The following is a 57671-nucleotide window of genomic DNA, read 5'->3' on the forward strand; positions in this document are numbered from 1 at the left end:
TCGCCACTATCCTTGATAATAGAGGATAGGAATACCCTTTCTCAAAGCAATATCACCCCTCAAAACTGATTCTAAGCGCAAAAAAGCCATGTTTCATCTCTAAAACATGACTTTTTCGACAACCTCACACTGTCCCTTTGGACAGTGTCAAAAACATAACCAGCCTATATAATGGTATTGATACGGAATTCCAGGAGCAAAAACCAGAACCAGGTCCACCGTTGGTATCTGATCACTGTTCGATGACAACCCATGGAGAAGCATCCTACAATCAAGGAGGAACACACAATGAAACAGCAAAAACGCATCGCCTGGATCATGATGCTGGCCATGATCATGAGTCTCATCACCCCCATGGCAGCACTGGCCAATGGGCAAGAGCCACCACTTTGGCAAGATCCACAACTTGGGCAAGGACCAGGAGCTGGTTCCCAATTACCGCCACCGATGCCGCCACCGCCACCGCCACCAACTTCTGATTCAGGTTCTTCTGGTTCAGATTCTCAACCACCGCCATCGGGATCAACACCCGCCACGCCGCCCACACCCAGTCATAGTTTTGACATGGGTGACGGTGCCATAACCATCAGGCCGGGGACTGCACCATGCATGGGAATGATAGCCGTGGAACAAGATACAGTGACCAGCCATGTGTATGCAGTGGATACCATCCGCATCAGCGGCTCTGGAAACAATCAAATTGTGGCAGATGGCGTAACAGCCAACATCACGCTGAGGGATGTCAATATCAATATCAATATCCATATGTCCTCAGCCAACCCTGCCTTCAAATTGAAGAACAACGCCACGGTAACCCTCACCCTGGAAGGAAACAACACCTTGCGAGGTGGAGAGGGAGGTGCTGGTGTACAGGTGCCAACAGGTAGCACCCTTACCATTGGTGGAAATGGAACTATCACCGTTGCTGGTGGTGACGGTGATGATTATGGGAGTGGTAATGGTGGTGCTGGCATTCATGGCTCAGGTACCATCAACCTGACAGGCGGCGTCATTACTGCCATGGGAGGCGGCGGTGGTGATGCTATTGGTATGCCGAACAATGGCGGTGCTGGAATTGATGGGCAGGGTGGTGCTATCAATCTGACTGGTGGTGTTGTGACCGCCACAGGAGGCAGTACCGTCAGGGATTGGAGTACTGCAGGGGTGGGCATCCGGGGGAATGTCACCATCGGTGGCGGCACCGTGACGGCCACCGGGGGAAGTACCACCAGGAATTTGAGTTTTGCAGGAATGGGCATCCAGGGGAATGTCACCATCAGTGGCGGCACCGTGACTGCCACCGGAGGCAGTACCACCGGAAATGAGAGTCGTGCTGCTGACGGCGTAAGGGGAACGGTTGACATCACTGGCGGCGCAGTGACCGCCACCGGGGGTGACACCACTGGGGATAGTAGCATATCAGGGTCCGGCATCTGTGGAGATATCACCATGAATGGCGGCGCAGTGACTGCCACAGCTGGCAACACCACTGGGAATAGCAGTGATGCGGAAGCTGGCATCTATGGAAGGGTCGCAGTTACCAGCGGCATATTGATTGCTACGGGCGGCAGCACCACTGGGAATAGCAGTGCCGCAGGAATCGGCATTTTGGAAAGCGTCGCCACTATCATCAGTGGCGGCACCGTGACCGCCGTTGGTGGTGACACCCAGGGATCTTCGAGTCAAGCAGGAGCCGGCATTTCTGGTGTTGCCATTCAACTCACCGGCGGCAGTATCACCGCTACAGGAGGCAGTGCCCAGGATATCAACAGTCTTGACGGATTCGGTATAAGGAATCAGGCGAGTTTTAATAACGGGCATATTGTCATTGAAAACCACCCCAGTCTGGTGGCCACCGGTGGTGGCAATGCCGCCCCTGTGGGTGTGCGTCCAGGTGGTTCAGGCACCCTTATCCTTCGAGACGGCAGTGGCAATGACCTCACCTACCTGCGAATGGAAATGAAGCAGGGAAGCACCCCTTTGGCCAACGCCCCCCTGAGCATTTTTTCCACAGCTGACCCCATCGGCATCGCCGGTACCACCAATGAAGACGGGGTGGTGGGCTTCTTTGTTCCCCGAACCCCAGCGACAGACCATACCCTTTCCATGAATCAGGGGAAGACATCAGCAGTGATACAGCCAGGAGACCGGCTCACCAGAAGCTACAGCCTGAACATGGCCAACGAAGCTGTGCTCACAGGTCTTGCCCTCACCACCGCTGAAGCAACCCCCGCACCAGTGCCCCTTACTCCCGCTTTTCAGGGAAACCAGCGTCACTACACTGCCCAGGTGAATCACCACCAGACAAGCCTGCACCTGTACCCCACAGCACCGGCAGCAGCCACCATCACCCTTCACCATGCCGCCGGTACCGGGACCAGTCCCTTTCAGCACATCCCCCTGCAGGAGGGAACCAATGACTTTAGGATTGTGAACCAGATCACTGATAACGATGCAGAAGTGATCTATCTGGAAACCTACACACTCAGCGTACATCGGGGAGCCCCCTTATCCGGCAACGCCGCCCTCGGTACCCTGAATCTAAGCAAGGGAACCCTTACTCCCGCTTTTGCAAAAGACCATTACCAGTACACCGCCACCGTGGCACATGCCATTGACACCCTCATACTTCAGGCAACCACTGAAGACACCCAGGCTACCCTGGCAGGAACCGGTACCAAAAACCTGAAAGTGGGCAGTAATCCCTTTGAAGTGACCGTTACGGCTGAGAATGGCAGCCAGAAGATTTATCACATTACCATCATCCGAAGCAGCGCTCCTACCGGCGGAAGCTCAGGCGGTTCTTCAGGCGGTTCAGGCAGGAATAATGACAGAGGCAGCACCGGCACCACGCCACCCGCCGGTAACCAGCCGCCAGCGGCAGCAACCAACACGGGAGATACTCCTCTCGGTGAAACCCAGGGGACGGACGGCATCACAGGCCAACGGCCTCCGGTCACCATCCGCCTCGCCATCGGCCAGGGCGAAAGCCAGGTAAACGGGACACCAACCCCCCTGGAAGCCGCCCCCTACATCGATCCAGTGAGCCACCGCACCATGATGCCCCTGCGTTTCATCAGTGAAGCTCTGGGAGCCACCGTCACCTGGAAGGCGGAAGCCCAGCAGGTGATCATCACCAGCGGCGATACGGAAATTATTCTCACTATTGGATCAACAGAAGCTCTGGTGAACGGTCTTCCCTTGACACTGGAAACCTCACCGGTGATCCAGCCCCCCGGGCGCACCTTTGTGCCCCTGCGGTTTATCAGCGAAGCCCTGGGAGTGAAGGTCACCTGGCATCCTGAAACCCAGGCCATCACCTTAACGCGCTAAATCAATGCGAAAGAATAAAACCATCAACACAACACATAAGCAATGAAACCTTCACCCATTCATCCATTCACCCATAGCCCACAAACCCTTGAAAACACGACCCCCTGGCAGCGATGAACCGTCGCCGGGGGGGTTATGTTGACGCAGTCAGGTTACTGTCACAAAAAACACCCGCTGAAAGGCGTTTCCATCAAAGGAAGCTGCCTCAGGCGGGTGTTTTTGCGGGTGTCTCTATGAGAGAAAAAAGCGGGTCAGCTGGCTTCCTGCAGCAGTATTTCATCTGCGTCTGCATCAGGGAACTCTTCATTGAGCACGTGCTCCACGTATTCAAAAAAACGGTCGTAAATGCCAATCAGGTTTTCTTCAACGAAGGGATCTGTGACGTTGGCGGCCTCCAGCATCTGCCGAAAAGAAAGGTTGGTTCCCAGACGGATCACCTGAGTGTATTTATCAAAGTTTTCTTGATAAGCTGCTTCGCTGATGGACAGAAAATCAAAGGCGGCCAGTGCTGACAAACCATAGGACGCATAATAAAGAGGCGTTTCGAAAAAGTGGGGGATGTCTGACCAGCCCAAAGAGACATCTGTGTCTGCAAAATAAAAGTCAATCCCATAAGCTTCTCCAACCTCTCGATAGAGCCGGTTGAGATTTTCCACCGTCAGATCTTCCGCAGGCATCTGATGAGCGGCGATTTCGAACTCGGCGGCAATGGCAGCATCCACCATAATCATCAGCTGATTGTTTAAGACCGAAAGAGTGCCGGCAGTGGCGTCTTCCTGAAGCAAATCCCCGGCATGGTACAAGAGAAGCATTTCAAGACCTGTGGAATGAGTTTCCAGGGTCTCCACATAGAAGCGATCGTGCTTCAAAACTGACCGCAGGGGAGTGCCTTCATAGGCCTCATAGACATCAGCAAGCAGGTGACCCAGTTCATGGATATACGACCACAGCATCACAATGGCAGAGCCTTCATTGATCATGTAAATGACTCCGTCGCCAGGGTACATCAGGGACATGGCGAAGGCTCCAAAATACCCGTCGGGATGATCATTGATTACCAGCAGGTTCCTCTCGATGCTGTCTCTTACCGGGGCTTCGAAGGGGGTGTGGTCAAAAAGATCCCAGATGGCCTCCAGGTACTGGTAATACCAGTCGTTTTCCTGGGAATCATCCAACCAGCTTTCAAAGGGGATCATTTCCTGAAGTGATGCCATCTCTTTTTTCAGCTCACTGAACATTTCGGTGGCGGTGCGTAGGGTATGAACCATTTCTTCAGTTGAAAAATCCCTTCCATAGTACTGCTCCATGGAAAAATCGGTATAGTTTTCATACCCCTGGCTGTGGGCGTAAGCATTTCGAAGGTTGATCAACTCAATGTAAAGGGGGGCGCGCAGCGCATTCCTTTTTTCAGAAATTTCCCAGTAAAGAGCATCAAATTCATCAGGGTCTAACGTATCATAAGCAATAAAAATGTCAGACATCGACAGGTCGTCGCCATCCACCTCAATGGTGATGCTGCTGTTGTTCAAAGCGGTTACCTGTGTGATTAGCTCCAGTTCCTGCAGCTCAAAACGGGCATTTGCCTCTGGGTCAATCTCATAAGCTTCGTAGGCGTTACCCAACACATCCCGCATCAACTGGTTGAAGGGGGAGTCAATCAGTTGCAGTACCAAATGAAAAAAGACCTCTTTCGCGGCGGCTGATTCAGTGGACACCTGGGTAAAATAGGCAAGCTGTGCTTCGTCGCTGAGATTCATACTATTGTCCAAGTTGGACAATGCCTGTACCCGAACAATCTCATCAATCAGTTGGGAAAATTCTATGAGAAGTTGGTACATCGCCTGGTACTCCTCGGTGGTGTGCATGTAAAGGTCGGCAGTGGCGGTGGCCAGCAGGTGCTCCATGTCGGCAGCGATTTCCTCACAAGGCCGCAAGTGAGGCGCCAGATCCCGGCTCATTTCTTCCAGAGGCAGCCGTTCTCTGGCGGGTGGTATGTAGGTGCCTTCGGCAATGGGATAGGCAGCTGCGAAACCGGGAAGAGCACTGGTAAAAAAGAACGTGATGATCAGAAGGAGGGAAATGAGTTTCTTTCCTGTTCGGACACCTGCAAACGCGCTAAAAAGGGTGTGTGAGGGGGTTGGCTTGATCAAAGGGCATTCTCCGTTCAAGGGTAGTAGGGTAAAGGATTCTGAGTAATCGACAGCGGTGGATCAGTCATGGCAGATACAGGCAGTGCCCCCAGCGTGTGACTGGCACCGAAGCCGGCAACGGGAGGGGATATTCATCACAGGGCATGGAAATGCCATGGGTGATCCAATGGGTCTATTATATCCGACTTTAATCTTTCGAAAAAGCAATTCATGTAAAATAACTGTTATTTTCATCGGGATGCCGGTTACAAGATCGTGATAAGAGGAATAAGCGTTGACAGGCGATGAAAAAGATGGTAAATTAAACACATAAAACATATCGGTTATATATGATTTAATGGCAGCGTCGTCAACAAGAAAGAAGAAGGAGGCCATTTCATGGCGAAAATTGCACAAAACCTGACAGATCTCATTGGCAACACCCCCCTCTTGGAACTGAGAAGCTTTGGAAAAAGCGAAGGAGCCCAGGCGCGCATTCTGGCAAAGCTGGAGGCTTTTAACCCCGGAGGCAGCGTGAAAGACCGCATTGGCCTGGCCATGGTACAGGATGCAGAAGAAAAAGGCCTGCTGAAAGAAGGCAGTACCATCATCGAACCCACCAGCGGCAACACAGGCATTGCACTGGCCTTTGTGGCAGCCGCCCGGGGCTACCGGCTGATTCTCACCATGCCGGAGACTATGAGTGTGGAACGACGCAATATGCTGAAAGCACTGGGAGCTGAACTGGTACTCACTCCCGGCCCTGAAGGGATGAATGGGGCCATTGCCACCGCCAAAGAGCTGGTGGCATCCAACCCGGGAGCCTTTATGCCCATGCAGTTTGAAAACGAAGCCAACCCGGCAGTTCACCGGCGTACCACAGCAGAAGAAATCTGGCAGGATACCGATGGTCAGGTGGATTTCTTTGTGGCCGGGGTTGGCACCGGCGGCACCGTCACCGGTACCGGTGGGGTGCTGAAAGAACGAAATGCTCAGCTGAAGGTGGTGGCCGTTGAGCCGGACGACTCTCCTGTGCTTTCTGGTGACAAGCCCGGGCCCCATAAGATTCAGGGTATTGGTGCCGGGTTTATTCCCAAAGTGATGAAAATGGATCTGCTGGATGAAATAGTGCGGGTGAAGAACGACGAAGCCTTTGAAACAGCCCGAAAACTGGCGAAAACCGAGGGACTGTTGGCGGGTATTTCTTCTGGAGCTGCTGCCTTCGCCGCTGCAGAGCTGGCCCGTCGCCCGGAAAACAAAGGAAAAACCATTGTGGTGCTTCTGCCCGACACCGGCGAACGCTATCTTTCCACCCCGTTGTTCCAGGAAAACGAGTAAGGAAGCATCAAGAAAGGGTTTCATCTCCCTGTCAGAATTGATAAGATAAGCACAAGAGAAAGTCAGCGCATCATCAATGGTGAGCTGACGTGATTTGGGGAGAGGGGACAGAAAGAATGAAATGGGATCATCACGTTGAAGGAGAACGAATGCAGACACATCTTGAGAAACTGATCAAAGCCCATCGCCGCTGGACAGAGCAGGGAGCCGTTGCCACTTACATTCCAGAGTTAAGCAAGCAGCATCCAGACCTGCTGGGGATCAGCGTATGTCAGGCTGACGGAAGCCAATGGCATGCCGGCGACTGGCAGGCACCCTTCACCATCCAAAGCATATCAAAGGTGGTCACTTTTATTTGCGTTTTACTGGACAATGCGTATGAAACGCTGACGGAAACCATCAGTGTGGCACCCACGGCAGATGGTTTCAACTCCATTGTGAATCTGGAAACCAAAAACGAACACCGGCCTCTCAACGCCATGATCAACTCCGGTGCCATTGCCAGCATCGCCCTGGTGAAGGGTGAGACAATGGCAGCAAAATACCAGCGCATTCTTCAAATGATGGCGGATATGACAGGCCGCGACAGCCTGCAGGTGAATGAAGCGGTTTACCAGTCAGAAAAACGCACCGGCGATCGGAACCGAGCCCTGGCTTATTACATGAAAAGCACGGGCATCATTCAGGGAGAAGTGGAAGAATTGCTGGATGCCTACTTTAGGCTCTGTTCCCTGGAGGTTACCTGCAAAGACATTGCTGTGATGGCAGCGGTGCTGGCCTGTGATGGCTTCGCTCCTCTCGCGGGCAAAACCCTTTTTGACGCCAAAACCGCCCGAATTGTCAAGGCAGTGATGACCACCTGCGGCATGTACGATGGTTCTGGTGAGTTTGCCGTTGATGTGGGTATGCCGGGAAAAAGCGGTGTGGGCGGCGGCATCATGGCCGTTTCTCCCAGAAACATGGGCATCGGTGTCATGGGCCCTGCCCTGGATGCCAAGGGTAACAGCCTGGGAGGGTGGAAGCTGCTACAAAGCTTGTCCCGGGATTGGGACTTGAATATCTTCTAACTCAATGACTGAACCTCTGAGCGCTTAAGGCCTTGAAATCCTTAAGATCAGGGGTTTTTCTTCATTGACAGGAGCGCTTGGTAACGGTATATTTGTAAGGGTCATCTATAAGAAAGACAGGGCATCAAAAACTGGCGGTATCCGTTGCCAACAAAGACTTCATGAGATCATAAGTAGAAAAAAAGCGCTAAAACCTTTTAAAGGAGCGGGGTACCATGAAACTTTCAACAAAGGGCCGCTATGGACTTCGGGCGCTGGTTGACCTGGTGCTGTATGCCCAAGGTGAGCCTATGCCCCTGGCGAGTATTGCCGGGCGGCAGGCGATATCAGTACAGTATCTGGAGCACGTCTTTTCTGCTCTGCGCAAAGGCGGTATCGTGAAGAGCATCAAAGGCCCCCGGGGTGGATATGCCCTGGCAGAGCCGCCGGAAAAAATGACCGTTAGTCGGGTGCTTCAAGCTGTTGAAGGCACTCACGCCATTGTGCAGGAACTTGGCAAAGAGGAAGAAAAATCGGAAAACACCATTGAACAGGTGATCCGTGAATCCTTGTGGCAACCCATCGATGAAGCTGTTGCCAGCGTACTTGAACAGGTCACCCTGGCAGATTTGGCTGAGGAAGCCCGCCGGAAGGAAAGCGACAACAGCCCCATGTTCTACATTTGATGTGACGGTTCTTCATCCACTATCGATCAAGCTGATTCCTTCAATGTGATCTCATAGGGTTCAACCATTTACTGTAATCGTCAGGTGTGCCAGATTCGCCATAAATGAAACAAACCCTTCGGTCAAACGTCTGCATTTTATGAAAACCATCAGGAAAGCTCATTTTACGAAAGCCCATTGCCATCTGACTGACGACTTCATGGAAAGGGTGCCATGGAAAAGCATCATGGAAATTGTGAAAGAGGAAGTGAAAGAATGCTGCATGCGTTTTCAAGAACAGAAATGCTCCTGGGAAAGCAGGGGCTTGAAAAACTTGGCAACAGCCGGGTGGCTATTTTTGGCATCGGCGGCGTGGGAACCTTTGCCGTGGAGGGTCTGGTGCGTTCCGGCGTGGGGAAATTTCTGCTGGTGGACGACGATCAGGTATGCCTCACCAATTTGAACCGGCAAATTCACGCCACCCGAAAAACCATCGGCAAACCCAAGGTGGAAGTGATGCGGGAACGCATTCTGGAGATCAATCCAAAGGCATCGGTGGCAGTCTTTCAGCGGTTTTATCTGGCAGAAAAGACCGCCCCTCAAGGAGAGCCTGCCGGACGGGCGTCTGACGGGCAACTTCCTTCGGGAGCCGGCTTACCTCCCGTTGAAAATGGGCTCGCCTGGGAAGAAGTGCTGGCCTTTCACCAGACACCGGGCCAGCAGATTGACTATATCATTGACGCCATCGACACCGTATCTGCCAAGCTGGACCTGGTGGTGAAGGCCCAGGCGGCAGGCATTCCCGTGATCAGTGCCATGGGAGCCGGCAACAAGCTGGACCCTACCCGCTTTGAAGTGGCCGATATCTATCAAACCGTCAACTGTCCCCTGGCGAAGGTCATGCGCAAAGAGTTGCGCCGCCGGGGTGTGTCGGGCTTGAAAGTCGTTTATTCTCAGGAAGAACCTCTGAAGCCTCTGGAAGAAGAAAGCAACAGCTGTCACAGCAGCTGCGTCTGCCCTGGGGGTACCTCCCGTACCTGTACCACCCGCAGGGCCATTCCCGGCAGTGTGTCCTTTGTGCCCTCCGTGGCCGGACTGATACTGGCCGGAGAAGTGATAAAGGATTTGATCGCCTCATGACAAACAACCGCACACCCTCCACTGGTCGACCATCATCCCGCAGCACTTCCATGAAAAAGCGAAGTCTCATTCAATCATTCCTGCCCCTGTGGCTGGGATATGGGGTGCTGGCAGCGCTGATCTTCTGGCGTTTATCCGGGTTCTGGCTGCCCCTGCTTATTAATCTGGTGCTGTTCCTGGCAGCAGTGCGGTTAATGGGCAGCCTGCGGCGGCACCGGTCATCACGGCAACGACAGCAGCAGCGCCGAAAGCTGCAGCCTACCCGCAGGAGAACAGTTTCTGCAGACCGAAGAGGAAAACCTGGCGAATCCGACGGACAGACAAAGAGCCCGCCAATGCTGGAACCGCTTTATGAAACAGGCGAAAGAACACGCAACACGGCAAGCACCCGACGGGAAATCTCCCTGCCCTTCGACACAGCTCCCCGTCCCCTGCCGGCCTACGACCCTGAGACAGAACGGCAGCAGCCGTTGGAAGGACAGAGTACTGCAACTGGTTCATCCGCCAGGGAGGCAACTACATCTGAAGAATCCTGGCAGGCACATCTGCGGCAGCTGAACACCCGGATTGAAGAAAGCCGCAAACAAATGGAAGCTGAAAAACGGGAACAACTGGCCCGGGAAGCCCGGGAACGGCATATTCATCAAGAGTTGAAAGTGCTGTATCCAGAAAAATATGAAACTCAGCAATCGCAAAACGTCCCGCCGGCAGAGAAAGCATATGAGGTAAAAGAAAATCTTTCTGCCGGAGAAGAAGCTTCCTTTGAAGAGAAGGGTATCAAAGAAAAAAATGGCGCTGAGAAGGCTGATAATGAGCGCGCAATCTCTCCTGAAAAGGATTCTTTGCCCGATGAGCCGACCTCACCAGAGACCCTGCTTCGGCAAACCATTACCTTCTCAGGGAAAACCAGTTTCAAACCAGCATACCATCAGGCTTCATCACCAGATTCTTCAAAGGCTGATGCTGCTGAATCCATGAAATCTGCGGGTACGGAACCCCAGCAGTCCACCCGGCAACCCTTTCAACAATCCGCTTCGCAAGCTTCTCAGGAAGCACCACCGTCGCGGGAAACCTCTGTGCCGGCTCAGGCGGCGGGCAATTTGAGGCAACAGATCATTGAAAGCGATGCCCAGCCTCCCCGCCCCTACCGCCAGCCACCCCTGTATCTGTTGCAGCGGTCGGAGGATGCCGCCCCGGAAACCGATGAAGAAGCTCTGTTGGAACAGGCCATTTTACTGGAAGAAACCCTGGAGAGCTTCGGCGTGAAAGCCAAGGTGAACCATGTGACCCGGGGGCCCGCCATCACCCGGTTTGAACTGCAGCCGGAACGGGGGGTGAAGGTGAGTAAAATCACCGGACTCAGCGACGACATCGCCCTGAACATGGCGGCCCGCACCATCCGAATTGAGGCCCCCATTCCCGGAAAAGCCGCCATTGGTATTGAACTGCCCAATGAAGAAACCGCCATGGTCTCTTTCCGTGAGATGGTGGAATCACCTCTTTATCACCAGTTTCTTTCTCCCCTGCCCTTTGCCCTGGGGAAAAACATCGCCGGAGAAGCAGTGGTTTTTGACCTCGCCAAGGCACCTCACCTGCTCATTGCCGGTGCCACCGGCTCGGGAAAAAGCGTGTGCATCAACACCCTGATCCTCAGCATTCTCTATAGTGCTCACCCCGATGAGGTGAAACTGCTCCTCATTGACCCCAAGGTGGTGGAGCTGAATCGCTACAACGGCATTCCCCATCTCATGGCCCCCGTGGTGTCAGATCCGAAAAAAGCCACTGCCGCACTGAAATGGGCCGTGAAAGAAATGGAAGGCCGTTACCAGGCCTTCGCCGAAAAAGGGGTGCGTGACATCGCCGGCTATAACAACAAAACGCCGGAAGACCCCATGTACTGGATGGTGATCATCATCGATGAGCTGGCAGATCTGATGATGGTGGCCGCCCGGGAGGTGGAGGATTCCATCTGCCGCCTGGCCCAGATGGCCCGGGCCGCTGGCATTCACCTGGTAATTGCCACCCAGCGTCCCTCGGTGGACGTGATCACCGGCCTCATCAAGGCCAACATCCCCTCCCGGATCGCCTTCTCCGTGGCCTCCCAAATTGACTCTCGTACCATTCTGGACATGGCCGGGGCTGAGAAGCTTTTGGGCCGGGGCGACATGCTTTTTTACCCCACAGGAGCCAGCCAGCCCATGCGGGTGCAGGGAGCCTTCCTCACCGACGACGAGGTGATGGATACCGTCAACCACCTGCGCCAGTATGAAAGCGGAAACCAGCTGGAAGAAGCCCTTCAGGAAGAAATGCGCACCGCCGCCATGGAACCGGAGGAAGAGTCTGAAACAGAGTCAGAGGAAGTGTTTGAACAGGCCCTGCGGCTGGCCTTCGAACAGCAGCAGATTTCCATCTCCATGCTCCAGCGAAAGCTGCGCATGGGCTTCAACCGGGCCGCCCGGCTCATTGATGAAATGGAAGAAAAGGGCTACGTGGGCCCCAGCGAAGGCACCAAACCCCGCAAGGTGATTTCTGCCACCGGGCGGGTATCGCCGCAGGAAGGCATTTCAAGTGATGATCATCAACAAGACAAGACAGACATCCCCATCACCACTTGATGTGTGACCCTGTCTTATATGCTGTTTGAGGAAACTGCAAGAACTCATATGCTGACGATCATAGGATCATCTTAAGGCAACCCCGCTCCGCGTTGTTGAATACCCAACGCGGAGCGGGGTTTTTGTAATTTGACAAAAGAAGATGGAGGATAGCCGTTTGTGATTCAGTGAACAAATGCGAATATTAAGCCAGTTCCATCTTCTTGCCGGAAGGCAATCATGAGGTGTAGACTCTTTGACAGAGGGTATATACTAAACAAAAAATAGAACTAAATAGAACCTATAGGATGCCAGTTATGATGCAGTAACAACTGGATGCATGTTGTTTAAATAAAGGGAGTGCGATTAATGATTCGAATAGTCATTGCTGAAGACCAGGAGTTATTGGCAGAACTGTTGGAAGAAATGCTGGCACATGTGCCGGATATGGAGGTCGTTGCCCGGGCCTCCAATGGGGAGGAAGTCATTGGGTGTGTTAGGAAACACCAACCGGATGTGGTGCTAATGGATCTTAGGATGCCTAAATTGGAAGGCATAGAGGCAACGACAATCATAAAGGCAGAGATGCCAGACGTGAAAGTGTTGATTTTGACTGCCTCAGAAGAAGAGAAAGATGTGAGGGAAGCGCTTCAAGAGGGAGCAGATGGCTACTTGCTGAAAAAGAGTCATAAGTCAGAGTTGCTGTTGGCGGTAAGAGGTGTGTTTGCAGGGATGCAGGTCCTGGGAAATCAGGTGAAGCAAAAGGCCTATAGCCAGCAACAGATTTCAGGTGATCATGGTAAAGCAGACACTATAAAAAGCACAATGACCGAAAAAGACTTTACAGAACGGGAACTGGCAGTTCTTAAATGTCTTGCAGAGGGAAAACAGCCTGACGAGATTGCCAGTGAGCTTTACCTGTCAGAAGGCAGGATTCGGAATCAGATCACAGAAATCATCAAAAAAGCAGGTGTAAAAGATCGAACACAACTGGCTATTTACGCTTTGCGCCTGAGAATGGAGAATGCCACCCATGAATAAACCTTCCCTAAAAAATCGAAGAAAAAAGATCGTCTTGAAACGTTACCATGAGACCAATGAGCAGCTGTCAGCCATTCTGAACATACAGCAAGAGATGATTTGCCGCTTTACGGCGGAAGGAGTGCTTGTTTACGTCAATGAGGCCTACTGCAGGGCATTTGGCAAAAAAAGAGAAGAGCTCCAGGGATGTTCTTTTTTTCAATTGATTCCTCAAGAGCAGCACCAGGCTGTTCGTGAAAAAATAAAGCACCTGATAGCTACAGGTGAAACAATCACCTATGAACACCAGGTTCTGGATCAGGGAGGACATCGGCGTTGGCAACAGTGGACAGATACGGTGGCAAAGCGTGAAAACGGTCAGGTGGTGGAACTTCAATCATGCGGACATGATATTACCCGGCGGGTGAACTTGGAGCAGGAACTTCGTGCCCACCAGTTATTTTTGAACACACTCCTTACCAACACGCCAGCCGTAATTTATGCTTATCGGATTAATGGAAAAGGAGAAGTAACCATCAGTTACGTGAGTCCTAACATAGAAGCAGTACTGGGTGCTTCCTATACATCATTTATCAACAGTTACGACGAATGGTGCCGGCGGATTCATCCCGACGACCTGGAAAACTATCTACAAGTTAAAAGCAAAGGAGATGGCAAGGTTGAGTTCCGCGTTTTTGATCAGTGGGGGCGGATTAGGTGGTTATACGATCAACAGCGGGTACTGCAGGATTTAGGTAATCATAAAGAAGTGGTGGGATCACTTTGGGAAATTACAGATAGAAAAATGGCTGAGGCTGTCTCTCAACGGGCAGTCAAAGAAGCGCGAACTGCCAATGAAACGAAAAGCAGATTTCTGGCTAAAACCAGTCATGAAATCAGAAATCCCATCAACGGAATGATGGGAGCATTACAGCTTCTTGAGAACACAGCCCTTGACAACCGGCAAAAACGTTATGTAAGCCAACTCTCTCAATCATCTGAAAACCTGACCCGGATACTTGATGATATTTTGGATATTTCCAAGATGGAAGCGGGTAAACTGACATTGGAACATGTCACCATAGAGTTGATGGATCTCGTTGATACAGCAACAGTCCCTTATATACAGCAAGCGCAGCAAAAGGGTTTGGAAATAGAAAAGATGTTGTTACCATCGCTACATACTCAGATTAAAGGCGATCCCGTTCGCATCAGGCAAATTATTTCCAACATGCTCAGCAATGCCATTAAGTTCACGGAAAATGGACGAGTGCGTATCAGATCGATGATTGAGGAAACCGAATCAGAGGTGAAGATACTGGGGGGTGCTGTGGGAAAGCAGTTCATCATACAGGTACAAGACACAGGCATTGGAATGACAGATGAAGTCCAACGCACTCTTTTTGAACCTTTCATTCAGGCGGAGGCCTCCTTTACGAGGCGCTATGGCGGTACGGGTCTGGGAATGACCATTGTGAATGAACTGGTGAGTTTGATGCAGGGGAACATACGTGTGGAAAGCAAGCCGGATATTGGCACCACCATAACCGTAACCATACCTGTTGAAATCATCAGTGACACAACGACGCTGCTTAAGGATGATGAGCAACTAAAAGGAAGTCACTTTTTACTGGTGAATCTTTCCTCTGGTGAAGGTCATGGGATGACAACGATCCTCGAGAAGCTGGGATGTCATGTAACCAGCGTGGAAGAAGTGGAACAGGCACTGAAGGTGCTGATGAACCAAGAGGAGACACAAACCCTTTACCAGGGTGTCATTATGGCAGAAAAGCTGAAAGGAATGACCAGCGATGATTTTGTGGATATCATTCGAAAAATACCGTCAATCAGCCAAACGCCCTGCTGTCTTCATCACAGTTTCAGTATGATGGATCGGATGAATGACGCTGAGCAGGGTCAGATAGTTCATTGGCAGCGTTATGATGCGGTGATGGGGACACCCTTGAAACGATCAGAAGTCATCGCAAGCCTTCTGAAGATGCAACGGACCAATGGCAAAAAAGCGGAGGAGAAGAGTACTGCATTTCGAGAGGGTGATGAAAGTCTTCAGGAGGTGCCGGTTCCCCTGGAAATTCTGGTGGCAGAAGACCAGGAGGGAAACCGGGAGCTGGTGTTGGAAATGCTGCATATCAGCGGGTATAAGGCGACAACGGTCGCCAACGGAGAAGAAGCAATCAAGGCTTGTGAGGGTAAGGCGTTTGATCTGATATTTATGGATTGGCAAATGCCATATGTGAATGGCGATGAAGCCACGCGCCGCATTCAGGAAGGAAGTGCTGAAAAAAAGCCCTTGATTGTGGCAATGACCGCAGTGGTGATGCCTGAAGAAAAGAAAGCATGTTTGAAGGCTGGCGTGGCAGGCATTATGGAAAAACCTATTAAAATGAAGACGTTGAAGCACTGGTTAAAACAAGCTGCTTTACTTCGAGAAGAAAATCAACCAAAATGAATCATATTCAAAACGGTGCCGTTGGCGCCGTTTTTTCTTGAAATCATTTCATAAAGGCGCGTTCAGAAACCTCGAAGGAGACGCTCGTCATACTTGACAAAAAAGTGAATATTTCACGCGACTTCCCATTGGGAAGAAGTGGACGGTTTACCAATGGTGAGGCCTTCACGACTATTGATTCAAGCGTTTCACAGGAATCAAAGAGGTGTAAAAGTAGATTAAGAAAAGCAAAGAAGGGGCGATAGAGATGGAACATCATCGTAGACTCATCGAATACCAGCAGTTTCTGGACGAAACAGAAATAAGCGAGAAAAGAGCCCGTGAGCTTTACCTGTCTTTTGCAGAAAATTTGAGCTGTCTGTTTGCCCAGATGGGAGAAGCTGTTCAGCAGATGGATAGAGATCGGGTACAGCAGGTGCTGCATGCCATGGCAGGACTGACAGATGGTTACAAAGTGCCAGTGCTACATGACGAAATTGTAGGAATGCAAATGATGCTTCGATCAAATCACCCGCTGTCATCAGCAACTTTTCTAAACCAGAAGAAGCAAACTGAACAAATCAATGAGCAAGTGCTGAAAGAAATATCTCATTTGACTCAGAAGCTGTAAACATCACAAGCATATGTACATAAAAGCAGCTGAAGATGGGTGAAGAGGTAGTGGTCGGCACTTCCGGTAGAAAGGGGGAGAACTCATGAGGACCATGCTGAAAACCACTGTGCTGAAAGCAGTTATTGGAGGAATGATTTTGGCAATGGGACTTCCTCTGCTAACCTCAGGCATGTCTCAAGAAGAACGGGTTTTTTATGGGGCTGACAGAGAGTATCCCCCCTGGTCGTATGAAAGTGAAGGCGCTTTAAAGGGGTTTGATGTCACGCTTCTACGGGAAATTTTCAGGGAAATCTCAGTTCCTTTGTCAATGGAAGGGATGGAATGGTCCCAAGCCCTCAGCACCATAGAAAATCGGGAGATTGATATCATAAGCTCCTTGATGAAAACAGAAGAGCGTAGTGAGTTTCTCCTGTTTTCAAAACCCATTGCCACCATCGAGAATACATTTTTTGGATTTCAGGATCGGGTGAACTTTTCAGTGGAAGACATGGCAAATTATCGGATTGGAGTGGGGCTGGCTCATGAAGATGCAGAGATTTTGGAAGATCTTTATGGTCAGGTGGAAAAGGTCTTTTACTCAAATCTTTCGGACGCAGTTCAGGCGCTGGCAAGAGGTGACATCGATCTTATTTTTGGGGAAACACAAACTCTTCGACATTATGCAATTGCAGCAGGGTTTCAGGGAGAGGTGAAACCAGTGGCGCCCGCCATTGTATTGAAAGAGTATCACTACGGCATTCGAAGGGATCGACCAGATCTTCAGGCAGCAATCAACGAAGGACTTGAGGTGCTAATTAAAAATGGAAGATATGAAACGCTTTATCGTCAATATATACACCAACCGTCACCCTATTTAATTGCTCAGCAACAGCGCCAGACAAGAAGTCAGAGGCTGTTGGCTGCTATGGGGATCCTAATGACACTTATGGTAGCCAGATACTGGGGAAAACATCAAAAGATGATGGAACTCCAGGGGGCCTATGAACAAATCAAAGCAATGGAGGCGGTGATGGGTGATCAGTTGGATCAAATGAAAATACAGCAACAAACCCTGCTCGAAAAAAAAGAACAGTTAAAGCATATGGCGTTCCATGATGACCTGACGACGCTTCCCAACTTGAAAGCCATGAAAGCGTTTATGACAAAGATAATAAATGAAATTGATCCCATAGAGGAAGAAGTGGCCTTTCTGTTGATGGACTTAGACAACTTCAAAAGTATCAACGATATGTATGGACACCATGTGGGTGACGAATTGTTGAAAAACTTAGCGAAAGATATGAAGCACGTGTTGCCGGAACAGGGATTTCTGGCGCGTACAGGAGGTGATGAGTTTTCCATTTGTGTGCCTGGAATCAGAAACCGACATGGGGTGACGGAACTGGCGGAAAGCATTAACGAGATCATGCGGGCGCCTCGTCGGGTATTGGGAGTACAGGTGTATATTAGTGCCGGAATTGGCATCTCCTTCTATCCCGCAGATGCAGTGGATGAAGACACCATGTTTGCCAGTGCAGAAGCGGCCATGTATCTGGCCAAAGGCAAAGGGCGCCACCAAGTGGAATGGTATTCCAATGAAATGCATCAGCGGTTATGGCAGCGGATGGAGGTGGAGGTGGATCTTCGTAAAGCGATATTTCGAAATGAGCTGAAGGTCCATTACCAACCTATTGTTTCTGCAAGGGATGAATCGATTATGGGACTGGAAGCGCTCCTGAGGTGGGAGCACCCTCAAAAGGGCATGGTTTCACCTGCGGTGTTCATCCCTGTGGCAGAGGAATCCGGTGAAATTGTGGCATTGGGCTGGTGGTCTATTGGACAGATTTGCAGGGATATTCATTATTGGGAGAACACCTTGTTGAAACAGATACGGGTATCGGTGAATCTGTCTTTAGATCAACTCCATCATCCAGACTTTATAGAACGATTTCATGAAACCTGCCAAAACATGAAAGTATCACCTTCGTGTTTCAGGTTTGAAGTAACTGAGAGCGTCACTATGGCCAATGTGAATGAAACAATCCATCGATTAAAGCAACTTAATGCCATGGGATGTGAGTTGTCCCTGGATGATTTTGGAACAGGATTTTCATCCATGAGCTACCTTCAGCAGCTGCCTGTGCAAGAACTGAAGATTGACAAGAGCTTTATCCGAAAAATGACAGATAAAAAGTCTCGGGAAATTGTCAGTACTATGATTCATATGGCTCACGTTCTCGGGAAAAATGTGGTGGCAGAAGGTGTTGAGAAAAAAGAAGAAGTGGATTGGCTTAAAGACTTCCAGTGCGACAAAATTCAGGGGTACTATTACCATCGGCCAATGCCGCTGGAAGAATTATTAAAGGTGGTGAGTGCCAATGGCAAGAGATGATGATAGTTGCCAGATAATTTGCGCGCTTGATCATGTTTGATAAAGAGAGATAACATGTTTGACAAAAGAGAGATAAATGGTGTGATAAATTAAAAAAGGGGTGGCAAATATGACAAAAAAATGGACTGAATCAATCACTTTTAAAACAGCAGTACCCATAGTCTTTGTGCTGATATTGATTTTCACAGCATCAGGGCTGGTGACCAGGAACGTGATTCGACAGGAGGTGCTTAATCAGTGGCAGATATCTGATCTGAAGCTGGTAAATGTGTATAGTGAACTGTTGGATGAAAGCGATGTGCAGGGATTTGTCGATAAAGTCTTCAGCGAAAATGACTTGGCCTATGCATTGTTCATTGATCGGGATGTTACCATTACAGCCCATAACAATCGGGACCGCATCGGTATCCAGCTAGATGATGCAGGAAGCATTGCCGCAGCGAGAGATGGTCAGGAATACTCGGACTACTTTCACTACTCCGTAACAGACTCTCTGGTGTTGGATGTACTTACGCCAATTTACCGAAATGGTGAACACATTGGCGCATTAAACATTGGCGTTTCTGTTGATGATGCCCGGGTTAACCAAATTCTGAGAGACAGCTTGGGAAGGATTATGTTGGTGACGATCATAGGTGGTGCAGCAGCCATTCTTCTGATCATCGGCATCAGCCAAAAGGTGGTTGTCAGCCCGTTGAAAGCAGTGACGGTGATGATTGAAAAACAGGGCAAGTTGGATTTTAGCCAGGATGATTCTTTGAAAGCCATCGACTATAAAGAACGCAAGGATGAGTTAGGCGTTATGGTGCGTTCTTTGTTTCATATGCAGGAGAATGTGAACAGTTTTCTTCATAAAACTCACTTGATGGGCAATCAGGTGGCTTCAACAGCTCAACAGCTGACAAGTATGGCGGGAGAAACAGCGAGGGCCGTGGAGGATGTGGCAGCCACCATTACTGAAATAGCAAGGGGAGCAACAGACCAAGCCAATGATACGGAAAAAGGCATGTCAACTGCCAGTAACTTGGGGCAGCAAATTGCCGGCAATCATGAGTTGACACTTCAGGCAACGGAGTTGGCTCAAAAAGTGAATGAACTGAAAGATGCAGGACGCATCTCCCTGAAGGATGTCATTGAGAAAACACATGAAAGTGGAGAAGCAGCCCAGAATGTAAGTGAAGTCATTGTGAAAACCAATGAGAGTGCACAGCAGATCAGAAATGCCAGTGCCATGATCAAGAGCATCGCAGATCAAACCAATCTACTGGCCTTGAATGCAGCCATTGAGTCCGCCAGAGCCGGAGAAGCAGGCAGAGGCTTTGCGGTGGTGGCTGATGAAATTCGGAAGTTGGCAGAGCAAACCAGCCGTTTCACAGATGATATTGAAAAAGTTATCGAAGAGTTGGCAGGTGCAACAGAAGAGGCTGTAGAAACCATGAAGAAAGTGGCTATGATCGTCAAGGAGCAAGAAGCAGGCATACAAGGTACCAGCCGGCAGTTTGATGGCATTGATGAAGCTCTGAAAGAACTTGATACATCCATGCAGCTTTTGAATAAGTCCAGTGTTGAAATGGAAGACAAAAAAAATCAAGTGATGGAGTTGGTACAAGGATTAGCGGCCATCGCAGAAGAAAATGCTGCCAGCACTGAAGAAGCATCGGCATCTGTGGAAGAACAAACAGCAGGGATGGAAGAAATTGCCAGTGCCACCCAGAACTTGTCAGAACTTTCACTGGAACTTCAAGAATCTCTGAAAGTCTTTAAGATATAGGGCGAATCACCTTAAACGAAACCAGCGTATTCGCAGGCAGGAAATCGGCAAAGGCAGCGAGGGGCATCTGATGAAAATGAAAGGAATCATTGAAAAACGTTCAAAGGAGCATAAAGGAGGAGCATAAAGGAGTATAGGTGAAACGAAAGACAAAGCATCAGAGAAGCATATAAGAAACTGGCAGCCCAAAAGGGGCTGTCAGTTTGATTTTGAAGGCAAAGAGCTTTGGTCAGGGCAACTGACACAGATAGAGCACAGGCACATAAAAAACAAAGACATCATACAAGTTGTAAAACTGCATTTTAAGGCAATAATAAAAATTATAAGAGTGGAATCCACGCTCAACAACGAGTGTGCGGGTTATGAAATATTTTAATAAACTGTTGACAGCGGAATGAAAACAAGTTAAAATGACAAAAACAAGAAAGTTGACATACAAGTTAGGCAGTTTAGTAAAAGGAGTCATTGAAGTCTGCTAACGCGCATTGGTTAATAGCGTCGAGAAAGGAGAATTGTCTTGGAACAAGCTCCAAAAAAAGCGGGAAGTCGCCCAAGTGAAAACGTTTACAGATATATTGAGCAAAAAATATTAAGTCAGGAGTGGACACCTGGGACCAAAATAGAATCAGAGAACCAGTTATCACAGAAGCTGGGTGCCAGCCGTATCTCGGTTCGAGAAGCCATTGAGAAAATGGTGGCATTGGATGTCCTGACAAAAAAGCAGGGCGGGGGCACTTTTGTCAATGAACTGTCCACATCCAGCTACTTGAATGGATTAATTCCCATGATCCTTTTAAACAAAGACAACTTGATGGATGTACTTGAGTTCAGAGAGATGATCGAAGCATCCTGCGCAAGACTTTGCGCTGAAAGGTGTGAAGAAGCCACCATTCGGGCGCTGGAAGAAAACTACCAGACCATGTGTCAGCATAACAACAAGTCAGCCGAGTTTGCAGAAGCAGACTATCAGTTTCATATGGAAATTGCTCAGGGAACCAATAATACCTTGATGATTAAAGTGAACAGCTTGCTGACGGATATTTGGAAGTTCCTTCAAGAAGAATTTAATCGGTATCTGGGCCCGGCCCGGGGTGTGGAGGAGCATCAAAAGATTCTTGAATCCATTAGGAACAGAGATCCTGAGCTGGCTGAACTCTTTATGAAGCGCCACATACAAAGAACCAGGCGAGAGATTCAGGCAATCAAAGATCAACAGGATCAACAAGATGAACAGAAACAGAAACAGGAGCAGGAGTAGGAACAGGAAAGCGCTGCAAACAGCTAAAAGAACAAGCAGGGCAGAAAATGGCTGGCGCAGGCCATTGGCAGATGCCCCATGAACAGGAAGTTTTTTACAAAAAAAAGATGTTATGCAGTGACGGAAGCCGTGGAATCAAAGAGGGACCGATGAGGTTAGTAATGATGCTGGGCAGCGAAGCGCCTGGAAACATTCATCATCAAAGGATGTTAAGGTGTCAGGGGAGAAGGCATTCGGAACGCTGTCAGGCCATTATATAAAAACAAAGGAGGATTACACATGAAGCATTTGAAAAAAACCATGGCATTGTTACTGGTGGCAGTATTGTTACTGGCAGGTTGTGGCAGTACCCCTGCTCAACCAAGCGAGCAGGAAACCGGTGGTGCCGCAGCAGCTGAACCAGAAAAAACGTATCTCATTCGAGCGGGCATTGGACTGAACGACCAGCATCCTCAGTATTTGGGTCTGGAAATTATGAAAGAGTACATAGAAAGAGAAAGTAATGGTCGTATTGAAATGCAGCTTTTTCACAGCAGTCAGCTGGGAGATGACATTCAAATGATGGAAGCCCTGCAGATGGGAAGCCAGGAGATCACATGTCCTTCTTCTGCACCCATTAGCTCCATTGATAAGCGGAACATGGTCTTTGACCTTCCCTTTCTCTTCCCAAGTGAAGAAGTGGCATCTGCCTTTCTGGATGGAGCCTTTGGACAAGAGCTGTTGGACGGTTTGGAAGACCATGGTTTAGTAGGCCTGGCCTATTGGGAAAACGGTTATCGACACCTGACCAACAGTGTGAGAGAAGTGCGTACTCCTGAAGATTTGCGGGGCCTGAAAATCAGAACAATGGAAAATCAAATTCACCTGGACTTCTTCAGAGAGCTTGGTGCCAACCCAACACCCATGCCTTTTGGGGAACTGTTTACAGCCATGCAGCAGGGCGTCGTGGATGGTCAGGAAAACCCGGTATCCACCATCTATCTGCAAAGCTTTTCAGAAGTGCAGGATTACACCACCTTAACAGGCCATGTATACAGCCCCTTTGTGTTGCTCATGAGCAAGGTTTTTTGGGATGAGCTGCCAGAGGATTTGAAAGAAATTGTTCAGGAAGCAGCTTATGTTGCCCAGGAAGAACAAAGAAGAATCAGCAGAGAATACGCTGATGAGATGGTGGAAGGTCTCCGAGAGCAGGGAATGACGGTGACAGAGCTAACTCTGGAAGAACTGCAAGCCTTCCAGCAAGTCACCAGTTCCACCATCGACAAGTTCAAAGGCGATATTGGAGCCGATTATGTGGATCAGGTGCTGGAAGAAATTCAACGGTTGACAAATGAAATGATGTAACCAGTCAGGTGTGGGGGTGTTTGAGGGACACTGGAACCAACACCCCCTGAAAAACTGGATAGAAAACTGAAAAGGAGTTTACCTGTTAAGCTCCTTTTTCGTTTGAGAGGGTGGAAGAAGGGGAGGCAAGTAGTTGAGATGAGCAAGCTGATGATTATTCCAAAGAGTCTGGGAAAAGTGAATCAGTTCATTGCGTTGATCATGAAGGCGGCCCTGGCTGTCAATCTGACGGTGATGGTAGGCATTGTTTTTTATGCAGTGATCAGCAGAAATATGCTCCATGCATCCATTGCGTGGGCGGAAGAGTTGTCCCGAATTCTGTTTTTATGGCTAGTTTTTTCCGGAGCAGTCTTGGGGCTTCATTATCGGGAGCATTTAGGCCTGACCATTCTGGTTGACCGATTCAATCCCCGGTGGAAACTGATTTTTGAGATGGTTGCATGGGTCTTGATTATCGTTGTCACAAGAGCCATGATCAACGGAGGCCATCGCATTGTGGAAGTGGTACACTCGGCAAGAACACCGGCTCTGGGGCTTCCCACTTCCATTAAATACTGGCCGGTGTTGGTGGCAGGGTATGCGATGATTCTCATATCCATCGAAAACCTGCTGTTTAGAACGGCAGATTTGGTTAAGGGCTTGCGACACAAATCTTAGGAGGTGAACGTTGATGGAAATGCTGATCATCTTTTTAGTGGCACTTTTTGGGTTTCTGCTGATGGGTGTTCCGGTGGCCTTCTGTTTGGGGCTGGCGGCATTGGTGATGATGGGAATTCAAAATTTTGGTCATGAGATGCTGGTTCAAAAAATGGTGGGTGGAATCGACAGCTTTCCCCTCCTGGCAGTGCCTTTTTTTATGTTGGCAGGTGAAATAATGAACACCGGAGGAATTGCCAAGCGAATCATCAACTTATCTAAGGCTCTGGTGGGTCACATCACTGGTGGTCTGGGGCTGGTGAACATTGTGGCCAGCATGTTTTTCGGAGGAATATCCGGTTCTTCGGTGGCAGATACCGCTGCCATTGGGGGCTTGTTGATTCCATCCATGAAAGAAGAAGGGTATGACGCTGATTTTTCAGCTGCGGTGACGGCATCCTCCGCCACCATGGGAATCGTGATTCCTCCCAGCATCCCCATGATTTTATTTGGACTGATTAGCGGAGTGTCGGTGGTGCGCATGTTTTTGGGAGGCATTATTCCAGGGATTCTCATTGGGTTTTCCCTGCTGATGCTGACGTTTATCATATCCAAAAAACGGAAGTATCCCAAGGGTGATGGTTTTTCAGTCATGGCCGTTTTCAGGGCGCTGAAAGAATCCATTTGGGCCGTTTTTTTGCCGGTGATTATCATCGGCGGCATTATTTCCGGTTACTTTACGCCCACAGAAGCAGCAGTGGTGGCAGTGGTGTACGCATTGGTCGTCTCCCTTCTTATCTATCGGGAAATGACATTAAAAGACCTGCCTAAAATTCTCATTGATACGGGCAAAACAACGGGTATTGTGATGATTGTGGCTGGCGCAGCCATGGTGGTAGCTTGGCTGCTGACCATTGTTAGAATCCCTCAAACTATTGCAACCACCATTCTGGGTATTTCTGAAAGTCCACTGGTGGTGTTGATCATCATTAACCTGTTTCTCTTGCTGGTGGGATCAGTGATGGATTTGACCCCTGCTTTGCTGATTTTGGGACCCGTTTTGCTGCCGGTGGCAACAGCCGTTGGCATTGATCCTGTGTTTTTTGGGGTGATGATGGTTATCAATTTGGGCATTGGCCTGGTGACACCACCGGTGGGCACCATCCTCTACATTGCCTGTGGCATTGCCAAAGTGTCACTGGAGCAAATCACCAAAGCCATGCTGCCTTTCTTAGCGACACAGGTGGCGGTACTGCTGCTTATCATTTTATTTCCGCAGTTGGTGCTTTGGATCCCAGGGCTGATGCGATAGCCAATGAAAGGTTGACCTTCATGAAGCTGGTGGAGGTATTGTGAAGCATTGATTCAACTCATTCAAGCGCGCCATATGGGCAGAAGCTTTCATGAAAAAGAGTTGCTGTTTCAAAATGAAGGAGGCACTTATGTTAAAAAGTCAGCGTATGCGGCAGATTGCCGTTGAGATGGATGCCCTGAAAATGGGCATGGGATGGACGGTGGAAGACTTGGAAAAACCCCAGGTGTTTCTTCAAAGCACATGGGGAGACAGTCATCCCGGCAGTGTTCACCTGAGACAGCTGGTGGAAATCACTGAAAAGGAACTCGCTTCGTTGGGTGCAAAAGCTGCCAAATATACCACCACAGATATTTGTGACGGCATTGCCCAGGGTCATGATGGCATGAACTATTCCCTGCTTTCCAGAGAAATGATTGTCAGCATGATTGAAATACAAGCCACAGCCACGCCCTTTGACGGAGGACTCTTTCTGTCCAGCTGTGATAAAGCAGTTCCCGGGCACCTCCAAGCCATTGCAAGGCTTGACATGCCCGCCATTCTTATACCGGGTGGGGTAATGAAAGCAGGGCCCAACATGCTAACCCTTGAGCAGGTGGGTACTTACAGCGCCCAACTCAAGCGGGGTGAAATATCAGAAACACAGTTTAAAAACAAGCAGCACACCGCCTGCCCCACATGTGGTGCCTGTGCCTTTATGGGAACCGCAGCCACCATGCAGGTGATGGCAGAAGCACTGGGAATTGCCTTGCCAGGTACTGCTTTGATCCCAGCCACCGATGAAGTGCTGAGAGAAGCAGCGGTTTCTGCAGCGCATCAAGTGGTGAATCTGATTAAAAAGAACATTACCCCTTCTCAAATCCTTACAAAGAAGGCTTTTGAAAACGCCATGATGGTGCATGCAGCCATAGCAGGTTCCACCAATGCCATGATTCACATGCCGGCCATTGCCCATGAGCTGAATCAGTTGATCAGTCCGGATATGTTTGATGAAATCCATCGGCGCATTCCGTTTATTTTAAACGTGCGACCCAGCGGCAAATTCCCGGCGGAATACTTGTGGTATGCAGGCGGCGTGCCAGCAGTGATGGAGGCCATTAAACCATACCTGCATCTGGACGTAATGACCGTAACGGGAAAAACCCTGGGAGAAAACCTGGAAGCTGTTCGAGGAACAGCCCATGATGAAAAAAGGCGGAAACATCTTAAAAATAGGGGCATTGAGTCACATCAGGTCATTTTTCCGGTGGAGCAGCCCATTCAGAAAGAGGGTGCAGTGGCGGTTCTCAAGGGCAATCTGGCGCCAGAAGGGTCAGTCATCAAGCATTCGGCGGTTTCGAAAAACATGTTTCAGGTAACTCTGCGAGCCAGACCCTTTGACTCAGAAGAGGAAGCCTTTGACGCGGTGATGACCCGAAACATTAAGCCGGGAGATGCGGTTTTCATACGCTATGAAGGGCCAAAGGGTTCAGGGATGCCGGAAATGTTTTACACCACAGAAGCCATTGCTTCTGACCCGGAACTCAACAGCACCGTGGCGCTGATTACGGATGGACGTTACTCTGGGGCCACACGAGGCCCTGCCATTGGGCACGTATCCCCAGAAGCCCTCGAAGGAGGGGCCATTGCCCTGGTGGAAGAAGGGGACTTAATTCGCATCGACATTCATCAGAGGCGATTGGATATTGTGGGTGTGAAAGGCGAAGAAATGACTCTTGAAGAGATTTCACAGGTGCTTGCATTGCGAAAAGCAGCCTGGCAACCGCCTGAACTAAAGAAAAAAACAGGCATTTTAAAGATTTACAGCAAACTGGCAGTTTCCTCCATTAAGGGAGCGTACATGGAGTAGGCGCTGACAGAATGACTCGCAGAAAACCCCGTCAACAACGTGTGTACAACGTTGTTGACGGGGTTTTTTAGGCAAGAGTGGTGATAACTTCACAAAGAAACCGGGTCAGGTCTTCCAGCAGCGACAGATTCACCTGATCAAGGGTATCATGGCTGGTGTGAGAAATGGCCATGACCCCGTCCCGCAGGTTGGAGGAGGTGGCGGTCATGCAGGGAACCCCCTGCTGGAGAAAAATGGAGTGGTCCCCTTCATACCAGGCTTCTCCCTGCTCCAGGGAAGAAAACCCACCAGCGGTGGTCAAGAGTTTCCCAATGCCTTCCTCCGACAGGTTGTAGAAAGAAAGGGCGGTGTTGGCATCCACGTGGCCGGCACCGTCGATGTTGATCAACAACCGGATGTCGTCAAATTTCCCGCTGTTCTGCTGCAGGTAGTTCATTTGCCCGGAGACGGCATAGTAGTCTTCTCCGTTGAAGGGAATGATTTCCAGATCATCATGACCTTTATATTCCTGCAGGGCTTCTGCCAGGGCCAGCAGCACTGCCACACCGGTGGCGTTATCCAGAGCGCCGGGAGTGGTGTTTTTAGCATCGATGTGGGCACAGATGATGATCCGCTTTCTGTCGGTTTCCTGGCTGGTGCCTTTTTTTCGTGCCACCGGATTATGACCCATGGCAGGCATGCGCCGGCTCTGGTGGCAGAGAGCTACTGCTTCCTCTGGCTGCTGCTTCAACAGGTGAAGCAGGCGCTTCCCGTCGTCTTCTTTCATATAAACAGAAGGAATGTGAAAGTCGCCGTCTTCAAAAACCGGGTAAGGATTCAACCCCTTGGAGAGTCCTTCTCCCGGGCCTGTGGCGCAGATAATGGCTGCAGGCTTTTTCTCCTCCAGCAGTCCAATGAGCCGCTGATGCTCTTCCGGCTGGTAAAAGACAAAGTTCTTGGGCATCAGCTGCTCTTTGGCCAGTTCACCACTCATGTAGAGAATCCGGTGCTCCAGATCGGCAGCCTGAAGCTGGGCCATTGAATCAGCCGTCACCAGCGGCGCCCTTACGTCGCAGGGCGGTGAATAGGGGCTGGCATGGGCAGGGAAGTGCTGGTTTCCCACCTGCAGGTGCACTGGTGCAGCCTCCCAGTCCATACAGTCAAAGGCGTCAAGCGCCACTTCCCAACCAAAGTCGCCCAGTAAGTGGGCAGCATAAGCCACGGCCTTCTGGTTGGCAGCACTTCCCACCGACCGATGGCCCATTTCGGTCACCAGCTTTTCCAGATGACCATAAAGACTTGGTGGCATTGAGACATTTGTTTCCATGTAAAGCACCCCCGTATCAGATTTTATGGAAGGATCACCGTCTGCTGATCTTCGTCTGCGGATCATCCTTCACTGGCATCTTACCATCTGTCAAAGGGGTGGTGTATAAATGGAGGGTTGAAAAGATGAGGGACGGAGTTGAAACGGTCATAGATTGAAAAGAGGCGAAGTGGAAAGGATTACCGATGAAGGGAGCGGAGCAGGTCGTCAATCTCATCAGCCTTGGCGGCGAACATTTCCAGCACAGCCAGCCACCGGTCGCCTGTCCAGACGGCTTCCGCATGGGGAAGCTTCAGTGCGTTCAACGCTTCCTCCGGGTGACCGGCATCCAGCTTTGACAGGCAGCGGTGAATGGCAGACATGCTGAACCGGGCCTGTCGCAGTAGATAGATCACTTGGAGGCGCTGTATTTCCCGTTGGCCGTAAAATCGGGTTTGGTGCTGGCCTGATCGGGGAACCTGAATCAGATCATTCCGTTCCCAGTTGCGCAGGGCTTCGGGGGTGACGCCGATGAGGGTGGCGGCTTCCCTGCGGTTTAGAACGTCCCTGGGGTTTTTAACATCCCTGGGGCAAAGCACTTGCCTGGGGCTGATGATTTTTCGGAGCGTTTCCCCAGTGGTTTCGGGAGATGTCAAAGGATCATCAGCTGCCAATGCAGTGGGAGCTGTCGAAGGATCACCAGACGCCCTGCCTGATTCGGAAAGTATGGCGGTATGGGCCGCCCACTGGCTTAGAATTTCAATGGCTTGCCGGGCTTTTTCCGCCTCGGCGGCAATGGTTGACTGATACGACTGGGCATGACGCCGGGCAGCTGCCAGATCCCAGACCTTCAGGGCCTCCACAATGTGAAGTGAAGCTTTACGAATGGCTTCGCCCGGCCATTCGTCCAGATAAATGCAGCGCAGTACGTTTACCTGCACCAGATGCCGGTCATCAAAAATCCGGTATCCGTTGGCACTGCGAGGCACAGGCGAAATCAACCCCAGGCGCTCATAAAACCGAACCGTATTGGGATGAATATGTGCCATACTGGCTATGTCACTGGTGCGGTACAAAAGAGCTCACCTCCGGCGGCGTTTGAGTTGTTAGGCCTTCAGTTCGATTTCAGTGACACACTGGGTTTTGATTTTTTCCACCAGGGCCTGTAGGGCATCTACCACATGGGGGCGAATATCACCGCCAATGAGCACGAACATGATGTCGTCTCCCACTGTCAGGCGGCCTTCATTCAGCCATACCCTGATGTAAAATATGCCATTCATGGTGTAGGTTTCAGCAATGGCAGCCTCCACTTTTGCAGCATCGAAAGAAAAGTCCATGCCTTGCACGGTGGTGCCATCATCGATACCCTGGCGCACTTTCGCCTTGGGGGTCTCCCGTACGACGCCGTTGTGAACCAGAAACATGCCTACCTGGGAAGATCGGGGGTCGGCTTTGGCCTCACTAAGCCACTGGTTGATATCGGGGGACGGTTTGGACGTGGTGGTGTTGTTCATGGGCGAACACGCTCCTTCGCAGGGGGGAGCAACGACAGCGATTTGAGCATGGGTTTCGGCTGTTAGTCCCTCCATAATTGGGTATCAATGGGAAAGAGATACCACCACTATTATATCAGGAGGGATCCAAGATGAGCAGTCCCCAAAAAACATTGTTGACAGGGAACCAGGCGGTTGCACGGGGGTTTTGGGAAGCTGGGGGTCTGGTGGCGGCTAGTTATCCCGGTTCTCCCACCGTGGAAGTGCTGGAGAGTCTGCATCAATACCCGGAAATTGAATCAGCCTTTTCCACCAACGAAAAAGTAGCTCTGGAGGTGGCCATTGGGGCTTCTCTTGCCGGAGTTCGGGCACTGGCCAGCATGAAGCATGTGGGCGTGAACATTGCTGCCGACCCACTGATGACCTTTACACAAACCCCCACCCGGGGCGGGTTCGTGCTGATATCAGGCGATGATCCGGGCATGAACAGCTCTCAAAATGAACAGGATAACCGGAATTTTGCCTGCTTTGCCAACATGGCGGTGCTGGTGCCCTCCAACAGCCAGGAGGCTAAGGACTACACCCGCATGGCTCTTGAAATCAGCGAAGTTTATCGTTTGCCGGTGATGGTGCAGATCACCAGCCGGGTATGCCACGGCCGCTGTCCGGTGGTGTTGGGAGAACGGGAAGAGCATCTGGGCACCCCATTTCCCCGGGAAGTCCCCAATTATGCCATGATTCCCCCCAACACTTTCGACAAGCAGTATCATATGAAAGAACGGCTGGAAAAGCTGGCAGAAGGGCCGGAGATGGAAAAGCTGATGCAACTGGAAGAAACGCCTAATGCGGCCACTCTCCTCATCACCAGCGGACTGCCCCATCACAATTTGAAAGAACTGGAGAATCTGAACCAACCTGTTAGTATTCTAAAACTGGGGATGCCCTTCCCTCTACCGCAAATAAAGCTGCAAGCCTTGGCAGCACAATACGAAAAGGTCATTGTGGTGGAAGAAATGACCCCCTTCATCGAAAATCAGCTGAAGGTGATGGGCATAGCCTGTGAGGGAAAAAGCCTCTTCCCCTTCACCGGCGAACTGCACACCGAAACCATTGAAGCCGGTCTGAAGAAAGCAGGACTGGTGACAGAATCCGCGTACCAATCGACAGGTCTGAAAGAAGTGAACCCGGCAGAAAGTGACGCTTCCAAAGAAGGTGACGTTGCCAGGCAAGGTACCGTTTCTGAAGAAGCCGTCGGGCAAGGGATACAGGTGCCACCCCGGCCACCCCTTTTCTGCGCCGGATGTCCTCATCGCCCTGTTTTCGACATTCTCAAAAAAAGCAAGGTGATGGTGAACAACGACATCGGCTGTTACTCCATGGGGCTGTTTTCTCCCTTTGAAGCCTCCCACTCTCTCATCAGCATGGGGGCCACCCTGGGAATCTCCAAGGGCATGCTGAAGGCCAACCGCCAGGCTGGGCGACCCATCCCCCTGGTTTCTGTCATTGGCGACGGTACCTTCTTTCATTCCGGAATGCCGGGAATGGTGGACCTTCTCACCGGACTGGAACCGGAAGATAATCTCACCATCTTATTACTGGATAACGGCACTACTGCCATGACCGGCGGTCAGGCCAATGCCGCCACGGGTAAACGCTCAGAAGAAACCCCCCGGCCCTTTGTTGACATTCCCCAACTGCTGAAGGCCATGGGAGTGAGAGATGTACAGGTGGTGGACCAGTTTCGATACAAAGAAGCCAGCGAAGCCATTAACAAAGCCATTAAAACACCTGGGTTGTCGGTGATCATCACCACCCGCCCCTGCGCATTACATTTCAGAATCAAGAATCCCATTTATCAGGTGGACCCAGCCATCTGCATTGGGTGCCGCACCTGCATCAAAACCAACTGTCCGCCCCTGCGCATGAAGGCTTATGAAGGCTACGAAAAGTTGAAATCCTCCATTGATCCCACCATGTGCGTGGGGTGCAGCATCTGTGCCCAAGTATGTCCGGTGAACGCCATCAGCCGGCCGGTGGACCGGAAAAAGGCTGACGACAAGAAGGATGTTGAAAAGGAGGAGTCCCGATGACCATAACCACGAACCAGAAGTCCGTCAACGTGATGCTGGCAGGCATCGGAGGCCAGGGACTGGTGATGACCACCCAGCTCATTTGTCAGGCCGCTTTTTTGGAAGGGTTTGACCTGAAAAGCAACGATGTCATCGGACTGTCTCAGAGAGGGGGCATGGTGTGGGGGTCCATTCGTTTTGGCGATCACATCCACTCTCCCAACATTCCCCCGGGAGAGGGTGACTTTCTCATTGGACTAGAACCTCTGGAAACCCTCCGGTGGCAACACCTTATCAAGCCAGCGGGGCGCGTGGTCATGAACACCCGCCAGGTGGCGCCCACCCGGGTGCAGCAGGAGCAGGAGCCCTACCCGGAAGAGGCCATTGAAAAAATGCAGACACTTCGCCGGGTGCACCCCCTGGATGCCGTGGCAGAAGCTATGAAGTGCGGCAACGCCAAAGCCGCCAATACCCTGCTGGTGGGGTGCCTGTCCCACTGGCTGCCCATTAGTGAAAGCAGCTGGCACCAGGCCATTGATGACACATACCCAGAAAAACTTAGGGAAGTAAATCATAAAGCCTGGCAGAAGGGCCGGGAATTGGCGGCGGATTGGGAGTAAAGATGTGAACCGTTGCAATTGCCAATGAGCGTTGTCAGTAGATGAGTGAAAAAAACGGCCGCCTTTTATCTAAAAGGCGGCCGTTTCTGAGATCGTTACGGCGAAAGTGCTAAATGACTAAACATGCGATTCTACCATGCGTGGAAAAAAATGGGGGTGCCTACAAGTTTATAGAACCCGAATAATGGAGCAGTTCCTGTTCAACGCTAATCGCAGGATGTTCCTGGGAAGGTCTCTTTTTAATGACCAGGCGTTCGTGGAAGGTGCTTTCTGTGTAGCGTTTGAGCCCTTCAAAATAGTTGGGCTCTGTTTTCGTTCCTTCGCAAACGATGAGATAGCTGGGAGGTAATAACTGGCGGTGATTGAGGGAGCGCTTCTTTTTGGCGCCTTTACGTTTTTTAAACAGATCATCAGTGCCCATTATTCGTCCTCCCACGGTGTGACGTCATGGACATAAAAATTTTTCAGCGACGGAACGGCCCCGTATCTGCCGGAAAGATAATCCTTATTGTAGGTGGCATCGTTGCGCACTTTCTTTTCGTTATCCAATCGGATTTCTGCAAGGGAATAAAGGGAAGATTGTCCGAGAGCGTCTTTTTCAGCAAACCAGATCTGATCTCTTCGAAAAACTTCTTTGGTAAGGGTATAGTTTTCATGCGAGGTATAGATTAACTGTGCACCGCAGGGGTTTGTGGTATCATTATGAAACAGGTTAAGCACATACCTCAGCAGCAGGGGATGCAACTTTGCATCCAGTTCGTCAATCCATAGAGTCCTGCCATGGGTTAAAACTTCATGCAAATGATGGTAGAGGCAAAACATCTTTTTCGTACCATTAGATTCCTCTTCAAAGGGGAGTGCTCGAACGTCTTTGCCGTCCAGCGATTTGTGATGGGAGTACAGTTCATAGGCCACTTGATCATCATCCTGAGAAGAGCGAGACGCCTCTTTGAAACTGATGGATTCGATGCCCATATCAATGGCTTTTAAAAACTGTTCCAGCTGCTCCTTATAGGCAGCATCCTTCATTTTGCTGATGGGGACAAATCTGGAAAGGAAACTTTCAAAATCGGCATCGCCAAAATGAAACACCTGAGTGGATGAAAACCAGTCGGCGACATTTTTGGCATCCTTCATTTTTAAATTTGAAATAAAGGAAAGAAAAAGAGTTGCGTCTTCAACATAATAGGCGAACTTGCAAGCTTCCTTCAGATTTTTACATTCAATACGGTGTGTGCTTCGTTCAAATAGTGTTTTATAACTATTTTTACCACGTCGATCCCGTCGGTAAAGCCATTCAGAATGAACACGCTTTTTATCAACCACAAAGCCATACTGATACTCTTTACCGGCGTAAGAAAAGAAGACTTCAAACTCAGATTTGCCGTTTCGAGAGGTTTCATCAAACTCAAAGGGCAGCACCGGAATCGATTTTCTTTCGTTCTCATTTTTAAATGAGGTGAGGACATAACGACGCATAAAATCGAAGGCTTCCAGCACCGCGGTTTTACCACTGGCATTGGCACCATAAATAACCGCTGATTTTAAATGAGGTTCATCACTTTCAGGGTTAATCAGGTGATAAGGGTGCTCTTTTAATAAAGTGGCACTCATATCGAAGCTGACAGCCTCGCGGTAAGACTTGAAATTGGAAAAATTGAATTGGGTGAGCATCATTCACACCTCCTACTACGATATTGCCATATGAAATAAAAAAGTCTACAAAAATGAGAAAATATCTCACAAAAAGGCCTTATCGGTGAGGGCGGCTCCAATCACGTGGACTGCCTTATTTTGGTGTCTGAATCATTTTTTCGGGGCCAATCAAAGGCTGGCGGATGCAATGCCTTTAAGACGATGGGGAGCTCTTTTTTTCTTGAGATCAGTTTAGGGCTTTCATACCCGTTTCAGAGAGAACACGGCAAACCATGGGGCAAATGACTGTAAAGTTCATCTAAAAGTACTTGATAAAGCATCTCTAAGAGTGTATAATCAAAATTGCCAACGATGGCAAAATAATAATACTCAGAGGAGGACAGTCATGAAAAAATGGATTTGTCTGATAGTGATCGCGATGATGTTGTTGACATTACCAGCTTGTGGACAAAAAGAGGGTAGTGGCGAGTTGGTTATTTACTCCAATTCCCTCACCGATGGTCGCGGTGAATGGGTAGAGGAAAAAGCGAAAGAAGCAGGCTTTACTGTCACGGCAGTCCAGGTTGGTGGTGGAGATCTTGCCAATCGTCTGATTGCAGAAAAGAATAATCCGGTTGCCGACATCGTTTTTGGTTTAAACACAATGGGATTTGAATCTTTAAAAAATGAAAACGTTCTCCTTGAATATGTTCCTGAATGGGCCGGTGAAGTTGAGGAAGGCATGAACGATAAGGATGGATACTATCATTCATTGGTCAAGCAAGCCATATTACTGATATACAGCCAAGATGTGTATAGTGAAGCAACGGGTCCCCAGGATTGGACAGATTTATGGGAGAACCCAGCATTTCATGGTCAGTATTTTCTGTTCTCAAGTCTTTCAGGCGGCACAACGAGGGCGGTTATTAGCGGCATCTTAGTACGGTATCTAGATGAGAACGGAGAGTTAGGTGTATCCGAAGAAGGCTGGGAAGCTGTTAAACAACTCTATGACAATGGATACATTGCAAAAGAGGGTGAAGAATTTTATGCGCTATTAGCAGAAGGAACAACGCCAATGGGCCAAATGTGGTCAAGTGGACTTGCAGCCCGGGAAGAGCAATATGGCGTCAAGTCTTACTATGCGAAGCCGGCGGTGGGCGTTCCTTATGTGGTTGAACAGATTGGTATTATTGAAGGATCTTCAAACATTGATGAAGCGAAGAAGTTTTTAGATTGGTTTGGCTCGGCAGAAGTACAAGGCAAATGGGCTGAAGAATTTTATTCTTTACCGGCTAACAAAGAAGCACTTTCATTTGCGCCAGAATATATTAGAGCCATTGACGAATCCCTTACTGTTCAAGACATTGATTGGGGCTTTGTTGGTGCCCATATCGAAAAGTGGGCCGAAAAAATAGAGTTGGAAATCATGAGATAAAACAACTCAATCCTGCGACAGCCGAGTCCATTCTTCGGCTGTCGCTATTAAAGCGATTGAAAAAGTTGAAGGAGTGTAAAATGATTACATTCGATAACGTAGAGATCAGGTACGGGGATTTTGCGGCAATCCAAAATCTTAATTTAATCATTAACGAAGGTGAGTTTTTCACGTTGCTAGGGCCATCTGGCTGCGGTAAAACAACCACGTTACGTAGTCTGGTGGGTTTTATTAAGCCTTCTCAGGGCACTATTCTGATCGAAGGAGTCAGGGTGAACGATAAACCGGTGGAAGAAAGAGAGATAGGCATTGTTTTCCAGAGCTATGCGCTATTCCCGACAATGAATGTGTTTGACAATATTGCATTTGGCCTTCAGTTGCAAAAAAAATCCAAAACGTTGATTGAGCAAATGGTTTGGGAAATAGCAGAGAAAGTAGATTTAAACAATGAGCAGTTGAATAAAAGAGTCTCAGAATTAAGTGGAGGCCAGCAACAACGAGTCGCAATTGCACGGGCGTTAGTCATGAAACCTAAAATACTTGCTTTAGATGAACCACTTTCAAATTTGGATGCAAATTTGAGAGGGCAGCTTCGAATGGAGCTGAAAAGGCTGCAAAGAGAATTTGGGATCACCACCATCTATGTCACCCATGATCAAGAAGAAGCTTTAACCATTTCAGATAGGATCGCAGTGTTTAATAAGGGTTATTTAGAGCAAGTAGGCACACCAAAAGAAATCTACAATGAGTCAAAAACTGAATTTGTAACGAATTTTATTGGGGACATTAATTTATTGCCGGGGAATCTGAAAAAAGAGTTGGAAATAGACATCAAGCGTCAAGCTTACATCAGACTGGAAAAGATCTATTTAGAACCCCCTCACCCGAGCCCTGAGAGATATCATCAATTGGGGGTGGTACTTGTAGAGAAAGAGTATTATGGGAATCTGAGTAAATACACCTATCAGTACCAAGGTGACCTGATGAGAAGTTATGTGATCGATAACGAAAGAAACGATTGTGCCATTGGGGATCACGTAGACATTTACATTGATAAAAATGCCATTTTAACTTTTTAGGCCAATGAATGGCGCTGTTTTCGAAAAAACTTCGGCCCTGGTTGAACTGCCTCGGCTCCACTTAATTGCACAAGGGGAGTTAATATGAAACATATAATGGCTAAAATAAAAAAGGTAAATGCAATGCACTTCTTATTTTTGAGTGGAACGACATGGTTGCTTTTTGCTTTTCTGATATTTCCAAATATCAACTTGATCTTTGAAACTTTTTTTCAGGATGGCCGCTTCACGATTTCTGCCATTGAACGTTTTATGAAATCAGGCAGGGCCATGCGAAGTCTAAAAAATAGTTTTATTCTGGCGGGAACGTTGGCAATCACCGTCAACCTATTGGGGACGTTCATTGTTTTGGTGTCTGATTATTTCAAAATAAAAGGCAGCCGGTTTCTGAAAATCGGGTATAGCAGTACGTTAGTATACGGTGGAATTGTACTGGCGTCCGGCTATCTTTTTGTGTACGGAAGTTCAGGTGTGATAACGAACATGCTAATGAAAATTTTTCCTGCGATGAATCCACACTGGTTTGAAGGATATGGTGCGGTTACATTTGTGATGACTTTTGCGTTAACAAGTTTTCATATTATATTTTTATCTGACGCTTTAAAGAATATTGATTACCAAACCATAGAAGCGGCAAAAAGTATGGGAGCTTCCAGTTGGACGATCTTAACAAAAGTGGTCTTGCCGGTGCTAAGCCCCAGTTATTTTGCCATCACCATCCTCATTGTGTTGACTGGATTAGGTGCGACCTCAGCACCATTAATGATCGGAGGAGAACATTTTCAGACAATCAATCCGATGATTATCAGATTCTCAAAAAGCATTGCCTCGCGTGATATTGCAACGGTCTTATCTCTCATACTCGGGATAGCGACCATCTTCACTTTGTTTATTTCCAAAATAATAGAGTCAAGGTATCACTACATGTCTGTTTCAAAAGTCAAAACAACGTTGATAAAGCAAGAAATTAAAAATCCTGCGGTTAATATACTCTTGCATGTCAGCGCCTATACCATTTTTCTGATCTATGTGATTCCAATTCTATTGATCATTATTTACTCGTTTACTGATGGGTATACCATCGCCACCGGAAATATCAGAATCAGTTCTTTCACGCTGCAAAACTACACGTCGCTGCTATTTCAACCTTCCTCATACAAACCCTACTTGACAAGTATCGTCTATGCTACCCTTGCAGCTTTCATGGTGGGTGCGTTGATTTTGACACTGGCACGGTACCTGAGGAGTGGAAAATCCTTCTACAGAAGTGTCGTGGATTATGCACTGATGACCCCGTGGCTGCTTCCTTCAACACTGATCGCCATGGGTTTAATAGTGACATATGATACCAAAAGAATGTTGTTGTTTGGAAAGGTTTTGACAGGAACACCGGTGATGTTGTTAGTGGGGTACATCATTATCAAGATTCCTTTCACTTTACGCATGACCAATGCGGCCTTGTACAATGTGGACCATTCATTAGAAGAAGCGGCTAAAAGCATGGGAGCGAGACCGTTTTATATTTTTCGTAAAATCGTATTCCCTGTCATTCGCCCCTTTATTCTGGCGATTTTTGTCCTTAATTTTAATGCGCTGTTGGCAGATTATGATTTGTCTGTATTACTCTATCACCCGCTGTATGAGCCATTGGGTGTTGTCATGAAGAATAATGCCGAAAGTCAAATTAATCCCAATGCTCAAGCGCTTGTATTGGTCTACTCGGTGATTTTGATGCTGATTTCAACGATTTCATTGTCATTAGTTTATGGCAAACAAAAGAAAGTTCTTTAAATTGGAGGAACATCAAACTGGAGGAACATCCATGAAAGAGTTTAAAAGTGACTTCATGAGAGCATGGATACAATCATATAATCAATATAATCGCTTTGAATTTTTTGAGTTTCAAATCGACTTATCAAAGGGTAAACATATGCTGTATGATAAAGTGGCCGAAGTTTCTTTTGAAGACGATGATCTGAAAAAGCAATATTATCGTGAAATAGAAGGCTATTTTTTAAACGATGCACAGTATCGCACCAAGTACAATTTAGAGATATATGGTGACTTAGTGAGAATTAGAAAACAGTTTTTGCCTGGTATTAACAGGATGAATGACTTCAAAAGAAATCATGGTAACATATCATTGACAGAGATCGCATTTTATAATATTGATGAAAATAAACGCAACTCGTTACGTCTTGTATGGGAAGAAAACAGGTGCCTGCCTACTTTTCGCGGCAAGCCTTTATTGATTGTGAGCGAGCACTATCAACAGCTTGAACTGATGTTAAGATATTTGGAAAAAATAGGAGCAACGCATTCAATCAGTGTGTTGGTTAAGGTGCATGAGGTCATCAATGAGCCCACGTATGAAGAGCTGTTGCATTTAGTACGACGGTTCGACAAATTAGAGATTGACATCCAATTGGATCAATCAGACGAGCCGTACATCAATCCAGCCCATCCATCATTTGGTCAGCAGGAGCGGTTAACCATTCTGTTGGGCGAATTAAGCCTGTATCGGGTCAATGATATACCGGGAGATAAACTAATCATCGGAAATGCGTTGAATCCTTATTCACAGGGCTTCACCAATTTATTTGAAGTGTATGGGGATGGCGTGCATCCCTTTCTGGCATATATAAAAAAGAATGAGTTCGCTTACAAAAATTGCACGATGGTTGAGAAGGGAGCCTATTCACTCTACCATTATGCGCACCAGTTACATGAAAACGACAAACGATTAGCTTCTAATTATTATGAATATGACATGCAGCACACGCCGTCATTACCTTCGCAAATCAGCTTATATCATCGTGCAAATCCCCCGTTGCAGTATGCGAAAGCCGTCATTCATCCAAAAGAATTACAGCATGTCACATTTGTCTCTCCGTATCAAACCCAAAAAGACCTGGTGTATCCGAGGGCTTACTTCAAAAACAAAAGTGGTGATTATGTATACTTAAACGGGTTGTATTTTTACACAGAAAAACTGAGAGATGAATATAATGCCGGCATCTCCCCTAAAGAAAAGAAATTAACCCTTAAGAATTTTTATATGGATTATTTATACTATCAAGAGGGGATAGAACTACCGCCTTTGTTTAACAAAGCATTCGTTGGCATTACAAGGGATGGGGATGTAATTGCTGGCAATAGAGTCATTAACAAAGCTAAAATCAAGCTTTTAAACAGCACGTATGAACTGGAAGAAAGTCAGATCAATCCCATGGACGGGGAACAAGCCGTTTTCTTGATGACGCCATTTGATGGCAATTCAGCTGAGAAGATGAAGAACCGCTACAATTTAGTGTTCATTAATAATGTGCTGCAGGACTTTTTTTATGGGACTCGAACCGTACCGCCAACGGCCATTGTCTTATCTTTCAAATACTTTGATTTTAATCTTATCAGTGAAATGGCAACAGTATCCATGCACATGGAAATTGATTATCCGAAAGACATATCTAAAAGCACGTGGGATCAGGTCGTGGTGGCAGCGGGTGGCGGCACCTTTCTCTATAAAAATGGTGAGAACTTAGTTGAAACCTACGCCAAGCAATTATCAAATTTTGAGAATGAAGGGTGGTTGCATGAGAATTCTTTAAAGTCACAAGAAACCATTGTGCACGAATTCAAAAAAGGGCCTCGCAGCGTCATTGGAAAAACATTAGCCGGCGAGATCCTGCTATATTCTTTTTCTGGTAGAATGAAAGAGAGCGAGGGGGCCAGATTTGATGAGGTGGTGGGCCATGTTTTAAGGGAGCATCAAGACTTGGATTGGCTGGTGAATTTAGATGGCGGGGCATCCAGTTGTCTGGGATATGCCAGCCAAGGTGTTTTTACCGAATTAAATATTCCCTGTGCTTCAAAATACAATGCGACTGGCATGGTGAGACCCGTCAATTCCTTTTTTGTGTTTCAGCTGAAATGCAATGAGGAAAATAAAAAATGAATAGGTAATGAATATGAAAAATAAAAATCTAACCATCAAAGACATCAGTGAACTATCAGGTGTGTCCATTCGAACGGTATCAAGGGTTATTAACAATCATCCTAATGTGAAAACCAAGACAAGGGAAAAAGTGCAGGCAATCTTAGATGAAACGCACTTCAATGTTAATATTTATGCAAAAAATTTGAGAGTCAAATCCATCTACCACATTATTGTCAGTGTGGAAAAACAAAACACGCCTTTCATTGGACAATGGTACATGAATTTATTTCAAAGTTTGAATGGATATGCCAAAAAGTATGGATACAAACTAATCCTTCACCAAATTGATCATTTAGATACCAACCGCAATTCGATCTTTGCTGAAGGGATAGCAGACGGCTTACTACAGCTGAATACGAGGAAAAAACCATCGACAGGCCACACGCAAAGGGAAGATGATCTGCCGACAGTCACGCTGGGCAAATCATTAATCAATCAAAAAACCCCTTATGTGGATATCGATAATTATGATGCCATTTATAATGCGGTCATTTATCTAAAGAATCTTGGCTGCCGAAAGATTCACTTCTATTTAGGAAGCCTGGCGTATACAGTGAACGAAGAAAGGCAACAGGGATTCATAGATGGGGTAACCCGCTTTCAATTAGAACATGAAATCATCACAGACATTCGCACCTCTCAAGATGGGTACAATCATGTCATGAGTGTGCCCAAAGAGAAAATGCCTGATGGAATAATTGTATCGGGAGACGAGAAAGCGCTGGGAGTATTAAAAGCGCTCAACATCAGAAAAATAGCGATTCCAGAAAAAACGAAAGTGGTTGGATTTGATGGCATTCCGATGTCGGCGTATTATTCCCCTTCGCTCACGACCATCGATCAGAATTCAGATGAAATAGCGAAAGCAATGATTGAATCCCTTAAAGATATTTTTGAAGGAAAGACGCCACTGTCTAAAATTATTAAAAGTAACTTTATCATCAGAGAAACGACTGAAACACCATAAATGAAACGGGGAGAGACCATATGAAACTGGGCATTGTAATAAATGTTTACGTAGCAGCAGACAAAAACGTCTATCATACTTTTGATCATCCTACTTATCTTGATGAATTTGAAAAGGTTGAAACGCTCTCCCACACCATTCAATCGATTAATGCGTTAGAGGCGATTGAAGAAGATGTTAAACTTTATCTGTTCGGGATAGATGTTTCCAAAGCGACTGCCAATGACGCGATCATCGAGGCAAAAATCAACAAAATTGTCGAAACTTCAAAATACCCGTATGAAATTATCACAAATAGCCATATTGCTGGGAATCAAAAAAAGTATGATTCAGATTTTTATTCAGTGGAGAACTATTCGACGATTCGCAACCAGGGGTTCTTATATGCGGCAGAAGATGACATGGATTATGTCATTCAAATTGACGATGATGAAATACTGAGAGAATCGTATCTTGTCACGCTGAGGGCATTACTATGCCAGCATAGCGATAAATCTATTTTTACTGCGCCGTACGAGAAGAACGGAACAGTGATGATCACAACGAAAGACGATTTGAAAAGCTGGGAAAAGTTTTCTTCGATGAATAAAGATATGACAAAACTTATGAGTGATCCTACGATTAAAGAGTCTATATTTGGTTTTGGAGGGAATATGATTATCCACAAGGATGTATTTGAAACCATGTTTCACCCAGAAGATGTGACGCGGGGCGAAGATTTTTCATTTTTGTTAGCCACAAGGCTATTGTATGAAAACGGCAATGCGTTAACAGCCACGAACAAACATGATGCGCGGTATCGTTCATTCTTCGTACCGGATCAAGCCTTAACGATTATTCACAAACCTCCTTATGAAGCCAAAAAAGAGTATTTGTTCTATCTGGAAAAAAACCTGACACGTTTTATATATGATTGGGGAAGATTCAAGTCGCAAAGTCATTTGGATAGCCAGGGTTTAGAATCATTGTCCTTTTACATGAGCAAAATGATCGATCATCACAACATGAAAGATAAGGTGGGGGAAATCCTTGAAGAACTATCGGCCAGGCATGATAACAAAAAGCTGAATGAATTAAGAGACAAACTCTACCTTATAATAGATCAAGTGAGCCAAGAAAACCTGTATGACAAATTTGCCAGGAGGCAAAAAGAGTACACCGATCTGGTGAAAACAATTAAGGCTGCCTCAAATAACCCGTCGAAGGAAAATCGGGCTTCAGACACGACTCAATAAGTGATTATATGGCGCTGGATAGATGAGACAAAACCGGCGTTTTCAGATCGTCCATTGATCATGGACGATGCCCCGCAAGATCCAGCTGCCATGCTGTTCTTCCAATACGAGCCGCAGGCTGCACCAGTCGATTCCGCCATAGTCAGGATCAAAGCCTGTAAAGTGAAACTCAACAAACTCGGCGGCAGGGTACGCCTCATCCAGGTTAATGAGGGAGTTGCCGGTGCCAACGATGGTGTTGTTGCCAATCAGGTGGGGGTTGGCAAAATCCTGATCGTAAATGAAGCGGTCATAATACTGGGCAAAAGTTTGATCAATGGGGTGCCCTGAGCCGTCAAAACCACCCCAGGTATAGATGGTTGAATCCTGGAGAAGGGTTCCCAGTTCCTGGGGCAAAAAAACCAAATCCTCGCTCACATCCACGTAACCATAAGGGGAGAACCGAACCCCTTCATCGGGGTCCACATAAAGGGCCACAGCTTCGAAGTCCTGTTCAGCGATGAGATCTACCAATGTCAGGGCCGTTATCAGTAAAGACTCGGGGGTGGAGCCAGTTTGGTTCAGTTGGTTTTCCAGAGAAGACAATTGGTTGTCCAGCCGCTCCTTTTCTTCTCGCAGTGCTGTAATGAGGATATCCTGCTCATCAATGGTCGCCTGCAAAGCAGCGGTTTCCACGTCGTGAGACGCGTCATTGGGGGTGTCTGCTGGTGTGGGTGTGCAGCCGGCCAGCAGTAGCAGGGCAGCCAGCAGCAGAAGCAGTAAAGAGGTAAATGGGTGAATTTTTCTCATGAGATCCGCTCCTTGTACTTCGGTTTGAACAGCTTGAACAGCTTGAATAGCGACATCATCAACGACGAATCAATCATATGATCAATTGCTTCATCAAGAATCTGATAGTCATTCCACTGACTGGCACAACCGAACCATTTCCGCAGCCGGGTCCAGCAGGGGAATGGCAGTGACACCCTCCAGAGAAGCCTTCAGGTAAGGGAAGTGGGTGCAGCCGAGAATCAGCACTTCCACTGCGGCTGCTTCAAAAAACCGCACCAGCTGAAGAAGTCCGAAAGAGCGAAGAATCTCCCGGGGATCAGTCCCTTTTTCAATTTCAACGGCAATTTCAAGCATGGCGGCACCGATCACTTGGGCCGCCTCATTTTGTGTCAAAATCACTTTTTCGATGCCGCCCAGTGACTGACAGTTGGCGGCCATAAGACCAATGCGCCGGTACCGGTCAGCTCCCAGGCGGTACACATCAAGGGGAGTGATTACCCGCAGGCCGGTTTCTTTCGCGGCGGCCGGTGGGTCGATGGCAGCACTGAGGGAGTTGCAGTACAGGCAGACAGTTTGAATGCCATGATCCTGCTTTAATCGGTTCATCTCAGTTACCACCAGTCGGTGGAGCTTGATGGGTGAGAGAATTTGAAGGGCCGAGGCCTCCTCTGGGGTGTCTGAAATCCCAATGGCAATGGTGGGCACGCCCTGCTGCTGAAAAAAAACTTCTCCCAGGTGGGCATCAAAATGAGTGCCACCGATGAGACCAACGGGGAAGTTCGTGGATGAAGAAGCGGTTGGTGAAGGCATAAAATCACTCCCTTTTGATCATCTTGTATTAGATGGACTATAATCATGTAGACGATAGAGGCGCGGTGGATGTTTCATCGGTTGATGCTGTCAACAGATTTTGTGCTCATGGTGTCGGCGGGTGAGGCCGCACCTGGCGGGCCACCTGCAAAAACGCCTGTACCACAGGAGAAGCCAATTGCCGGTGGGTGGTGACCAGATGAATGTTGCGGTACACCCGGGGATTCAGGGGCAGGCGCTCCACTTCATAGGCGGTTTTGGTCAGCGCCGATTCAGCTACCAGTGTGATCCCCAGTCCCACCTCCACCATGGCGAAAACCGTTGACATCAGCTGAAACCGGTATTTGATGCGGGGGCGTACCTGGTGAGCCTGAAAGAGCTGTTCCAGATAAGTGTCCTGGGCATTGTCGGGCAGGATGAGGGGGTAATGAGACAGTGCTTCCAGTGGCAATGACCCGCAGAGTCGGGCAGGCGCTTCAGCCAGTACGCTGCTGTGGTGACGGGGCAGCACTGCCACCACTTCATCCACAAAATAGGGGAGGGCATAGAACCGGTCATCCAAGTGGGTATCCAGCAAAAACCCCACATCAATTCGCGCCTGAAGCAGTTGCTCCTTAATCATTTCATACCCATCGTCGAAAAAATCAATGGCAATATTGGGATACCGTTCATCAAAAACTTTGAAAATATCAGGCAGAATACGGGTGGAGGCACTGGCAAAGCTGCCTACCCGAAGTTTGCCCGACTCCAGTTGATTAACGGCATGTACCTGGTTCAGCAGCCGGTCTTCGGCCGCCACCAGGGCATCCACATAGGGAATCATGGAAATGCCTTCCTCGGTTGGGCGAACAGCCCCCTTTGATCGGTGAAAGAGAAGGAATCCCATTTCCTTTTCCAGGGCAGCGACCGCATGACTGACGGCAGACTGTGTCAGGTGAAGGGCTTCAGCCGCTAAAGTAAAACTTCCTGTTTCAATGATTTTCTGAAAGATGCGATAACGCATGTCGCCACCCTTTCATGAATAAATCTCATGACAGCAATTAAAAACATTCATTTTACTAATGCTGCTGCTTCCATTATAATCATGATTACAAGAAGAATGCAAGTCATCACAAGAAAGATGATTCAACCTTTGACCTCAACCAAAAATCATCAACAAATAACATCACCCAGCATCACCTAACATCACCTCAAAGAGCAGCTAATCTCCGATGCATAGAGATGGTGATGAAACCGGAGCATCGAAACTGGGTCACCTTAATGAGCGGCAGTGCCGCAGCAACCCACATGAAAGGTTGGGGTAAGATGAGCGTTGTGAACATGATAATAAAACCAAAAGGTCAGCCATTCACCAAATCCTTGTTCTGGCTTTTTCCCAAGCTCATCATTGGTCTTTTTTTGGCAGCGCTGGGAACAGTGATGATGATTCACGCCAACATCGGGCTATTCCCCTGGGGAATTCTCAATGCGGGACTGGTGAACGTTACCGGCATTTCCTTTGGCGTCTGGAGCCAGATCATCGGGTTGTTCATCATCGTTATGATGACACTGTTCAAATTCTATCCCGGTATCGGCACGATTTTCGACATGTTTTTTGTGGGTTTTTTCATCGATCTGCTGGAGCTGATGGCAGTGGTGCCCACGCCTTCGGGCCTGGTGTCTCAGGTGGGCTTCTCCATGGCGGGGCTTTTCGTTCTTTCCTATGGGGTATCCCTCTACATGAGCTGCGGCTTGGGAGCCGGCCCCCGGGATGGGCTGATGCTCATGCTCATGAAGCTGACCAGCAAATCAGCAGGGGTGGTGAAAACAGCCATCGAAATCACCGTCACGCTGCTGGGTTTGGCACTGGGGGGGCCCTTTGGCTTTGGAACCATTCTGCTGGCACTGACAGGCGGTAAGGTGATGGCCCTGGTCTTTAAGTGGACAGGCTTTGACGCTCATGCTGTTGAACAGAAAAATGTGGTGCAGTTTTGGCGGGATCATGTGGCACCCCGGCGAGTCGCAAGCCAAAGTACTTTCTCAGAGGGGCTGTCAGATAAAGTGGTGTAACACGAATGACAGCGAAACAGGCAGAGAAATAGAGAATCATAGAAATAGAGAATCGTAGAAATAGAGCAGAAGAGCAGTAGATAGATTTATAAGTGCATCAATAAACGGATCAACACATACAAAAGCACTGGTTTTCAGAAGACAACTTCTGGAACCAGTGCTTTCGCTTATGAAATCATATCAAAAGATGGAAATCAGTCGTGGTCTCCTGCGCTACTCGCCCAAGGCCCAGGCAGCCGCATTTTTGCCGGCTTCACGACCATAAGTCAACCCGATGGAGATGGATGAACCGGAGGAAGGATACTCCTGATAGTAGAAGGCGCTGTTGGCAACTTCACCGGCGGCATAAAGGCCGGGGATAGGCTGATTATCGGTTTCAGCAAGCACTTCTGCCCTGGTATTGATTAACAGGCCGCCCATGGAGCCAATGGTGCTGGGCCGGGCTTCGACGGCATAGAAAGGCGCGTTGACAAGGCCGTCTCCCTGATCAAAGGCTGCCTGCAGCTTGGCAGCATCCATCCCCGCAGCTTCTGCCAGGGCTTCCACGGTGTCTGCCTGATACCCGTAGCCCCGGTCGATGGCAGGCTGAGCACTGTCTGCCCCAGTGGCATCGTAAAGGCCGTAGAAAAGATCATCTCCCACTTTCTTCATGTTCGTGTAGTTAATGGGATAATCTTTGCCCGGGGCAACGAAGGTGCCATCAGTTTGAACGTATAAGGGGGCAAACATGGCCGAAGCATTATATCCAGAATTTGGCAGGCTGCCATGAACAATCTGGAAGCCAATGGCGCCGTTTTTGAACTCTGTGGCGGCACCTGCTTCCATTCCCATGAGCAGGCCTTCACCCACATTGCCTTTGTTGGATAAGGGGAAGTCGCCGGCTGCAACGGGCATATACTGCTCTTTCAATGTTTCACTGGCATCAAAGCCACCGGTGGCCATCACTACAGCTTCTGAAGAGAAGGTATAGTTGGTATCGTTGGAAACTGCTCTGGCACCCTTCACAACGCCTTCTTCCATCAACAACTCAGTGGCCTTGATGCCTGTGAGGATGGTGACACCCAGTCTGCGGGCTTCCTCTTCCAGGGGCTCAATCAAGGCGGAACCAATCATGAAGGTGCCGTCTTCGTACATGGAGAAATGAGCGCGGGGCTGGGGAGCAGTGCCTGCAGGCACATTCATCATCCAGTGAACACCGATGCTGTCCAGAAAAGCAATGGTGTCAATGGAGTTTTCTGCATAAAAGGAAATCAGCTCTCTTTCTGCTTTTTGTTCAGCCCGCTCCATGTAGTAATCCACCATGGGAGCCACATCGCTTTCATCCAGAGCGGCGTAAACGATGCCGGCCGAAATAATGGTGGAACCACCCACGATGTCTTGCTTCTCAATTAAAGTGACATCGGCACCGTTTTCAGCAGCGGAGATGGCAGCAGCAAAGCCGGCGGCACCGGCACCAATCACCAACACGTCAGTTTCAAGGGCAACTTCTTCAACAGACGGTACTGTCGGTGCTGCAGTCAGTGATTCCGGAGCATTGGCCTGTCTCAGGGAATCAATGACGGCTGCACGAAAGGCGGCAGTAGTTACCGTTGCACCTGAGATCAGGTCAACACCGGCAGTATTGGCGGCCAGCATGTTATCCTTCATCAATCGCAGGGCGACACCGCCAACAGCTTCTGTTTCCTGGTATTCACCCAGTTCAATATCCAAAATCTCAGAATCGCTCACGGTGACAGCGATATCAAAATCACCATAAAATCCGCGGCAGACGGTTTCGTAAGTGCCGGCAGTCATGCCAGATTCCGGCACTTCAGCCGCAGGGTCTTCAGCCGGTGCCGGTGGTTCCTGTGATGCGGGCTGGCTGCAGCCCACTGCGAAAAGCAGTGCAAAGCAGAGAAGCAAAGAATAGATTTTCAATTGATTTTTTTTCATTCATATCATCTCCTGTCTTGATATAAAAATAACATAAATATGTCGCCGAGGGAGTGTACACCTACTTATAAGCATATAACAGTTCTCTATTCAAGAAATGACATAAAAAGGGAACCCATTGACTTAACAAGGTTTCAATGGTACGCTACACCTACTGTAGGTTCCTGCAAAAGGGAAAAGGTTTTCATAATGAAGTGGGATGAGGTGGGGATCGAATGGATATTTTCAGCATGAAATGCTTTTTAAGCGTTGTCCGCCATCAGAATCTTTCCATGGCAGCAAAAGAAGTGTTTATTTCTCAACCGGCGATGAGTCAGAAAATCAATATGATGGAAAAGGAAATGGGCGTTAAGCTCTTGCAAAGAAGCCGCCACAAGGTGGAAATGACCGAAGCGGGAACGCTTATCAGTGAAAAGTTCGTTCAAATAGTTACAGATTATGAGAATGTGATGATCCAGGCGCAAAAGCTGCACGCTGAAGGCAAAAACCATTTGGCCATCGGATACCACGGTCCTGTGGAATGGGCCAATATTCATCAGCGTATTCGCGAATTTCACCAGCAGTACCCGGACATAGAAGTGGATGTTCATATCGGCGGTTGGGGCCAATTAACCCAGATGCTGCTTGGTGGAAGAATTGATGTTTTTTTCTCTGAGAAAAGGGAAATTGAAGAAATAGCCACAATTGAGAGCGTGTATTTATTTCGGGATTACTCGGCAGTGGCGGTTTCGAAGACCAATCCCCTTAATCGGTATCAGATGGTTGCACCAGAATCCTTAAACGGACAGAAAATCGTGATGAGCAATAATTCGGATGCAGAAAAAACACTGAGAGCCATTAATAGAGGCCTTACGGAAGCCGGCCTTGATATGGAAAACGCAAAATTCGTGGATAAATATGAGACAGGGATTGCCATGGCATCGGCTGGCATGGGAGTCACACCCATTCCAAGATCCTTCAAAATAAAGGGGCATGAATCGGTTGCCTATGTGGACATTGACAGTGAACGGATGTACCTTGATTTTGTGCTTGCCTGGCAGAAAGGCAATGATAACCCCAATATTCATCTCTTTAAAGAGTTTTGTCAAAAACAGAATTGGACAGGTGACGAATAATACTTGCCTAATGGAGCACTGGTTTTCGGGAGAGTTTCCGATACCGGTGCTCTTTGTGCTTGTTGCGATCGGGTGTTATTAAACAGCCAGCACTTCTTCATGAGAGGCGCTTCTTAATGACCAACAACACCGGTTTTATTCCACCGACAGTTCCCAGAGGTACAGTGACGCCACTGACCCATAGGGTGAGTATCTCTTTCGGTAGCGCTGAAACTGTTCCTTTGATAACTGGTCCAGATCGTAGAGCTTCATCATGGCCCGGCGGATCGCCAGGTCATCATAGCTGATCACATCATAACGATGGAGAGAGAAGAGCAGTAACATTTCAGCCGTCCAGGGCCCGATGCCATGAAGGGATGACAATTGCTTAATCACCTGCTGATCACTCATAAAGTGGAGTTGGCTGAAATCAACCTGACCCGTTGTCACCGCATCTGCGATGCCCCGAATGTAGCTGATCTTCTTGTGGGTGGTGCCGCATTTTTGAAGCACTTCCGGGTCTGTAGCCAGAATGGTTTTAGGGGTCATGGTGCCGGTGATTTCCAGCAGTCGGGTCCACACCGTATCAGCCGCCTTACTGGATACCTGCTGGTTGATAATGCTGAACACCAGCGCTGTGAACACATCGGGCATTGTCTCCACTTCCAGTGGACCCATGCGGTCAATCACGTCGCCCAACCTGCGGTCTCTGCTTTTCAGGTAGTTCACTTCTTTCTCTCCATATCTAAAAACCGGTTTCATAGGTTGTCACATCCCCGGATAATTAGTACATTCAACAGACTGACTTGTAATCGCATCATTGATTTTCCCCCCCATACTATTTACGCCACGCGTTGGTGTTCTCGCCACATTGATCATTCTCCCACATTGATCTTTCTCCCATGGATTTTTATCACATGGACCGTCTCTCTCTTATCAATTTACGGGTTCTCTTTGTATGTCTATCATCATCTGATATTAACAGGTTGTCAACTGTTTCCTGTTCCGGCTCAGTTCATTTTTATGAGTTTGATTTTCAAACGGACACCGACGCTGAATCAGAAAGTGAATCAGAAAGCGAGTCTGACATTGAATCTGAGATTGAATCAGACATGGACGGTGAACCCGCCGAAGAATCACCGATAGCCGGTGGTGTAAACAGAAATTTACATAAAATTCATTTAAAATCAACGAAGTGATTTGGTGAATGTGGTACGTTGTTGAAGAAATACTCATGCAAGCAGCAAGAAAAACACCCATGCAATGAAATGGAGGGTTTTCGATGGCGCATTTCATCAGAATGTTAGGTTCTGAACGAGAATATGCCTTTCATATTTTTATCGGTGAACTTTCTGCCGCGTGGGGGCCTGTATAGATAAACCCCTCCGGCGGTCTGATATCACAGAAAGACGGAGGGTTCTATGGTCACGCGAAGTAAGTCACCCTATTTATTGCTATTTCCAACGATGACGCTATATGGTGTCTTTTTTGTCTTTCCCTTTCTGTACTCCCTGTTCATCAGTTTCAGTGAATGGCAGCTGCTGACAGGGGACATGACCTTTGTGGGGATTCAAAACTATCGACAGCTGGCGGGCAGCCACATCTTCAAAAAAGCCATCGGCAACACACTGATGTATGTGATGGCCACCATGCCGGTTTCCATGGTGCTGGGGCTGATGTACGCCCTTCTCATTGAACAGACTAAAAAAGCCAAGGCCCTGTACCGGTTTATATTCTTCATCCCGGTGGTGATCTCGGTGGCGGCGGCCAGCCTGTCTTTCAGCCTGCTCTACAATGCCCGGCACGGTCTTATTAACCAGGTGCTGGCGCTGGTGGGAATTCAGGGGCCCAATTGGCTGAACGAATCAAAAAGTGCACTGCTGGCCCTGGTGATTCTGGGTATCTGGCAGTCTTTCGGCTACAATGTGATCCTGTTTATGGCAGGCATCCAGCAGCTGGATAAAGAACTCTATGAAGCAGCAGCCATCGACGGCCTCTCGCCTTTCACACGCCTGACCCGTCTCACGCTGCCTCTGTTATCTCCTGTCACCTTCTTTGTTTTTGTTATGACGACCCTGTCTTCCTTTCAGGTGTTTGCAACGGTGCAAATACTGACGATGGGTGGTCCCAACAATGCCACCAACATGATGGTGTTTTTTGTCTGGCAGGAAGCCTTCAAGTTTTTCAATACCGGTCTGGCCACGGCGGCGGCCACAGTGCTGTTTGTGGCGATGATGATTCTGACACTGGTGATGGTGCGCATTGTCCAGCGAAAGGTTCACTATCAGTAAGGCGGTTTTATGACCAATCAAGAAAAAGGCGCGATCAGTTAATAAGAGTTCATGATCAATCAAGAAGCATTCAGCATCACCACAAAATGAAACATCGAGGTGTTGACAAAATGAACCAACATCGATTGACAGGCTGGTGGCTTCATGGCATTCTCATGATCACCGCCATCCTGGTACTGATTCCATTTCTTTGGATGGTCAGCATTTCCCTGTCGGACTACGGCGCTGTTTTTCAACGTTTCCTGCTGATTTTTCCCACTTCGGTCAGCCTGGAAGGGTACCGGCAGGTACTGGAAAATTCGCCGTTCATGCGCTGGTTTTTCAACAGTGTTTTTGTGGCCGGCTGCCTGACGATTGGGCAGCTGACTCTGGGAGTGCTGGCGGCTTATGCCTTTGCCCGGTATCGGTTCAAAGGCAGTGAACCACTGTTTTTCTTTGTCTTATGTACCATGATGATTCCACCCCAGGCCATTCTTTTTCCCCTGTTTATGGTGATTAATGCCTTCGACTGGGTGAACACCTACCAGGGGGTCATCGTACCGCATCTGGCCAGCGGCTATGCCATCTTTGTTTTGCGTCAGTTTTTTCTCCAGATTCCCAAAGAACTGGATGAAGCTGCCCGCATCGACGGTTGCCACGGTTTTCAAATTCTGTACCACGTGTACTTACGAAGTGCGGTGCCGGCCATTATTTCTGTCGGGCTGATTCAGCTGGTGCGTAACTGGAACGATTATTACTGGACACTGGTGGTGCTGAGGGATTCTCAAAAGATGACCCTTCCCGTGGGCATTGTCGCTTTTCGTGACGAAACCCTGGTGCAGTGGGTCCCCACCATGGCTGCGGCCACTTTGTCGGTGTTGCCGGTGCTGGTGATTTATGTGCTGGGACAGCGGTATTTCGTTCAGAGTCATGTGCACAGTGGCATTAAGTAGACGGGAAATCGACTCAATCAACTAAAAATCAACTCAATCAACAAAAAAATCAACTCAATCAACTAAAAATCGACTCATTCCATTAGGCAATGGATCAATTTACGAGCCGCTTTACGAGACAATTTACGGGATACTTGATAGGATACTTTGCGGGATACTTTACCAATCCAACGAGATTAAAAGGAGTGTGTGACAATGTTCTTTAAATATAGTAAAAATAGTAAGCATCTTAATAATCTTAAGCATAGTAATCATAGCAAGCATATCAAACAGATAGAGCCCCTTCGGCTGGCTGCAGTCATATTGGCAGTGACCCTGTTCCTGTCGGCCTGCACCTCGGGAACAGCTCAAAACCCAGCCAGCGACACCGCCCCCACCGGCAGTGCTGCAGGCACACCGGCACCGGCAGCTTCAACAGAACCGGTGAGCACTGAGCCCATCACCCTCACTTTTCTCCACGTTTTCTCCGGCCCCCGGGAAGAAGCCATGAATGAAATTGTGCAGGGCTTCAACGATTCTCAGGAGCGGATTCGCGTGGAACACGAAATGGTGCCCGGCTGGTACGGCGGTCTTCTGGAGCAGCTGCAGACACTGGCGGTTGCCCGGCAGTTGCCAGATCTCACCATCATGGGACTCTCCAGTCACAATTTCATGAAAGAAGGCCTGGGGGCTGTCAGTGTGCAGCCTTACATTGAACAGGAGAGCACTGATCTCAGCGATTTCTTCCCCAACATGCTGACCCTGGGTCAAGATGAAGAGGGAGAGCAGGCCGCCATGCCCTTTGCCATCAGCACGCCGCTGATCTATGTCAACAAAGATCTGCTGCAGCAGGCAGGCATTGACTATGTGGATCAACCGGAAAGCTGGGAGCAAGTGCGGGAGTGGGCGAAAAAAGCGGCGCAGCCATCGGCAGATCTTGCAGGCATCGGGTTCCAGCTGGATTATGACACCTGGCAGTTTCAGACCCTGGTGGAATCTTTCGGAGGTCAAATGGCGTCACAGGAAACCCAAACCATTCACTTCAATGATGAACCAGGGCAGCGGGTGATGGACTTCTGGCTCACCATGATGCATGAAGACGGCATCTATCCCAATATCAGCGGATCTGAAGCTGCCGAAAACTTTATCAACGGGTCGTCGGTCATGATCGTGGCCACCACAGGAAATCTGGTGAACTTCACCGAAAATGCCGCTTTTGATTTGGGCATCATGCTGCTGCCCAAATATGACAATATGACCAATCGCAACCCCCGCCGTGTTCCCGCAGGCGGAAGCAATCTCTATATCATGCCTTCTGACCCCGAGCGGGAAGCCGCCGCCTGGGAATTTATCAAATACGCCACATCGCCAGAGGCGGGGGCCATCATCGTGGAGAAAATGGGCTATATGGCTGCCCGAAAAAGCCTCATCGAGCCAGACGGGTTGCTGGCGGCATACATGACCGCCAATCCCCAGGCCACCCGGTCTTACGATCAGGTGGAAGACCTGGGCAACTGGTACAACTGGCCGGGAGTCCATGGTGCCCGAATTGACAGCATCATGCTGGATGCCTTTGCCGCTGCGTTTCTGAAAGAGAAAACCGGCGAAGAGGCCCTCGATGGTGCCGCAGAAGAAGTCAGACACATACTGGGGTGGTAGGCATGAAACAACGAGTGTGCATTCTCTGTACTTCTGACCTCCACGGCCAGCTCATGCCATCCGGAAACCCTGTCGTGCAAACCGGCGAAACCCAGCCCCTCACCAGCCTGGCCCAGATTGCCACCCTCATCGAAGCCAAAAGGCAACAGGGTGACCCGGTGCTTTACATTGATAACGGCGATGCCATTCAGGGATCAGCCCTGGTGCATGTTTATGGCAAAGACGGCCCTGCCAGTGGCCATCCCATGGTGGAAGCCCTGGCTCAACTGAAATGCGACGGTGCCGTCATTGGAAACCATGAGTTCCACTATGGCCTTGAGACCCTGCAACAAGTGGTGGCTGAGTCCCCCTTCCCCTGGCTGTCGGCCAACTGCATTCACAGGGAAACCGGAGAACCGGCGGTGGGGTTGCCTTATATGATCCGAACGCTGGGATCGGTGACCGTGGCGGTCATCGGTCTCACCACCCGGGTTTTTCGACAAGTGGAAGAGCATCTCATTCTTGCCGATGAAATCGACACCCTGGCCCACTGGATCAAACACATTAAAACCAATCACCAGGTGGACGTGATGGTGGTCGCTTACCATGGTGGCACACAGCGGCACGAAGTCACAGGCGAGCCCCTGCCCAAACCGGAAGAAAACCGGGGACTGGAAATGCTGGCAACCTTCCCGGAGATTGACGTACTTCTCACCGGGCATCAGCATCGCCGCTTTGTTCAGAAGCTGGGAAAACAAGTGGTGGTGCAGCCAGGAGCCTTTGGAACAAGCCTGGGGGCAGTGACCCTGCACCTGAGCCGGGGAGCGGCGAATGACCCCTGGGCGGTGACATCTGTGGAAGCAGGCGTACTGACGGTTGATGATCCGGAAAGCCTGCAGCTGATGGGAATTGGGGAGCTTCCCGTTCCATCAGAGAGCAGCCTGGTTAAGCGGCTGGCTCCCTTTGAACAGCAGGCGCACCAATGGGAAACAGAGGTGGTTACCCTCTTGGCAAAGGCCTGCCCCATTGATGACCTGCTGACAGATATATGCATCAACGAACATCCCCTGGTGCAATGGATGCACGGAATTTTGATGGAAAGAGGCAGTACAGAGATGTCGGTACTGTCGGTCTCCAACAGCTTGTTTAAAGGATTGAAAGCAGGTGCCGTGACCCGGGGTGACCTTCTCCGCTTTTTCCCCTTTCCCGACGACCTGTGGGTGGTGAAGATAAAGGGTGAAGCTATTTTGGCCATGTTGGAGACCGCCGCAACCATTTTTGAACCAGATGCCGCCAGCCCTGTGGGCTGCCGCATCAACGATGCCTGGCGAAGTCCCATGGTGCGCATCCATGACTACCAGTTGTGGAAAGGCATCGACTATACCTTTGACATTGACAAGCCCCCGGGCCGGCGACTGATTGCCTGCACTTTTCAGGGAAAGCCCCTTGATTTCGAAACCCTTTACACGGTGACCACCACTACTTTCATGGCTCACCAAATGGCTTATACCCATGGCATCGACCCCTTCATCAAAGTGAAGCAGATCCCTGGCAATGTGCCGGATCTTCTGATGGAAGATGCGGCGAAAGATGGATTGAATCAGGTGCAGGTGGTTCAAAACCGGCAGTTTCTCACGAAATTCAGGTCAGTTCATTTCGCTTAATCAGGGAATCATTTAATCGGGCGAAACCATAAGGCACCAGGTACGCCCCCACAAAACATCCAAAAGCATTCATCAGGTACCTGCCAAACATCTGCCAGGCATCAAGCAGGCACCTATGCTACCAAGACCAAGCACCTACCAAGCATCAAGGGAGGAAGTCACATGGCAAGTCTGGCACTGAAAAACGTGACCAAAAAATATGGCACCACAGTGGCGGTTCAAGATTTTTCCCTGGAGATTCAGGATCAGGAGTTCGTGGTTTTCGTCGGCCCCTCCGGCTGCGGTAAATCCACCACCCTGCGCATGATCGCCGGATTAGAGGAAATCACCGAAGGAGATGTGTATATAGGCGAAACCCGGGTGAACGAAAAAGCGCCCAAAGATCGAAACATCGCCATGGTATTCCAAAACTATGCCCTGTACCCCCACATGACTGTCTATGAAAACATGGCCCTGGGATTGAAAAATAAACATATTGACAAAAAAGAAATTCATCGGCGCATCGAAGAAGCCGCCGGTATATTATCCCTTGAAGAGCTTTTAACCCGCAAGCCCAAAGAACTTTCCGGCGGCCAGCGGCAGCGGGTGGCCATCGGAAGAGCCATCGTGCGAAACCCCAGCGTCTTTTTAATGGATGAACCCCTCTCCAATCTTGACGCCAAGCTGCGGGTGCGCATGCGGGCAGAAATCGGTGCCCTTCACAAACGCCTGCAAACCACCTTCATTTATGTGACCCATGATCAAATGGAAGCCATGACCCTGGGCGACCGGATTGTGGTGATGAACAACCGCACCATTCAACAAATCGGCACCCCCGACGAAATTTACGATGCCCCCTGCAACCTGTTTGTGGCAGGGTTTGTCGGATCACCTGCCATGAATCTGCTGGGAGGAACCCTGATACAACAGCCTCACACGGTGGTTTTGCAACTGGAGAACCAAGGGTTACCGTTGATTCCTGACTTGGGCAAAAAGCTTCTGGAGCAAGCGGGAAGCAGCGGGCGGGTGATTTGCGGTATTCGGCCGGAACATCTCATGCTGGAGGCCGCCGGTGTCGCATCAACATCCAGCCAGGAGCAGCATCACCAGGACCCACGCAGGCAAAGCGAAGGGAATTCGTCGTCAATAACCGGTGAATTTGCCGGTATCTCAGGCCAGATCAGCCTCATGGAAAACATGGGACGAGAGATGGTGGTGCATTTGCAGTGGGGAACCGACCGGAACCTTGTCATCGTGGGAAACCGGGAACTAACCTTTCAGGAGGGCCAGCAGGTGCGTTGTCAAATCAATATGGAGAAAGCCCATTTTTTTGATCCTGTCGCTGGAAAGCGACTGAAAATTTAAGGAATATTTCAAAGAGCAAAAGCCTGCAGGGAGCCTGTTTGATAAGCGAATCAAACAAGCGTCAATGCAGGCTTTTTCATAAGGCATTAGACGTTTCTGTCTTTTCTGAAAACTGTCCGATATTGGATAGATTTGAATGATAATGATCATTATAATGAAAATGATATTCGATATCGATAGAAACGACTGTGAGTCTCAGATTTCAATTATTCTCGACGAATATCTACCGATAAAAGAGATTTAGATAACATGTTTTATCAGGTTAAAGAGAAAGAGATGACAGAGCTGGTAGGTCCTGCGGGGGCCACGGCCTAATGAAAGGAACGAGGTATATGACAGAAAACACAACGAGCAATCGTCCCAAAGCCATTATTGTGGCGGGACCACCGGCTACGGGAAAAACGGCAGTAATGCTGCATGTGGTGCAGAGCTTATTGAGGAACGAACAAAAAGTGGC

At 48.8% G+C, this 57671-nt stretch carries 43 protein-coding genes (1 of these 43 running past the window's edge); 32 read left to right on the top strand and 11 right to left on the bottom strand.

The window, feature by feature from the left end; translation table 11 throughout:
- Positions 1–288: 288 nt before the first annotated feature.
- Entirely contained in the window at positions 289–3333 is a 3045-nt protein-coding gene (locus tag AAIG11_RS13705) for a stalk domain-containing protein (RefSeq protein WP_343186798.1), read from the top strand.
- A 251-nt stretch (positions 3334–3584) separates the two neighbouring features.
- Here the strand turns inward: AAIG11_RS13705 and AAIG11_RS13710 are convergent, their stop codons facing one another.
- Positions 3585–5483 (bottom strand): gluzincin family metallopeptidase, encoded by a 1899-nt coding sequence (locus AAIG11_RS13710; RefSeq protein ID WP_343186799.1) that lies wholly within the window; start codon positions 5481–5483, stop codon positions 3585–3587.
- A gap of 378 nt (positions 5484–5861) precedes the next feature.
- Between AAIG11_RS13710 and cysK the strand changes: the two genes are divergently transcribed.
- The 15 genes from cysK (at position 5862) to ilvD (ending at position 26889) form a co-directional block, all read left to right on the top strand.
- Positions 5862–6800, top strand: coding sequence for a cysteine synthase A (cysK, locus tag AAIG11_RS13715; RefSeq protein WP_343186800.1), 939 nt, complete (start codon positions 5862–5864; stop codon positions 6798–6800).
- A 149-nt stretch (positions 6801–6949) separates the two neighbouring features.
- Positions 6950–7867 (top strand): glutaminase A, encoded by a 918-nt coding sequence (glsA, locus tag AAIG11_RS13720; protein ID WP_343186856.1) that lies wholly within the window; start codon positions 6950–6952, stop codon positions 7865–7867.
- A 215-nt stretch (positions 7868–8082) separates the two neighbouring features.
- Entirely contained in the window at positions 8083–8532 is a 450-nt protein-coding gene (locus AAIG11_RS13725) for an RrF2 family transcriptional regulator (RefSeq protein ID WP_343186801.1), read from the top strand.
- A gap of 255 nt (positions 8533–8787) precedes the next feature.
- Positions 8788–9651, top strand: a complete 864-nt coding sequence (locus AAIG11_RS13730; RefSeq protein ID WP_343186802.1) for a tRNA threonylcarbamoyladenosine dehydratase — start codon at positions 8788–8790, stop codon at positions 9649–9651.
- Positions 9648–12266, top strand: a complete 2619-nt coding sequence (locus tag AAIG11_RS13735) for a DNA translocase FtsK (RefSeq protein WP_343186803.1) — start codon at positions 9648–9650, stop codon at positions 12264–12266. Before AAIG11_RS13730 ends, AAIG11_RS13735 begins: the two co-directional genes overlap by 4 nt.
- Positions 12267–12614: 348 nt before the next feature.
- Complete coding sequence (locus AAIG11_RS13740; RefSeq protein WP_343186804.1) at positions 12615–13286, top strand: response regulator; 672 nt, start codon at positions 12615–12617, stop codon at positions 13284–13286.
- Positions 13279–15735, top strand: a complete 2457-nt coding sequence (locus AAIG11_RS13745; RefSeq protein WP_343186805.1) for an ATP-binding protein — start codon at positions 13279–13281, stop codon at positions 15733–15735. Before AAIG11_RS13740 ends, AAIG11_RS13745 begins: the two co-directional genes overlap by 8 nt.
- 247 nt (positions 15736–15982) lie before the next feature.
- Positions 15983–16345, top strand: a complete 363-nt coding sequence (locus tag AAIG11_RS13750; RefSeq protein WP_343186806.1) for a hypothetical protein — start codon at positions 15983–15985, stop codon at positions 16343–16345.
- A gap of 85 nt (positions 16346–16430) precedes the next feature.
- On the top strand, positions 16431–18719 hold the full coding sequence (locus AAIG11_RS13755; protein WP_343186807.1) for an EAL domain-containing protein: 2289 nt from the start codon (positions 16431–16433) through the stop codon (positions 18717–18719).
- Between the two features lie 109 nt (positions 18720–18828).
- Positions 18829–20490 (top strand): methyl-accepting chemotaxis protein, encoded by a 1662-nt coding sequence (locus tag AAIG11_RS13760; protein ID WP_343186808.1) that lies wholly within the window; start codon positions 18829–18831, stop codon positions 20488–20490.
- Between the two features lie 517 nt (positions 20491–21007).
- Positions 21008–21748, top strand: coding sequence for a FadR/GntR family transcriptional regulator (locus AAIG11_RS13765; protein ID WP_343186809.1), 741 nt, complete (start codon positions 21008–21010; stop codon positions 21746–21748).
- 279 nt (positions 21749–22027) lie between these two features.
- Entirely contained in the window at positions 22028–23092 is a 1065-nt protein-coding gene (locus AAIG11_RS13770; RefSeq protein ID WP_343186810.1) for a TRAP transporter substrate-binding protein, read from the top strand.
- A gap of 138 nt (positions 23093–23230) precedes the next feature.
- Positions 23231–23749 carry a TRAP transporter small permease gene (locus AAIG11_RS13775; protein WP_343186811.1) on the top strand — a complete coding sequence of 173 codons (519 nt, stop codon included), beginning with the start codon at positions 23231–23233 and terminating at the stop codon, positions 23747–23749.
- A 13-nt stretch (positions 23750–23762) separates the two neighbouring features.
- Positions 23763–25040, top strand: coding sequence for a TRAP transporter large permease (locus tag AAIG11_RS13780; protein WP_343186812.1), 1278 nt, complete (start codon positions 23763–23765; stop codon positions 25038–25040).
- 130 nt (positions 25041–25170) lie between these two features.
- Positions 25171–26889: a dihydroxy-acid dehydratase gene (ilvD, locus tag AAIG11_RS13785; protein ID WP_343186813.1), complete on the top strand. Its 1719-nt coding sequence runs from the start codon at positions 25171–25173 to the stop codon at positions 26887–26889.
- Positions 26890–26956: 67 nt separating this feature from the next.
- On the opposite strand, the gene AAIG11_RS13790 is transcribed toward ilvD, so the two are convergent.
- From AAIG11_RS13790 to AAIG11_RS13800, 3 genes are all read right to left on the bottom strand, one after another.
- Positions 26957–28195, bottom strand: coding sequence for a M28 family peptidase (locus tag AAIG11_RS13790; RefSeq protein ID WP_343186814.1), 1239 nt, complete (start codon positions 28193–28195; stop codon positions 26957–26959).
- A 179-nt stretch (positions 28196–28374) separates the two neighbouring features.
- On the bottom strand, positions 28375–29250 hold the full coding sequence (locus tag AAIG11_RS13795) for a MerR family transcriptional regulator (protein ID WP_343186815.1): 876 nt from the start codon (positions 29248–29250) through the stop codon (positions 28375–28377).
- Between the two features lie 30 nt (positions 29251–29280).
- Entirely contained in the window at positions 29281–29691 is a 411-nt protein-coding gene (locus tag AAIG11_RS13800) for a molybdenum cofactor biosynthesis protein MoaE (protein ID WP_343186857.1), read from the bottom strand.
- Between the two features lie 131 nt (positions 29692–29822).
- Between AAIG11_RS13800 and AAIG11_RS13805 the strand changes: the two genes are divergently transcribed.
- A complete protein-coding gene (locus AAIG11_RS13805) occupies positions 29823–31760 on the top strand; it encodes a thiamine pyrophosphate-dependent enzyme (RefSeq protein ID WP_343186816.1) in 1938 nt (645 codons plus the stop codon).
- Positions 31757–32359, top strand: coding sequence for an indolepyruvate oxidoreductase subunit beta (locus AAIG11_RS13810; RefSeq protein WP_343186817.1), 603 nt, complete (start codon positions 31757–31759; stop codon positions 32357–32359). The genes AAIG11_RS13805 and AAIG11_RS13810 overlap by 4 nt, the downstream gene beginning before the upstream one ends.
- A gap of 160 nt (positions 32360–32519) precedes the next feature.
- On the opposite strand, the gene AAIG11_RS13815 is transcribed toward AAIG11_RS13810, so the two are convergent.
- Complete coding sequence (locus tag AAIG11_RS13815) at positions 32520–32780, bottom strand: RloB domain-containing protein (RefSeq protein WP_343186818.1); 261 nt, start codon at positions 32778–32780, stop codon at positions 32520–32522.
- Positions 32780–34036, bottom strand: coding sequence for an AAA family ATPase (locus AAIG11_RS13820; protein WP_343186819.1), 1257 nt, complete (start codon positions 34034–34036; stop codon positions 32780–32782). The genes AAIG11_RS13815 and AAIG11_RS13820 overlap by 1 nt, the downstream gene beginning before the upstream one ends.
- A 364-nt stretch (positions 34037–34400) precedes the next feature.
- On the opposite strand from AAIG11_RS13820, the gene AAIG11_RS13825 reads away from it, so the two are divergent.
- From AAIG11_RS13825 to AAIG11_RS13850, 6 genes are all read left to right on the top strand, one after another.
- Positions 34401–35432: an extracellular solute-binding protein gene (locus AAIG11_RS13825; RefSeq protein WP_343186820.1), complete on the top strand. Its 1032-nt coding sequence runs from the start codon at positions 34401–34403 to the stop codon at positions 35430–35432.
- 80 nt (positions 35433–35512) lie between these two features.
- Complete coding sequence (locus AAIG11_RS13830; protein ID WP_343186821.1) at positions 35513–36511, top strand: ABC transporter ATP-binding protein; 999 nt, start codon at positions 35513–35515, stop codon at positions 36509–36511.
- Between the two features lie 84 nt (positions 36512–36595).
- Complete coding sequence (locus AAIG11_RS13835; RefSeq protein ID WP_343186822.1) at positions 36596–38302, top strand: ABC transporter permease; 1707 nt, start codon at positions 36596–36598, stop codon at positions 38300–38302.
- Positions 38303–38333: 31 nt separating this feature from the next.
- Entirely contained in the window at positions 38334–40466 is a 2133-nt protein-coding gene (locus AAIG11_RS13840) for a phosphodiester glycosidase family protein (protein ID WP_343186823.1), read from the top strand.
- 13 nt (positions 40467–40479) lie between these two features.
- The gene (locus AAIG11_RS13845) at positions 40480–41475 is read left to right on the top strand and encodes a LacI family DNA-binding transcriptional regulator (protein WP_343186824.1); all 996 of its coding nucleotides are present in this window, start codon (positions 40480–40482) and stop codon (positions 41473–41475) included.
- 20 nt (positions 41476–41495) lie between these two features.
- Positions 41496–42710: a hypothetical protein gene (locus tag AAIG11_RS13850; protein ID WP_343186825.1), complete on the top strand. Its 1215-nt coding sequence runs from the start codon at positions 41496–41498 to the stop codon at positions 42708–42710.
- Between the two features lie 42 nt (positions 42711–42752).
- Here the strand turns inward: AAIG11_RS13850 and AAIG11_RS13855 are convergent, their stop codons facing one another.
- From AAIG11_RS13855 to AAIG11_RS13865, 3 genes are all read right to left on the bottom strand, one after another.
- The gene (locus AAIG11_RS13855) at positions 42753–43499 is read right to left on the bottom strand and encodes a hypothetical protein (protein WP_343186826.1); all 747 of its coding nucleotides are present in this window, start codon (positions 43497–43499) and stop codon (positions 42753–42755) included.
- Positions 43500–43607: 108 nt separating this feature from the next.
- Entirely contained in the window at positions 43608–44291 is a 684-nt protein-coding gene (locus AAIG11_RS13860) for an aspartate/glutamate racemase family protein (RefSeq protein WP_343186827.1), read from the bottom strand.
- A gap of 106 nt (positions 44292–44397) precedes the next feature.
- The gene (locus tag AAIG11_RS13865; protein WP_343186828.1) at positions 44398–45294 is read right to left on the bottom strand and encodes a LysR family transcriptional regulator; all 897 of its coding nucleotides are present in this window, start codon (positions 45292–45294) and stop codon (positions 44398–44400) included.
- Between the two features lie 257 nt (positions 45295–45551).
- On the opposite strand from AAIG11_RS13865, the gene AAIG11_RS13870 reads away from it, so the two are divergent.
- Complete coding sequence (locus AAIG11_RS13870) at positions 45552–46340, top strand: YczE/YyaS/YitT family protein (RefSeq protein ID WP_343186829.1); 789 nt, start codon at positions 45552–45554, stop codon at positions 46338–46340.
- A 213-nt stretch (positions 46341–46553) separates the two neighbouring features.
- On the opposite strand, the gene AAIG11_RS13875 is transcribed toward AAIG11_RS13870, so the two are convergent.
- Positions 46554–48272: an FAD-dependent oxidoreductase gene (locus AAIG11_RS13875; RefSeq protein WP_343186830.1), complete on the bottom strand. Its 1719-nt coding sequence runs from the start codon at positions 48270–48272 to the stop codon at positions 46554–46556.
- 215 nt (positions 48273–48487) lie between these two features.
- Between AAIG11_RS13875 and AAIG11_RS13880 the strand changes: the two genes are divergently transcribed.
- A complete protein-coding gene (locus tag AAIG11_RS13880; RefSeq protein WP_343186831.1) occupies positions 48488–49387 on the top strand; it encodes a LysR family transcriptional regulator in 900 nt (299 codons plus the stop codon).
- Positions 49388–49522: 135 nt separating this feature from the next.
- Here AAIG11_RS13880 and AAIG11_RS13885 read toward each other — a convergent pair whose 3' ends face one another.
- Positions 49523–50128, bottom strand: coding sequence for a DNA-3-methyladenine glycosylase family protein (locus AAIG11_RS13885; protein WP_425499426.1), 606 nt, complete (start codon positions 50126–50128; stop codon positions 49523–49525).
- 659 nt (positions 50129–50787) lie between these two features.
- Between AAIG11_RS13885 and AAIG11_RS13890 the strand changes: the two genes are divergently transcribed.
- The 6 genes from AAIG11_RS13890 to AAIG11_RS13915 form a co-directional block, all read left to right on the top strand.
- Positions 50788–51657: a carbohydrate ABC transporter permease gene (locus AAIG11_RS13890; protein ID WP_343186833.1), complete on the top strand. Its 870-nt coding sequence runs from the start codon at positions 50788–50790 to the stop codon at positions 51655–51657.
- 110 nt (positions 51658–51767) lie between these two features.
- Positions 51768–52589: a carbohydrate ABC transporter permease gene (locus AAIG11_RS13895; protein ID WP_343186834.1), complete on the top strand. Its 822-nt coding sequence runs from the start codon at positions 51768–51770 to the stop codon at positions 52587–52589.
- A gap of 195 nt (positions 52590–52784) precedes the next feature.
- Positions 52785–54227 carry an ABC transporter substrate-binding protein gene (locus tag AAIG11_RS13900; RefSeq protein ID WP_343186835.1) on the top strand — a complete coding sequence of 481 codons (1443 nt, stop codon included), beginning with the start codon at positions 52785–52787 and terminating at the stop codon, positions 54225–54227.
- Positions 54228–54229: 2 nt separating this feature from the next.
- Positions 54230–55870 (top strand): bifunctional metallophosphatase/5'-nucleotidase, encoded by a 1641-nt coding sequence (locus tag AAIG11_RS13905; protein ID WP_343186836.1) that lies wholly within the window; start codon positions 54230–54232, stop codon positions 55868–55870.
- A 162-nt stretch (positions 55871–56032) separates the two neighbouring features.
- The gene (locus tag AAIG11_RS13910; protein WP_343186837.1) at positions 56033–57214 is read left to right on the top strand and encodes an ABC transporter ATP-binding protein; all 1182 of its coding nucleotides are present in this window, start codon (positions 56033–56035) and stop codon (positions 57212–57214) included.
- A gap of 314 nt (positions 57215–57528) precedes the next feature.
- Positions 57529–57671 carry the start of a GTP-binding protein gene (locus tag AAIG11_RS13915; protein WP_343186838.1) on the top strand. Its footprint extends 613 nt past the window's final position, so only the first 143 of its 756 coding nucleotides appear in the window; its start codon is at positions 57529–57531; the stop codon falls past the right edge of the window.

This window comes from Anoxynatronum sibiricum (assembly GCF_039414295.1).
In the GTDB taxonomy this organism is placed as follows: Bacteria; Bacillota; Clostridia; order Peptostreptococcales; family Tindalliaceae; genus Anoxynatronum; species Anoxynatronum sibiricum.

Coding starts and splice junctions, on each gene's coding strand:
- AAIG11_RS13705 (WP_343186798.1), top strand. CDS start 289: ATGAAACAGCAAAAACGCATCGCCTGGATCATGATGCTGGCCATGATC.
- cysK (WP_343186800.1), top strand. CDS start 5,862: ATGGCGAAAATTGCACAAAACCTGACAGATCTCATTGGCAACACCCCC.
- glsA (WP_343186856.1), top strand. CDS start 6,950: ATGCAGACACATCTTGAGAAACTGATCAAAGCCCATCGCCGCTGGACA.
- AAIG11_RS13725 (WP_343186801.1), top strand. CDS start 8,083: ATGAAACTTTCAACAAAGGGCCGCTATGGACTTCGGGCGCTGGTTGAC.
- AAIG11_RS13730 (WP_343186802.1), top strand. CDS start 8,788: ATGCTGCATGCGTTTTCAAGAACAGAAATGCTCCTGGGAAAGCAGGGG.
- AAIG11_RS13735 (WP_343186803.1), top strand. CDS start 9,648: ATGACAAACAACCGCACACCCTCCACTGGTCGACCATCATCCCGCAGC.
- AAIG11_RS13740 (WP_343186804.1), top strand. CDS start 12,615: ATGATTCGAATAGTCATTGCTGAAGACCAGGAGTTATTGGCAGAACTG.
- AAIG11_RS13745 (WP_343186805.1), top strand. CDS start 13,279: ATGAATAAACCTTCCCTAAAAAATCGAAGAAAAAAGATCGTCTTGAAA.
- AAIG11_RS13750 (WP_343186806.1), top strand. CDS start 15,983: ATGGAACATCATCGTAGACTCATCGAATACCAGCAGTTTCTGGACGAA.
- AAIG11_RS13755 (WP_343186807.1), top strand. CDS start 16,431: ATGAGGACCATGCTGAAAACCACTGTGCTGAAAGCAGTTATTGGAGGA.
- AAIG11_RS13760 (WP_343186808.1), top strand. CDS start 18,829: ATGACAAAAAAATGGACTGAATCAATCACTTTTAAAACAGCAGTACCC.
- AAIG11_RS13770 (WP_343186810.1), top strand. CDS start 22,028: ATGAAGCATTTGAAAAAAACCATGGCATTGTTACTGGTGGCAGTATTG.
- AAIG11_RS13775 (WP_343186811.1), top strand. CDS start 23,231: ATGAGCAAGCTGATGATTATTCCAAAGAGTCTGGGAAAAGTGAATCAG.
- AAIG11_RS13780 (WP_343186812.1), top strand. CDS start 23,763: ATGGAAATGCTGATCATCTTTTTAGTGGCACTTTTTGGGTTTCTGCTG.
- ilvD (WP_343186813.1), top strand. CDS start 25,171: ATGTTAAAAAGTCAGCGTATGCGGCAGATTGCCGTTGAGATGGATGCC.
- AAIG11_RS13790 (WP_343186814.1), bottom strand. CDS start 28,195: ATGGAAACAAATGTCTCAATGCCACCAAGTCTTTATGGTCATCTGGAA.
- AAIG11_RS13800 (WP_343186857.1), bottom strand. CDS start 29,691: ATGAACAACACCACCACGTCCAAACCGTCCCCCGATATCAACCAGTGG.
- AAIG11_RS13805 (WP_343186816.1), top strand. CDS start 29,823: ATGAGCAGTCCCCAAAAAACATTGTTGACAGGGAACCAGGCGGTTGCA.
- AAIG11_RS13810 (WP_343186817.1), top strand. CDS start 31,757: ATGACCATAACCACGAACCAGAAGTCCGTCAACGTGATGCTGGCAGGC.
- AAIG11_RS13815 (WP_343186818.1), bottom strand. CDS start 32,780: ATGGGCACTGATGATCTGTTTAAAAAACGTAAAGGCGCCAAAAAGAAG.
- AAIG11_RS13820 (WP_343186819.1), bottom strand. CDS start 34,036: ATGATGCTCACCCAATTCAATTTTTCCAATTTCAAGTCTTACCGCGAG.
- AAIG11_RS13825 (WP_343186820.1), top strand. CDS start 34,401: ATGAAAAAATGGATTTGTCTGATAGTGATCGCGATGATGTTGTTGACA.
- AAIG11_RS13830 (WP_343186821.1), top strand. CDS start 35,513: ATGATTACATTCGATAACGTAGAGATCAGGTACGGGGATTTTGCGGCA.
- AAIG11_RS13835 (WP_343186822.1), top strand. CDS start 36,596: ATGAAACATATAATGGCTAAAATAAAAAAGGTAAATGCAATGCACTTC.
- AAIG11_RS13840 (WP_343186823.1), top strand. CDS start 38,334: ATGAAAGAGTTTAAAAGTGACTTCATGAGAGCATGGATACAATCATAT.
- AAIG11_RS13845 (WP_343186824.1), top strand. CDS start 40,480: ATGAAAAATAAAAATCTAACCATCAAAGACATCAGTGAACTATCAGGT.
- AAIG11_RS13850 (WP_343186825.1), top strand. CDS start 41,496: ATGAAACTGGGCATTGTAATAAATGTTTACGTAGCAGCAGACAAAAAC.
- AAIG11_RS13855 (WP_343186826.1), bottom strand. CDS start 43,499: ATGAGAAAAATTCACCCATTTACCTCTTTACTGCTTCTGCTGCTGGCT.
- AAIG11_RS13860 (WP_343186827.1), bottom strand. CDS start 44,291: ATGCCTTCACCAACCGCTTCTTCATCCACGAACTTCCCCGTTGGTCTC.
- AAIG11_RS13865 (WP_343186828.1), bottom strand. CDS start 45,294: ATGCGTTATCGCATCTTTCAGAAAATCATTGAAACAGGAAGTTTTACT.
- AAIG11_RS13870 (WP_343186829.1), top strand. CDS start 45,552: ATGAGCGGCAGTGCCGCAGCAACCCACATGAAAGGTTGGGGTAAGATG.
- AAIG11_RS13875 (WP_343186830.1), bottom strand. CDS start 48,272: ATGAAAAAAAATCAATTGAAAATCTATTCTTTGCTTCTCTGCTTTGCA.
- AAIG11_RS13880 (WP_343186831.1), top strand. CDS start 48,488: ATGGATATTTTCAGCATGAAATGCTTTTTAAGCGTTGTCCGCCATCAG.
- AAIG11_RS13885 (WP_425499426.1), bottom strand. CDS start 50,128: ATGAAACCGGTTTTTAGATATGGAGAGAAAGAAGTGAACTACCTGAAA.
- AAIG11_RS13890 (WP_343186833.1), top strand. CDS start 50,788: ATGGTCACGCGAAGTAAGTCACCCTATTTATTGCTATTTCCAACGATG.
- AAIG11_RS13895 (WP_343186834.1), top strand. CDS start 51,768: ATGAACCAACATCGATTGACAGGCTGGTGGCTTCATGGCATTCTCATG.
- AAIG11_RS13900 (WP_343186835.1), top strand. CDS start 52,785: ATGTTCTTTAAATATAGTAAAAATAGTAAGCATCTTAATAATCTTAAG.
- AAIG11_RS13905 (WP_343186836.1), top strand. CDS start 54,230: ATGAAACAACGAGTGTGCATTCTCTGTACTTCTGACCTCCACGGCCAG.
- AAIG11_RS13910 (WP_343186837.1), top strand. CDS start 56,033: ATGGCAAGTCTGGCACTGAAAAACGTGACCAAAAAATATGGCACCACA.